The organism is Achromobacter pestifer (assembly GCF_902859625.1).
Classification (GTDB): domain Bacteria; phylum Pseudomonadota; class Gammaproteobacteria; order Burkholderiales; family Burkholderiaceae_B; genus Achromobacter; species Achromobacter pestifer.
In genome coordinates this window covers 747,958-805,009 of record NZ_CADIJX010000003.1, presented here as the reverse complement: position 1 = coordinate 805,009, position 57,052 = coordinate 747,958, and the positions used below count along the sequence as shown (strand labels likewise).

General features: G+C 64.0%; 53 protein-coding genes (2 of these 53 running past the window's edge). 26 read left to right on the top strand and 27 right to left on the bottom strand.

Features of this window, described 5'->3' with window-relative positions:
- On the top strand, nt 1-36 hold the 3' end of the coding sequence (locus HV753_RS15245; RefSeq protein ID WP_175175315.1) for an amidohydrolase family protein. The gene continues 837 nt to the left of window position 1, outside the view; only the last 36 of its 873 coding nucleotides appear in the window; its start codon lies beyond the left edge, outside the window; its stop codon occupies nt 34-36.
- A 13-nt stretch (nt 37-49) separates the two neighbouring features.
- Here the strand turns inward: HV753_RS15245 and HV753_RS15240 are convergent, their stop codons facing one another.
- Entirely contained in the window at nt 50-838 is a 789-nt protein-coding gene (locus HV753_RS15240) for an alpha/beta fold hydrolase (protein WP_175175461.1), read from the bottom strand.
- A gap of 92 nt (nt 839-930) precedes the next feature.
- On the bottom strand, nt 931-2,790 hold the full coding sequence (locus HV753_RS15235; RefSeq protein ID WP_175175314.1) for a methyl-accepting chemotaxis protein: 1,860 nt from the start codon (nt 2,788-2,790) through the stop codon (nt 931-933).
- A 217-nt stretch (nt 2,791-3,007) separates the two neighbouring features.
- Between HV753_RS15235 and HV753_RS15230 the strand changes: the two genes are divergently transcribed.
- From HV753_RS15230 to HV753_RS15215, 4 genes are all read left to right on the top strand, one after another.
- Complete coding sequence (locus HV753_RS15230; RefSeq protein ID WP_175175313.1) at nt 3,008-3,691, top strand: LuxR C-terminal-related transcriptional regulator; 684 nt, start codon at nt 3,008-3,010, stop codon at nt 3,689-3,691.
- Between the two features lie 92 nt (nt 3,692-3,783).
- Nucleotides 3,784-5,571 carry a sensor histidine kinase gene (locus HV753_RS15225; RefSeq protein WP_246288283.1) on the top strand — a complete coding sequence of 596 codons (1,788 nt, stop codon included), beginning with the start codon at nt 3,784-3,786 and terminating at the stop codon, nt 5,569-5,571.
- Between the two features lie 68 nt (nt 5,572-5,639).
- The gene (locus HV753_RS15220; protein ID WP_175175311.1) at nt 5,640-7,469 is read left to right on the top strand and encodes a hybrid sensor histidine kinase/response regulator; all 1,830 of its coding nucleotides are present in this window, start codon (nt 5,640-5,642) and stop codon (nt 7,467-7,469) included.
- Nucleotides 7,466-8,095, top strand: a complete 630-nt coding sequence (locus HV753_RS15215) for a response regulator transcription factor (RefSeq protein ID WP_175175310.1) — start codon at nt 7,466-7,468, stop codon at nt 8,093-8,095. Before HV753_RS15220 ends, HV753_RS15215 begins: the two co-directional genes overlap by 4 nt.
- Here HV753_RS15215 and HV753_RS15210 read toward each other — a convergent pair.
- From HV753_RS15210 to HV753_RS15190, 5 genes are all read right to left on the bottom strand, one after another.
- Nucleotides 8,034-10,214: a peptidase domain-containing ABC transporter gene (locus tag HV753_RS15210; RefSeq protein WP_246288282.1), complete on the bottom strand. Its 2,181-nt coding sequence runs from the start codon at nt 10,212-10,214 to the stop codon at nt 8,034-8,036. The genes HV753_RS15215 and HV753_RS15210 overlap by 62 nt on opposite strands.
- Nucleotides 10,211-11,464 carry an HlyD family secretion protein gene (locus HV753_RS15205; protein WP_175175308.1) on the bottom strand — a complete coding sequence of 418 codons (1,254 nt, stop codon included), beginning with the start codon at nt 11,462-11,464 and terminating at the stop codon, nt 10,211-10,213. Before HV753_RS15205 ends, HV753_RS15210 begins: the two co-directional genes overlap by 4 nt.
- Before the next feature lie 101 nt (nt 11,465-11,565).
- Complete coding sequence (locus tag HV753_RS15200) at nt 11,566-11,760, bottom strand: hypothetical protein (RefSeq protein ID WP_175175307.1); 195 nt, start codon at nt 11,758-11,760, stop codon at nt 11,566-11,568.
- Between the two features lie 201 nt (nt 11,761-11,961).
- Nucleotides 11,962-12,966, bottom strand: a complete 1,005-nt coding sequence (locus tag HV753_RS15195; protein WP_175175306.1) for a Dyp-type peroxidase — start codon at nt 12,964-12,966, stop codon at nt 11,962-11,964.
- A 100-nt stretch (nt 12,967-13,066) separates the two neighbouring features.
- Nucleotides 13,067-13,831 (bottom strand): MipA/OmpV family protein, encoded by a 765-nt coding sequence (locus HV753_RS15190; RefSeq protein ID WP_175175305.1) that lies wholly within the window; start codon nt 13,829-13,831, stop codon nt 13,067-13,069.
- A 135-nt stretch (nt 13,832-13,966) separates the two neighbouring features.
- On the opposite strand from HV753_RS15190, the gene HV753_RS15185 reads away from it, so the two are divergent.
- Together HV753_RS15185 and HV753_RS15180 are read left to right on the top strand one after the other, a co-directional pair.
- Nucleotides 13,967-14,635, top strand: coding sequence for a response regulator transcription factor (locus HV753_RS15185; protein WP_175175304.1), 669 nt, complete (start codon nt 13,967-13,969; stop codon nt 14,633-14,635).
- On the top strand, nt 14,632-15,987 hold the full coding sequence (locus HV753_RS15180) for an ATP-binding protein (protein ID WP_175175303.1): 1,356 nt from the start codon (nt 14,632-14,634) through the stop codon (nt 15,985-15,987). The genes HV753_RS15185 and HV753_RS15180 overlap by 4 nt, the downstream gene beginning before the upstream one ends.
- A gap of 30 nt (nt 15,988-16,017) precedes the next feature.
- Here the strand turns inward: HV753_RS15180 and HV753_RS15175 are convergent, their stop codons facing one another.
- The gene (locus HV753_RS15175) at nt 16,018-16,929 is read right to left on the bottom strand and encodes an alpha/beta hydrolase (protein WP_175175302.1); all 912 of its coding nucleotides are present in this window, start codon (nt 16,927-16,929) and stop codon (nt 16,018-16,020) included.
- Entirely contained in the window at nt 16,902-18,995 is a 2,094-nt protein-coding gene (locus HV753_RS15170; RefSeq protein WP_175175301.1) for a TonB-dependent receptor domain-containing protein, read from the bottom strand. Before HV753_RS15170 ends, HV753_RS15175 begins: the two co-directional genes overlap by 28 nt.
- A gap of 143 nt (nt 18,996-19,138) precedes the next feature.
- Between HV753_RS15170 and HV753_RS15165 the strand changes: the two genes are divergently transcribed.
- Nucleotides 19,139-20,152, top strand: coding sequence for a helix-turn-helix transcriptional regulator (locus HV753_RS15165; protein ID WP_175175300.1), 1,014 nt, complete (start codon nt 19,139-19,141; stop codon nt 20,150-20,152).
- On the opposite strand, the gene HV753_RS15160 is transcribed toward HV753_RS15165, so the two are convergent.
- The 5 genes from HV753_RS15160 to HV753_RS15140 form a co-directional block, all read right to left on the bottom strand.
- Nucleotides 20,103-21,647: a PepSY-associated TM helix domain-containing protein gene (locus HV753_RS15160; RefSeq protein WP_175175299.1), complete on the bottom strand. Its 1,545-nt coding sequence runs from the start codon at nt 21,645-21,647 to the stop codon at nt 20,103-20,105. The two genes, HV753_RS15165 and HV753_RS15160, sit on opposite strands and share 50 nt — an antisense overlap.
- The gene (locus HV753_RS15155) at nt 21,644-21,919 is read right to left on the bottom strand and encodes an iron transporter (RefSeq protein WP_175175298.1); all 276 of its coding nucleotides are present in this window, start codon (nt 21,917-21,919) and stop codon (nt 21,644-21,646) included. Before HV753_RS15155 ends, HV753_RS15160 begins: the two co-directional genes overlap by 4 nt.
- Entirely contained in the window at nt 21,913-24,387 is a 2,475-nt protein-coding gene (locus HV753_RS15150; RefSeq protein ID WP_175175297.1) for a TonB-dependent siderophore receptor, read from the bottom strand. Before HV753_RS15150 ends, HV753_RS15155 begins: the two co-directional genes overlap by 7 nt.
- A gap of 82 nt (nt 24,388-24,469) precedes the next feature.
- On the bottom strand, nt 24,470-25,420 hold the full coding sequence (locus tag HV753_RS15145; protein WP_175175296.1) for a FecR domain-containing protein: 951 nt from the start codon (nt 25,418-25,420) through the stop codon (nt 24,470-24,472).
- Nucleotides 25,417-25,932, bottom strand: coding sequence for a sigma-70 family RNA polymerase sigma factor (locus tag HV753_RS15140; RefSeq protein ID WP_175175295.1), 516 nt, complete (start codon nt 25,930-25,932; stop codon nt 25,417-25,419). The genes HV753_RS15145 and HV753_RS15140 overlap by 4 nt, the downstream gene beginning before the upstream one ends.
- Nucleotides 25,933-26,097: 165 nt before the next feature.
- On the opposite strand from HV753_RS15140, the gene HV753_RS15135 reads away from it, so the two are divergent.
- Nucleotides 26,098-26,763, top strand: coding sequence for a GntR family transcriptional regulator (locus HV753_RS15135; protein WP_175175294.1), 666 nt, complete (start codon nt 26,098-26,100; stop codon nt 26,761-26,763).
- Between the two features lie 26 nt (nt 26,764-26,789).
- Nucleotides 26,790-27,152 (top strand): hypothetical protein, encoded by a 363-nt coding sequence (locus tag HV753_RS15130; protein ID WP_175175293.1) that lies wholly within the window; start codon nt 26,790-26,792, stop codon nt 27,150-27,152.
- A gap of 15 nt (nt 27,153-27,167) precedes the next feature.
- Here HV753_RS15130 and HV753_RS15125 read toward each other — a convergent pair whose 3' ends face one another.
- The 4 genes from HV753_RS15125 to HV753_RS15110 form a co-directional block, all read right to left on the bottom strand.
- Nucleotides 27,168-27,836: an RraA family protein gene (locus tag HV753_RS15125; protein WP_175175292.1), complete on the bottom strand. Its 669-nt coding sequence runs from the start codon at nt 27,834-27,836 to the stop codon at nt 27,168-27,170.
- A gap of 40 nt (nt 27,837-27,876) precedes the next feature.
- Entirely contained in the window at nt 27,877-28,842 is a 966-nt protein-coding gene (locus tag HV753_RS15120; protein WP_175175291.1) for a Bug family tripartite tricarboxylate transporter substrate binding protein, read from the bottom strand.
- Nucleotides 28,843-28,901: 59 nt separating this feature from the next.
- Complete coding sequence (locus tag HV753_RS15115; protein WP_175175290.1) at nt 28,902-29,777, bottom strand: NAD(P)-dependent oxidoreductase; 876 nt, start codon at nt 29,775-29,777, stop codon at nt 28,902-28,904.
- An 85-nt stretch (nt 29,778-29,862) separates the two neighbouring features.
- The gene (locus tag HV753_RS15110; RefSeq protein ID WP_175175289.1) at nt 29,863-30,054 is read right to left on the bottom strand and encodes a hypothetical protein; all 192 of its coding nucleotides are present in this window, start codon (nt 30,052-30,054) and stop codon (nt 29,863-29,865) included.
- Here HV753_RS15110 and HV753_RS15105 point away from each other — a divergent pair.
- Together HV753_RS15105 and HV753_RS15100 are read left to right on the top strand one after the other, a co-directional pair.
- The gene (locus HV753_RS15105; protein WP_175175288.1) at nt 30,053-30,562 is read left to right on the top strand and encodes a DUF1993 domain-containing protein; all 510 of its coding nucleotides are present in this window, start codon (nt 30,053-30,055) and stop codon (nt 30,560-30,562) included. The genes HV753_RS15110 and HV753_RS15105 overlap by 2 nt on opposite strands.
- Nucleotides 30,563-30,743: 181 nt before the next feature.
- The gene (locus HV753_RS15100) at nt 30,744-31,190 is read left to right on the top strand and encodes an SRPBCC family protein (protein ID WP_175175287.1); all 447 of its coding nucleotides are present in this window, start codon (nt 30,744-30,746) and stop codon (nt 31,188-31,190) included.
- A gap of 59 nt (nt 31,191-31,249) precedes the next feature.
- Here HV753_RS15100 and HV753_RS15095 read toward each other — a convergent pair whose 3' ends face one another.
- The 3 genes from HV753_RS15095 to HV753_RS15085 form a co-directional block, all read right to left on the bottom strand.
- On the bottom strand, nt 31,250-32,506 hold the full coding sequence (locus HV753_RS15095; RefSeq protein ID WP_175175286.1) for a type II toxin-antitoxin system HipA family toxin: 1,257 nt from the start codon (nt 32,504-32,506) through the stop codon (nt 31,250-31,252).
- Nucleotides 32,499-32,756: a helix-turn-helix domain-containing protein gene (locus HV753_RS15090; RefSeq protein WP_175175285.1), complete on the bottom strand. Its 258-nt coding sequence runs from the start codon at nt 32,754-32,756 to the stop codon at nt 32,499-32,501. The genes HV753_RS15095 and HV753_RS15090 overlap by 8 nt, the downstream gene beginning before the upstream one ends.
- Before the next feature lie 133 nt (nt 32,757-32,889).
- A complete protein-coding gene (locus HV753_RS15085; RefSeq protein WP_175175284.1) occupies nt 32,890-33,474 on the bottom strand; it encodes a YceI family protein in 585 nt (194 codons plus the stop codon).
- A 205-nt stretch (nt 33,475-33,679) separates the two neighbouring features.
- On the opposite strand from HV753_RS15085, the gene HV753_RS15080 reads away from it, so the two are divergent.
- Nucleotides 33,680-34,486, top strand: a complete 807-nt coding sequence (locus tag HV753_RS15080) for a hypothetical protein (protein ID WP_175175283.1) — start codon at nt 33,680-33,682, stop codon at nt 34,484-34,486.
- A gap of 52 nt (nt 34,487-34,538) precedes the next feature.
- Here HV753_RS15080 and HV753_RS15075 read toward each other — a convergent pair whose 3' ends face one another.
- On the bottom strand, nt 34,539-35,306 hold the full coding sequence (locus HV753_RS15075) for a class II aldolase/adducin family protein (RefSeq protein WP_175175282.1): 768 nt from the start codon (nt 35,304-35,306) through the stop codon (nt 34,539-34,541).
- A gap of 217 nt (nt 35,307-35,523) precedes the next feature.
- Here HV753_RS15075 and HV753_RS15070 point away from each other — a divergent pair, with 217 nt between their 5' ends.
- Both HV753_RS15070 and HV753_RS15065 read left to right on the top strand, forming a co-directional pair.
- A complete protein-coding gene (locus HV753_RS15070; RefSeq protein WP_175175281.1) occupies nt 35,524-36,183 on the top strand; it encodes a glutathione S-transferase family protein in 660 nt (219 codons plus the stop codon).
- Between the two features lie 7 nt (nt 36,184-36,190).
- Nucleotides 36,191-37,924, top strand: coding sequence for an alpha/beta hydrolase (locus HV753_RS15065; protein WP_175175280.1), 1,734 nt, complete (start codon nt 36,191-36,193; stop codon nt 37,922-37,924).
- Here the strand turns inward: HV753_RS15065 and HV753_RS15060 are convergent, their stop codons facing one another.
- Nucleotides 37,925-38,893, bottom strand: coding sequence for a Bug family tripartite tricarboxylate transporter substrate binding protein (locus tag HV753_RS15060; protein ID WP_175175279.1), 969 nt, complete (start codon nt 38,891-38,893; stop codon nt 37,925-37,927).
- A 28-nt stretch (nt 38,894-38,921) separates the two neighbouring features.
- Nucleotides 38,922-40,451, bottom strand: a complete 1,530-nt coding sequence (gene argH, locus HV753_RS15055; RefSeq protein WP_175175278.1) for an argininosuccinate lyase — start codon at nt 40,449-40,451, stop codon at nt 38,922-38,924.
- Nucleotides 40,452-40,578: 127 nt separating this feature from the next.
- On the opposite strand from argH, the gene HV753_RS15050 reads away from it, so the two are divergent.
- The 3 genes from HV753_RS15050 to HV753_RS15040 all read left to right on the top strand — a co-directional run bounded on the left by HV753_RS15050 (nt 40,579) and on the right by HV753_RS15040 (nt 43,710).
- Entirely contained in the window at nt 40,579-41,478 is a 900-nt protein-coding gene (locus HV753_RS15050; RefSeq protein ID WP_175175277.1) for a LysR substrate-binding domain-containing protein, read from the top strand.
- A complete protein-coding gene (locus HV753_RS15045; RefSeq protein WP_175175276.1) occupies nt 41,475-42,203 on the top strand; it encodes a hypothetical protein in 729 nt (242 codons plus the stop codon). Before HV753_RS15050 ends, HV753_RS15045 begins: the two co-directional genes overlap by 4 nt.
- A 124-nt stretch (nt 42,204-42,327) precedes the next feature.
- On the top strand, nt 42,328-43,710 hold the full coding sequence (locus HV753_RS15040) for an MmgE/PrpD family protein (protein ID WP_175175275.1): 1,383 nt from the start codon (nt 42,328-42,330) through the stop codon (nt 43,708-43,710).
- A 29-nt stretch (nt 43,711-43,739) separates the two neighbouring features.
- Here the strand turns inward: HV753_RS15040 and HV753_RS15035 are convergent, their stop codons facing one another.
- Nucleotides 43,740-44,468 (bottom strand): IclR family transcriptional regulator, encoded by a 729-nt coding sequence (locus tag HV753_RS15035; protein ID WP_246288280.1) that lies wholly within the window; start codon nt 44,466-44,468, stop codon nt 43,740-43,742.
- A gap of 159 nt (nt 44,469-44,627) precedes the next feature.
- Here HV753_RS15035 and HV753_RS15030 point away from each other — a divergent pair, with 159 nt between their 5' ends.
- The 7 genes from HV753_RS15030 (at nt 44,628) to HV753_RS15000 (ending at nt 54,372) form a co-directional block, all read left to right on the top strand.
- Nucleotides 44,628-46,073: an FAD-binding oxidoreductase gene (locus HV753_RS15030; RefSeq protein WP_175175274.1), complete on the top strand. Its 1,446-nt coding sequence runs from the start codon at nt 44,628-44,630 to the stop codon at nt 46,071-46,073.
- A gap of 20 nt (nt 46,074-46,093) precedes the next feature.
- Nucleotides 46,094-47,458 (top strand): adenylosuccinate lyase, encoded by a 1,365-nt coding sequence (purB, locus tag HV753_RS15025; protein WP_175175273.1) that lies wholly within the window; start codon nt 46,094-46,096, stop codon nt 47,456-47,458.
- 42 nt (nt 47,459-47,500) lie between these two features.
- Entirely contained in the window at nt 47,501-48,505 is a 1,005-nt protein-coding gene (locus HV753_RS15020) for a Bug family tripartite tricarboxylate transporter substrate binding protein (RefSeq protein ID WP_175175272.1), read from the top strand.
- A 48-nt stretch (nt 48,506-48,553) separates the two neighbouring features.
- On the top strand, nt 48,554-48,895 hold the full coding sequence (locus tag HV753_RS15015) for a carboxymuconolactone decarboxylase family protein (protein ID WP_175175271.1): 342 nt from the start codon (nt 48,554-48,556) through the stop codon (nt 48,893-48,895).
- A 12-nt stretch (nt 48,896-48,907) separates the two neighbouring features.
- Nucleotides 48,908-49,771: a sulfurtransferase gene (locus HV753_RS15010; RefSeq protein WP_175175270.1), complete on the top strand. Its 864-nt coding sequence runs from the start codon at nt 48,908-48,910 to the stop codon at nt 49,769-49,771.
- Between the two features lie 6 nt (nt 49,772-49,777).
- Nucleotides 49,778-52,096, top strand: a complete 2,319-nt coding sequence (locus HV753_RS15005) for a molybdopterin guanine dinucleotide-containing S/N-oxide reductase (protein WP_175175269.1) — start codon at nt 49,778-49,780, stop codon at nt 52,094-52,096.
- 194 nt (nt 52,097-52,290) lie between these two features.
- Nucleotides 52,291-54,372 carry a DUF8189 domain-containing protein gene (locus HV753_RS15000; protein ID WP_246288279.1) on the top strand — a complete coding sequence of 694 codons (2,082 nt, stop codon included), beginning with the start codon at nt 52,291-52,293 and terminating at the stop codon, nt 54,370-54,372.
- Between the two features lie 21 nt (nt 54,373-54,393).
- On the opposite strand, the gene HV753_RS14995 is transcribed toward HV753_RS15000, so the two are convergent.
- Nucleotides 54,394-55,002: a LysE family translocator gene (locus HV753_RS14995; RefSeq protein WP_175175268.1), complete on the bottom strand. Its 609-nt coding sequence runs from the start codon at nt 55,000-55,002 to the stop codon at nt 54,394-54,396.
- A 247-nt stretch (nt 55,003-55,249) separates the two neighbouring features.
- On the opposite strand from HV753_RS14995, the gene HV753_RS14990 reads away from it, so the two are divergent.
- Nucleotides 55,250-55,579: a YciI family protein gene (locus HV753_RS14990; protein WP_175175267.1), complete on the top strand. Its 330-nt coding sequence runs from the start codon at nt 55,250-55,252 to the stop codon at nt 55,577-55,579.
- Nucleotides 55,580-55,600: 21 nt separating this feature from the next.
- Here the strand turns inward: HV753_RS14990 and HV753_RS14985 are convergent, their stop codons facing one another.
- Nucleotides 55,601-57,052 carry the 3' portion of a TonB-dependent siderophore receptor gene (locus HV753_RS14985; protein ID WP_175175266.1) on the bottom strand. The gene runs 789 nt beyond the window's last position, so the window shows 1,452 of its 2,241 coding nt (coding positions 790-2,241); the start codon falls outside the window, past its right edge; the stop codon is at nt 55,601-55,603.

The window sequence follows — 57,052 nt, the reverse complement described above, 5'->3', positions numbered from 1 at the left end:
CTGGCCATGAACCCTGCCGCGCTGTACGGATTCTAGGAGTGGCTTTCAGCTACTGATCGAGGAATCCGCGCACGGCGTCCAGCACCACGTCTTCGCGTTCGCGATGCGGCACGTGGCCGCAGCCCGGCAGCGGCAGCATGGACGCCGCCCCGCCTGCCAGCGTGACGAATTTCTCGGGATGGCGCATCGATCCGTATTCGTCGTTTTCGCCATGGATGGCCAGGAACGGCACGGTCACGGCGGGCAACACGGCATCCAGGTTCCAATGGGCAAACTCCGCCGACAGCCAGGTTTTCACCCAGGCGTCCAACACCCATTGCGCCTTGTCGCCGTGGTAGCGCTTCAGACGGTCCAATTGGGCCGGATCCTTGAACTGTTCTCCGGCGACCCGGATGCCTTGCAGCGTACGGTCTTCGACGAACTCCTGCGCGGATTCCGTGATGACACCCAGACACTGTTGCGGATAGGCCGCCGCGATCGCCACCGACATCCCGCCGCCGACGCTGTGTCCAAAGACGATGAAGCGGCTCAACTGGAAATGCGCCAACAGCGCGGCAAAGGCGCCCAGCGCCTCGTCGTCAATGAAGCCGACCTGAAGGCGGCCAGGATGCGGATCGGACTTGCCAAAGCCCAATCGGTCATACGCGATCACCGTGCGTCCCGTGGCGCGAGCCAGGTTCGCCGGAAAATCCCGCCACAGGTCCACGCAACCCAGTGAATCGTGCAACAGCACGATAGGCGGGCTGTCGGCGGCCACGCCGGGCCACCATTTTGCATATATCCGGCCCTGCCCGGTCGGGATCAGGGATTCCTGCGGCGCCGCGTTGTCGACCATCATCCATCCTTTGTTCAATCCATCTGCTCGACAGATTCTGATGCGGATGGCGGCAACGAGCAACTCCCCCGGGGCAACGCCCGGAGGACCATGGATCAATAAGCCGCCGCCGAGTGGGACAGCGCCAGCGCCTTGGATGCCGGTGCATGCGTGTCGCCGCGCAGTTTGAACAACGCCACGGTATCGGCCAGCACGCGGGCCTGATCACTCAGCATGGCGGACGCGGCAGCCGATTCTTCCACCAACGCCGCGTTCTGCTGCGTTGCCTGGTCCATGTCGGCCACGCTACGGTCGATCTGGCTGATGCCCACGCTCTGTTCGGTCATCGCGCCATGGATCTCGGTCACCAGGCGCTGTACGCGGGAAATGCCGTCCACGATCTCGCTCATGGTGGAACCGGCGGCCTGCACCCGCTCGGTGCCGCTCTTGACGTTCTCGACCGACGCCTGGATCAGCCCCCGGATTTCTTGCGCGGACGCCGCGCTGCGCTGCGCCAGCGTGCGCACTTCGCCCGCCACCACCGCAAAGCCACGGCCCTGCTCGCCAGCGCGCGCCGCTTCCACGGCCGCGTTCAATGCCAGGATGTTGGTCTGGAAGGCGATGCCGTCGATCACGCTGATGATCTCGGTGATGCGCTGGGACGACTGAGAAATCGCGCTCATCGTCGTCACCGCATCCGTCACGACCTGACCGCCGCGTTCCGCCGCCGAGCTGGCTTCCGTGGCCAGGCGCGTGGCATGTTCCGCGGCCTCTTCCGTCTGCCGGACGCTGGAGGTCAGCTGCGTCAGCGCCGATGAGGTTTCCTGCAAGGAACCCGCCGACGTTTCGGTGCGCTGCGACAAGTCGCGGTTGCCCATGTCGATTTCGCTGGTGGCCGCCGACATCGAATGCACGCCCGTGCGCACATCCAGCATCACGTTGCTAATTTTGTCGACAAAGGCGTTGAAGGACGAAGAGATCTGCGCCACTTCATCATGTCCCACGACTTCCAGGCGATGCGTCATATCGCCGTCGCCGGAGCCGATGGTGTCCATCGCGTCGCGCACGGCCGACAGGCGCTTGAATGCGCGCGAGGTCACGATGCTGGCGATGGCGACCGCCGCGAGCGTCAGCACGACCAGCGAAATCAGCGTGGCGTTCAGCACTTGCGTCAGGCCCGCCGTGGCCTCGGCGCTATCCAGCGCGATCACCAGCGACCAGTCCGTACCCGGGATCTGGCGGGCCTTGATCAGCTTCTGCACGCCATCCAGGCTGACGGTGATGGGTTCCGCGCCATCGCGCGCCATGGCCGCCAGGGCCGCCGGCGTCAATTCAGGCGCAACGTCGGTCGACGGCTTCAGCGCCAGCTTGTCGTTCACGTGCGCAATGACCTGGCCATCCGAGGCCACCACGAAAGCCAGGCTGGACGGCGTGGGACGGATCGCCTTGATGATGTTCTGGATGCCATCCAGCGGCACCGCGCCACTCAGCACACCGGTCGTCTGCCCGCCTCGGATCATGGGGGTGGTAAAGGCCACATAGAGCTTGCCCGTGCCTGAATCGCCATAGGGCTTGGTGACGGTAAGCTTGCCGGCCGCGACCGCGCTCTTGTACCAGGGACGCGCCGTGGGATCGTAGTCCGCGGCAACCTGCGTGGTCGAAAAGAAGGTCTTGTCGGACCAGCCTATCGTCGAGATGGGGAAACCGTTGGTTTCGCCCATCAGCTTGGTCAAGCCGCGCGGGTCGCCCTTTTCCACCACGGCCGCGGTGGCGACGACGGCCTGAGCCTTGTCCTCGGACCAGCGCTCAATGGCACGGCCATTGCCGGCGGCAATGGCGTCCAGGTTGCCCGAGATCGTCGCCATCATGTTGCTGCGCACGATCTGGTAGGTGGTGATACCCGAGAGCACCAGGGCACCGACGACGGTAAAGCAAGTAATCAACAGGATCCGATTACGCAACGAGGTAATTTTCATGCTTGCCTTCTTTCAGCCACTGCCCATATCGGAGGACACGGGTCTCCAGCCCGCCGGAGAACCGGCAGCCACGATGGACTTACGGCAGGTCTTGCCGGGACTTTAGGGAAAACCCTGATAATTTCATTAATTACCTATTTCAAGGGATAGCCGTCTGCCCTTGCCGTTGTCACAATTAAAATCGGGCGATCCTGCCCTCTATTCACTGCACCCCCCTATGTCAACCACCCCGCAAGCCCCCGAGCTCACCCTGCCCGCCCCGGTGCTGCTGGTGGAAGACGAACCCTTGGTCTGTCGCCGGCTGGAAGGCCTGCTGCTGCAACTCGGCTATCAGCCGGATGCCCTGATCTTTGCCGCATCCCTGGCCGAGGCGCGCGCTTGCCTGGCTTCCCAGCCCGTCGCCCTGGCGCTGGTGGACCTGGGCTTGCCGGACGGCAGCGGCATTGACCTGATCGCCGACATGCACGCCGCCGACCCCGGCCTGGCCATCCTGGTCATTTCCGCCTGGTGCACGGAAGACGCGATCCTGGCCGCGCTGCGGGCCGGCGCCACGGGTTATGTACTGAAAGAGCGCGACGACATCGAGGTCTCGCTGTCGTTGCGCAGCGTGCTGCGCGGCGGAGCGCCGATCGACCCCTTTGTTGCCCGCCGCATCATCGACGAACTGCGGCCTCGGCCCTCGGAGCAATCCGATACCGTAACCAGTGAGATACTTAGCCCCCGCGAAAGCCAGATCCTGCGTCTGGTGGCTGAAGGGCTGGCCAATCGCGAAATCGCCGAGCAGTTGTTCCTGTCGCGCTACACCGTCGAATGCCACATCAAGCACATCTACCGCAAACTGGCCGTCTCCTCGCGCACGCGAGCGGTCCATGCCGCGCGCTCGCGCGGTTTGCTGGACTGAGATGGCTGTTTGCTTGCTGGCTGGCGCTATTCGCCCTTCCGGTCTTTGCCGCGCCAGTCACGCCTGTCGCGCCAGCGGCTTGCGCGGTCCAGGTGCTGTCCATCACGGCCGCCCAAGGCACGGCCGACGGCCGCCGGCCTGAGGCCTCGGGTTGGCAGCCCGTGTCGCTGCCCGACAACTGGAGCACCCGTTGGCCTGGCTACAGCGGCACCGTCTGGTATCGCATTGACTGGCAACGCCCATGCCCGGGCCAGATGGGCGAGCCGGTCGGGCTGACGCTGGAATCCATCGTCATGGCTGGCGAAGTGTTCGTCAACGACGAGCTGATCTGGCGTGACTCGCATCTGACTGAACCGCTGTCGCGCAGCTGGAACATGCCGCGCTATTGGCGCCTGCCCGAAGCGCTGGTGCGCGACGGCGTGAACACGGTGTGGGTGCGCGTGGTCGGCGTGGCGCAGCAAACACCTGGGCTGGGGCCCGTGTATCTGGGCCAATCCCGGGCCATGCAGGCGCTACAGGAAGATCTGTGGCTGACGAATCGCACCTTGTACACCCTGAATCTGATCATCTCAGGCGTCATGGGCGCGCTGTTCTTCTGCATCTGGATCGTCCGCCGCGAACAGACCACCTATGGCTGGTACGCGCTGATGTCCTTGTTTTGGGTGCTGTTCATCGCCAACGTGCTGCTGACCAGTCCCTGGCCGTTCACCAGCACCTTGACGGCAGCCCGGGCCAACTCCATGGCCCTGGTGCTCTACACCGCTTGCTTCTGCCTCTTCACCTGGCGCTTCAGCCAACAAATCTGGCCGCGCACCGAACGCATGCTGTGGGTCGCGGCGGCAGGGCTGCTGGCCATGCTGGCCTTCACGCCAGATTCCGCGTTGCCCACGGCGCAGACCATCGGCGTGCTGACATCCGCCGGTGTTTTTCTGTCCAACTGCCTGCTGTTCTCCTGGCACGCCGTGCGCCACCGGCGGCCAGAAAACACCCTGCTGGCGGCATGCCTGCTGATCGTCTTCGTCGTCAGCATTCATGATCTGCTGCTGCTCATGAAGATCATCGGCCCCGGCGTTTCCTATACCTCCGTATCAAGCATCATCGTGACCCTGTTCATGTCCGCCATCCTGGGCTTGCGCCATGCACGCAACGTGCGGCGCATTGAACGCTTCAACCATGAGCTGGCGGAGGGCATTTCGCGGGCGCGCACGGAACTGGCCACCACGCTGGCGCGCGAACACGACCTGGCGATGAGCCATACGCGGCTGCAAGAACGGTTGCAGATTGCGCATGACCTGCATGATGGACTGGGTGGATCCCTGGTGCGCATGATGGCCATGATCGAGCAGGCCAACACGCCGTTGCAGAGCCAGCAATTCCTGTCGATGCTGAAGCTGCTGCGCGACGACCTGCGTCAAACGATCGACACGGGTTCCAGCGCGGGCGTCAAGGTGCCGGCAACGCCGCCAGAATGGTCTGCCCCGCTACGCCATCGTTTCGTGCAGTTGTTCGACGAACTGGACCTGGATTCCAGCTGGCAGGTTCCGCCCCAATGGATCACCCCGCCCAGCCCCTTGCAATGCCTGGCGCTGACCCGGCTGGTGGAAGAGGCCCTGACCAACGTGGTCAAGCACAGCCGTGCGCGCTGCGTGCAGCTGCAACTGCTGCAACCAGGCCCCGACCAACTGGAACTCCGCATCGAGGACGACGGCGCCGGCTTCGACGTGGCGGCCGTGCGGCTGGCAGGCGTCAGCGTCGGCATGCGCAGCATGCATGCCCGTATCGCCCGTGTGCACGGGACGCTGGAAGTCTCGTCGGTGCCGGGTCAGACGATCTTGACCGCGCGCCTGCAATTACCCCCTGCCGCGCTGCAATCGGTCTAGAATCCGTCAACGTTCAGGCCCGGGAATGCCTGGTCCCCGACCCTCTCGCGCGAAGCCCTTCCAGACCCGTGCAGCCCACTACCGGCCCGTCTTCTTCCGCCACTCCTTCCGCCCCATTGCACGCCGCCCGGATCCATCAAGTGCAGGTGGATGCCCTGCGCCGCAGCTTCCCGTTCGCGCTGGCGGGCTCGCTGATATCGGCATGCTTTTCGGCCTATGCCTTGCACGGAGTGCTGCCCCTGCATGAAGTGCTGTGGTGGATCGGCGCCACGCTGACGGTAGGCCTGCTGCGCGTGGCCGCCATGGTCGCCTATGACCGCCACCGTGCCGACCCCACAGCAGCCCGGCGTTGGGTCCGGCGCATGTGGGTGGGCAACCTGTGTTCGGGCGTGCTTTGGGGCCTGCCGTTTGCCTATTGGACGTTTTTCGTTCCGCTGGAATATCAGCTGTTTTTCATCGTCATCCTGTTCGGTCTTGGCACGGGCGCCATCTATTCAAACTACATGCTGTTGCCGGTGATGTATGCATTTGAAGTGCCGGCCTTCGCCCCGATGTTCATCGCGTTGGCGGCGCAGCCTTCCGCCATCCACCTGGCCCTGGTGACGGGCGGGCTGGCGTACCTGGTCGCCACTCTGGCCTTCATCCACCGCATGAACCGCACGCACCTGGATGCGTTGCGTTTGGGCTATGAGAATTTGGCGCTGCTGGATCAGGTACGCCAGGAAAAGATCGCCGCCGAGCGCAGCGATCTTGAGAAATCCCGTTTTCTTGCCGCCGCCAGCCATGACCTGCGACAACCCGTCCATGCCGTGAACCTGTTCCTGGGCCTGCTGACCAACGAATCCCTGTCCCGCCACGGCCGCTACCTGGTGGACAACATCGCAAGTGCCATCTCGGCCATGGGGCATTTGTTTGATGCCCTGCTGAACTTGTCCCGACTGGATGCCGGCGTCATTGAGCCCCGCTGGCTAGGGTTCCGCATTGACCCGTTGCTGGACCAGCTACGCACCGAATACGCGCCGCAAGCCCGGGAAAAAGGCATGTCGCTGCGCGTGCGTGCCTGCTCCGCCAGCGTGTTCTCGGACCCTGTGCTGCTGGAACGCATTCTGCGCAACCTGATCAGCAACGCCATCATGCATACGGCAGGAGGCCGCGTGCTGGTGGGCTGCCGCCGCAGCGCCGGCCAGCTGCGCATCGAAGTCTGGGACAACGGGCCGGGCATCCCGACATCTGAACAAGAACGGATCTTTTGGGAATTCCACCAACTCGGCAATCCGGAACGGGACCGCAGCAAGGGATTGGGGCTGGGACTGGCCATTGTCCGGCGTACTGCGCAGCTACTGGGCCATGCGCTGGCGTTGCGTTCCGAGGAAGGGCTGGGAACGGTCTTCATGGTGACGGTTCCGGTGACGCACGCCGTCGAGTCCGGCACGCTTGTGCCCGACCCCAGCCTGGCGTCTCCGCAGTCCCAGGCACAGCAGGCCGGGTTGCACGGGCAGTTGGCGCTATTGGTGGATGACGATGCCCAAAACCTGGCCGGGCTGACCATGCTATTTGAAAGCTGGGGATGCCGCGTCATCGCGGCGACCAGCGGGAATGCCTTGCTTGAGCGCGTGCTGCCACTGGCCGAGCGCCCTGCCCTGATCGTCAGCGACTATCGCCTGCGCGATCACGAAACGGGCATTCACGTCATTGACCGGCTGCGCGAGGAATACAACGATCCGGACCTGCCCGCCCTGCTGGTCAGCGGCGACACCGATCCGGCGCGGCTGGCGGAAGCGGCCGCGCGCGGCATCCCCCTATTGCACAAGCCGGTAGAAGTGCCGGCATTGCGCGAACGGGTGACGAGCCTGCTGCAAGGAGCCGCCACTCAACCATTCCACGGAGACGCCGAATGACGCCCGTATTGCTCATCGATGACCATGCCATGTTTCGCGAGGCGCTCATCATGGCATTGGCCCATGCCATGCCTGGTTTGACCATCCACCCCGCCGCCAGCGGCCAGGAGGCCCTGGACGTGCTGGATCGCCATGACGGCATCGGCAGCGTCATCATGGATTACTACTTGCCGGACATGGCCGGCGCGGCGCTCTTGCAGCGCCTGCGCCAACGACGTTCGCAGTTGCGCATCCTGGTCCTGTCCGCCTCGCAGGATCCCGAGGACGAGCGCCGCGCGCTGGAAGCTGGCGCGGGAGGCTTCTTGAACAAATCGGCCAGTTGCCAAGAACTGGCCGCTGCCCTGGAAGGAATCCATGCAGCGCCGCGCACCGCATCCGGCGTGAACGCAACGGCCACCTCACAAGACGAAGCCGCCCTGCTGCTTGCACTGACGCCTCGGCAAAGCGAAGTCTTGCGGCTGATGTGCGACGGCCTTCGCAACAAGGAAATATCCGAGCGGCTGAACATGACCGAAAAGACGGTCAAGACGCATGTCTCCGCCATCCTGGGCACGCTAGGCGTGCTTAATCGAACACAGGCGACACTTGTGGCTCGGCGCGGCGGCGTGTTCGGCAAGCCAATCTAAGCGCTGCACTCCCGCTATCGGCGGCGATCCTGCCTTCCACCAACGTGATCTCGCGTCCCGCCGCGGCAATGGTATCCGGCCGATGCGCCACGATCACCCGCGTCATCGCCAATTTGGCGACGGCCATGTTGACCACTCGTTCCCGCTCGATGTCCAGATGGCTGGTCGCTTCGTCCAGGAATAGCAACGCCGGTTGCTTGTACAAGGCCCGCGCCAGCAACACGCGCTGCTTCTGACCACCAGACAATACGGTGCCCAACTCCCCGACCAACGTGTTGTATCCCATCGGCATCGCGCAGATGTCGTCATGGATGGCGGCGGTCTCGGCGCATTGCCGCGCGCGGTCGGAATCATGTTGGGGATCGAAGAAGCTGATGTTCTCGCCGATGGAGCCCGCGAACAACACATCGTCCTGCAATACCGTGCCGGCCATTCTGCGCAGGGCCGCCGCGCCCAGCCCGCGCACCGGGACGCCATCCACCAGCACCTCGCCTTCGCTGGGCGGCAGGATGCCCAACAGGATATTGATCAGCGTCGTCTTGCCGCCGCCGGACGGGCCGGTGATGGCGACGGCCTCGCCAGGTTCAATGCGGAAGTTGACGCCGTCTAGAACGTAGGGCTCCTGCGGGCTGTAGCGAAAGCGCAGATTGCGTACCTCGATCGCTGGCGACCGTATCACGGCGCCGCCCGCACGCGGTGTCTCGTCCACGGGTTCCGGCGTCTCGCGCACGATATCCGCCAGCCGCTCGCCTTGCAGGCGCAGCATTTTCACATCCACGAATTTATCCAACAATGCGGCCACGCGCTTATCGAACAAGGTCTTGTAGACGATGAATGCCAGCAAGGCGCCAACGGTGAACTGGCCGTCCAGCACCAACCGCGCGCCCAGCCAAAGAATCGCGATCGACGACAGGCCAAACAACAGGCCGTTGAATGTGCGAAAGAACAGCGCCCATTTCTGCACGCGCAGATCCGCGTTGATTTCGTTGACCAGCAAGGCCAGCCAGCGCGACCGGCGGTCATCCTGATGCTGGAAGAGCTTGATGGCTTTGACGCCTCGCACCGTTTCCAGAAAATGGGATTGTTCCTTGGCGGCGTGGATGATGTGTTCCTCGGTGGCATAGCGCAACGAGGCATAGCCGGACCAACGGGCCACCCCGTACAACACCATGGCCCCCACGGCGATCCACGCAAGCGGCGGGCTGTAAAGGAACATCAGCACCAGCGTGATCACCATGACGATGCCATCCAGCAACGCTTCCAGGAATGACGTGGTGACGGTGCGTTGAATGGCATCGATAGCGCCAAAACGCGACACGATGTCGCCCAGGTGCCTTTTTTCAAAATAGCCCACCGGCAGTCGCAGCAGGTGCGTGAAGACGTTGCTGCGCCATTGCAGGTTCAGCGTCGTGCCCATGAACATCAGCATCCAGCTGCGCGCCACCGATGTCAGTTGCAGCATCACCATCAGCAGTCCGAAGGCGATTGCCAGCGTGGTCAATAGGTCTCTATCGCCCGTGTTCAACACGTGGTCCACGACCCATTGCAGGAAGAAGGGTTGCACCACCGTCAGCACTTCCAACGCCAGCGCCAGCAATAGCACTTGCGAAAATGCCGCACCCAGGCCCGTGACCCGTCCCGTCAGCTCACGCAGCCGTACCGGCTTGGTTTCGTTGGCGGTCTGGAAATCCGGCGTGGGCCAGAGTTCAAGCGCCACACCGGTATACGACGCCGACAGCTCGCTGATCGCACACTTGCGGATGCCGGATGCGGGATCGATCAGCGTCGCCGACCGGCCGTTGATATCGGTCAGCACCACGAAATGGTTGAATTCCCAATGCAGGATGCAAGGCAGCTTCAGTTTGCTCAACGCCCCCAACCCCGCCTTGACCGGCCGGGATGCCAATCCCAACTGGCTGGCCACGTGGATCAAGGTCGCCAACGTGGAACCTTTCAGCGATATCGGAAAGCGCCCGCGCAGACTCGCCAGGCTTTGGTGATGCCCGTGAAACCCGGCAACCATCCCCACACAGGCCAGGCCGCATTCGGCTGCCTCGGTTTGCAGCAGCCTGGGCACGCGCCGTTTGACGCCCAGCGTCAGGCGTTCAAGCATCGTCACAGTTTCCCCGACAATCGATAGGCGGGATCAAACGCCCATTGGTACAGGCGGCGCGTCTGCTGAAGCAGATCCGCATCCAGCCGCATGCCTGGCCGCAAGGTCAGAACCTGTCCCTGCGGCCCGCGCGCCGGCGCGTCCAGCGTCACGGTGATCCGATACATCGCTTCCTTATCTTTGCCCTCTTCGCTTGCCGCGCCGTCGTTCATCTGCCATTCCGGCAATGCGCTGCGGGTTACCGTCCGCACCACGCCGGACTGCTGGCCGAACGTCTGGTACGGGTAGGCGGCCAGGCGGATCAGTACCGCATCGCCCGGCGCCACGAAGCCCACCGCGCGGCTGGGCGCATAAAGCTCGGCCAGCAGCGTGGCGCCGTCCGGCACGATCGTGGCCAACGGACGCCGGGTATCGACGGCCTGGCCCACCTCGGCCGTGACGGCCGTCAGCACGCCCGCCTGCGGCGCCGTCACGACGACACGCCGCTTGGCTTCACTCTGGGTCAGGTCCACCGCCACGCCAGCCAGATCGCGGTCCAGTTGGGCCAGCTGATTCTGTTGGCGCAAGGTCAGGTCGGCAAGCTGGGTCTTGCGGTTGGACAAGTCCATGGCAATGCCGATTCGATCCCGCAGCAAGGCCTGGAGCTGGTTGCGCTGTTCCAGCAACTCGGCCCGTTTCTGGTCTGACTCCTCCGGCGACAAATAGCCCTTTTCCATCAAGTTTCGATAGCGCTGGGCGCTGTCCTCGGCCAGTTTTATCCGGCCACGCTGACCGTCTATCTGACTGTCGATCGCCGCAAGTTGCGATGTCAGACCGCGGATACCCGCCGCCAAGTTGTCGTGTTCACTTTGCTGTAGCAGCAAGGTCTTTTGGCGCGCTTGACGCAGGCTGTCCTCGCGCTGCCGAATCTGTCCGCTGATGACTTGCTGTGTGTCGCCCAGCGCGCTTTGCTGGTCGCCGGATACGACATACAACACGTCGCCCGCGGTGACGTGCTGGCCCTCTTGCACCGGCCGCTCCAGCACCACGCCAGCCTGCGGCACGTAGAGTTTGAGCAAGCCTGTATCCGGAGCAAGCTGGCCGCTGACCGTCGCGCGCTTGGTGTAGGTGCCAAACGCCAGGAACAGGCACACGGCCAGCACGAAGCCGCCCAGCACGAGGGTAACCATGGCGAACGACACCGGCCGAATCAGGACGATATCGCCCAGTCCGACGGAACGTTGCGCGGCAAGCGCCTGTTTGCGATAGAGCGACATCTGGGAGAGGCCTGGAACCCGCCGTGAAGGGGCACGCGACGGCCGCGCCGCCGCGAGGTAGTGCCCCATGAAAGGCGCCTGGCACACCGGCGCCAGTGGGATCAGGAAGCGAAGTGGAACGCCTTGCCCGCCCCAAGCGTTGCCCCCTGGCGACCGGAGCTGGGTTGGATGTTCACGAAGCTGAGACGGCCCGAGCCCCCGCCCCCGCTGACTTGCTGAATCTCTTCAGCGGTCAAGGGTTCAACTTGAAGGTCCTGCGTCTTGCCTGCCGATTCCGGCTGATGGGTCTTCTTCATATGATTCTCCTGATGCATGCTGGCGGAGGAAACCGCGCCAGCGTCGGCCGAGCAGCCGCTGACGCGCGGCTCTGCCGCGTTGCAATGCTGACGGAGAACCATGGCCCCAATCGCCTATCTGCTCTGGGCGGACAGTAGCAGCGGACCAGTGCGGGCGCATCGGTCTTTAGTCGTAGGACCTGCCATGCGCGCGACGCCCGACTATGGACGCGCCATCGAAGGTGAAACAATAGCCGTAGCCTGCTCCGGTGCTTGCTCACAGGCCACGCGCGTTTCCAGCGATTCCAGCAGTTCCGCTGAGGGCACGAAGAACAGGCTGCCCGTCACGGCGCGGCTGAAATCCAGCAGACGGTCGTAGTTGCCCACCGGCCGGCCCACGAACATGTTTTCAAGCATCTGCTCGATCGGGGCGGGCGAACGCGCGTAGCCGATGAAATACGTACCGAATTCGCCCACGCCCGGGCGGCCGAACGGCATGTTGTCGCGCAAGATCTTTACCTCTTGACCATTCTCTTCCAGCGTCGTCAATGCGCTGTGCGAGGACGCCGGCTTGATGTCGTCGTCCAGCTCCACGTTCGACAGCTTGTGCCGGCCGATGATGCCCTCCTGGTTTTCAACCGTCAGCGCGTTCCAGCCGGTCATGTCGTGCAGATACTTCTGCACCAGCACATAGCTGCCGCCCGCGAATTCCGCGTCTTCGTCACCGATGATGGTGAAGTTGACTGCTTCACGTCCTTCCGGGTTTTCGGTGCCGTCGACAAAGCCGATGATGGCTCGCCGGTCGAAGTAACGGAAGCCGTGAACTTCATCAACCACCGTTATCGCATCGCCCAGGTCGTTTATCAGGATCGTGGCCAGCTCGAAGCAAAGATCCATGGAATCGGCGCGGATATGCAGCAGCAGATCGCCCGGGGTGGACACGGCCACGCGCGCGCCTTCGCCGAACACGCGGAAAGGATGCAGGGACGCAGGGCGCGGCTTTCCGTACAGCGCATCCCAGGCATCAGAACCGAAGGCACAGACACAGGACAGATTTTGCTCGGGAGCCCGAGTCCCTACGGTGCGCACGCGCGCCGCCACATCGGCGCACCAGCCACGAACGGTTTCAGCAGCAGCGGCGCCCGGGTTCAGCGTTGCCACGATGAATATCGCGTGGCGCGTGTTGGGGCTGTGGACAGCTTGAGGTTCGAGAGTAAGGTCAGGCATGGGATCGGATCCTCAGAGCGGGGTGACGGAAATTCTGGTGGAAATTGTATCTGTTCCACCCTGAATTTCCGTCAGCCTGCCAGTGGCTGCGCCCCGCCCGTCAGAAGCGGTACGCCACGCCCACCGAGCCGAACACGTTGGTCTTGCGTTCCGTCAGCGGACTGTCGCGCGCGTCACCCAGCAAGGTGTTGACGCCTATCGTGGATATCGTGCTCCAGCTGGGATTGATCCGATACGACCAGGAGGTGTACAAGCCTACCGACTTGAATCCGGAGGACGGCGAATAGGTCGACAGACCCTCGCGACTGCGAGCCGATTGCGACGGCGTGACGCCGTACCAGGTCTGCATGTAGTCGCTGTTGGCCCATTCAGTGCGAACGCCAACCTGTACCGAGTGTTTCTCCGTCCTCAGGGCCGCATACGACGCGCGCAGTTCCAGCGTGCCGCCGTAGCCGCTGCGCGCCGCCTGCTTATAGCCCGCGCCCAGCGAATACCGGCCCGGGTTCCACTCCACATAGGCGCCGTAGGCGCCATGGAACTTGATATCGTCCAACCCCTTCGTGCGATCGGCATCATCGGCCTTGCGGCCCAGGCCCATCCCCACGAAGACGCCCACATCCAGGTCCTGGGCCAGCGAGGTCTTCAGCCCCATCGCAGGCAAACCCATGCGCGGCGTGATGAAGAAATTGCCCGATTGGTAGTTGATAAGAGGCACCGGCAGCGCCCGGTATTCGCTGGAACCCTCATAGACAGGAACCGCTCCGACCCCCAATCCGATGAAATTCGTGCTTTGCGCATACACGGCGCCAGCCCCGGTGAACATCGCGCCCGCAAGCGCGCCTCTTGCTAATATACCCATCCGCATCAGGGCTTCCTTCCGTTCTATTACTACAGTGGCCGAGGGCGACCGCCCTCGGGGTTGGCCTGCATTGTCCTGAGCAACTTTTAATAATTCTTTAAGACTCCGGTGAAAATCGCCGGAGACGGCTGTGGAGCTTGTTTGCGTATCCTGCTCGTAGAAGACGACGCCATGCTGGGCGATGCCTTGCGCGCGGGCCTGATCCAGGACGGCGCCACCGTGGACTGGGCGCGCGACATGCCCGAAGCGCAACTTGCGCTGGTGGATCACGGCTATCAGGCCGTGCTGCTGGACCTGGGGTTGCCCGATGGCAGCGGTCTGGCCTTGCTGAAGACGCTGCGCGCCCGGTTCGACACGACGCCCGTGCTGATCATCACCGCACGCGACCGCCTCACCGAACGCATCCAGGGGCTGGATGCCGGCGCCGACGACTATCTGGTCAAACCCTTCCAGCTGGACGAACTGCTGGCCCGGATGCGCGCCGTGCTACGCCGCAGCAGCAACAGCGTGGTGTCCGCCTTGCGTTGCCGCGACGTTGTGCTGGAACCCGCGCGCCGAACGGTCACGCAAGGCGGCAACGAAGTCAACCTGAGCGCGCATGAGTACCACACGCTGCTGGCCCTGATGCAACGCATGGGCCATACCGTCAACCGCGATCAGCTGGAAGTGGCCGTCTATGGCAGCAGCGGCACCATTGAAAGCAATACGGTGGCGGTATACATCCATCAGTTGCGGCGCAAACTGGGCGACGGGCTGATCGAGACCCAGCACGGCCTGGGATACCGCATCGTGCCGGACGCAGCGCCGTGACGACACTACGCAGGCAGGTCGCGATCACCTTGCTGCTTGCCATGCTGGCAACCTGGTTGACGGTGTTCGTCCTGATCTACAAGGAGCAGACGCGCGCCGAGACCGGCATGGTCGACCAGGATCTGCGCGACGCCGCCAAGAAGGCGCTGCTGTCGTTGCCCACCAGCCTGTTGCAGACCGCGCCTTCCAGCGTCGATCGTTTTGAACTGTCCGCCTCGAATCGCTTCGACGGCGAATCCTTCAATTTCCAGGTGTGGGCGCTGCCCAACAAGCAACTGGTGATCCAGTCGCCATCGGCGCCAGCCGAACCCTTGATACCGGACTTCCAGGAGGGTTTCCGTGATGTCTCGCTGAAGGGCGAACGCTGGCGTGCCTATGCCGTGGCGGACGCCGATCGCCGCATTCAAGTCCAGTTCGCCAAATCGATGGCGCAATTGCGGGAAGAAACGCTCTCCCGCATGCAAAAGAGCCTGATGTTCCTCAGCGTGCTCTTTCTCGTACTGACCGGACTGACCTGGCTGGTCATGCGCCGCGCCTTCCGCCCGGTAGACCGTGCGCGCGACGCCATCCTGGGCCGTTGCGGCATGGACCTGACGCCATTGCCCACCGCCGGCATGCCCGGCGAACTGCAACCGTTCATCCGATCCATCAATGACCTGCTTGAGCGCCTGTCAGCCTCGCTGGAACGAGAGCGGCGATTCCTGGCCGACGCCGCGCACGAATTGCGCACGCCGTTGGCGGCCCTGGGCGCGTACGCCGAATTGGCGGCGCGCAGCGACACGCCCCAAGCACGCGAACAGGCGGTGGAAAAACTGCGCGCCGTGGCCTGCCGCACGACTCGCCTGGCCGAACAGCTGCTGGATCAGGCACACACGGAAGCGCAAAGCGAAGGCCTCACCGAACCTGTGCCGCTGAACCGCCTGGCGGAAATGATCGTGCGCGACAGCGAAGCCCTTGCCAACCGAAAGCATCAACGCATCAGCCTGGATGCCGAAGCGGTAGTGATGAACGGCAATATCAATGCCCTGGGCGTGCTATTGCGCAATCTGTTGGATAACGCCCTGCGCTATACGCCCGAAGGCGGCCGTGTGGCGGTGTCCTGTGGTCCGCTACCGGACGGCGGAGCGCGGCTTTGCGTGAAAGACAACGGGCCAGGCATCCCCGCTTCCGAACGCGAGCGCATCTTCGATCGTTTCTACCGGCAGCCGGGCACGATAGAGCGTGGCAGCGGCATCGGCTTGTCACTGGTGGCGCGGATTGCCGCGATACACGGTGCGCGGATCGAGTGGGAACCCGGGCTGGACGGCCGGGGCGTGGGGATCGCCGTCACGTTTCCGCCCAGCGGCGGCTAGCACCCGCTGGCCGCTTTCCCCGCGCCCGCGCTACCGCACGTAGCCGCGCAATGTCGCGGCCAGCGACGCCGGCAGCATCTCACCATGGCCCAGCCCCGGAAACACCCGAAGACTGGCGCGTACACGCGGAACGCCGTCCAACGCACGCACAACGCTTTCCGGGCTATCGGGCTGGTCGTCACGCCCCTGCGCTTCCTCGCCAGCCATCACGGTCACCTCCACGCCCGGTTCAGGCACGGCGGCGGGATGCGCCAAGGATTGAAGGATGAACTGCCCGTTCCACCAGATCGACGGGCTGGCCGCCACGTAGTGCTTGAACGCCTGCGGTCGGCTCAGCGCCACGTGCAGCGCGAACAAGCCTCCGTAGGAATGTCCGTACAGCGTGCGGTTGCCGGCATCGACGCGATAACGCCGTTCCACCAACGGCTGGATGCGTTGTTGCAGGATCGCCAGGAAGCGGTCGGCGCCGCCGCCCGGCTTTGCCCACCCGCGCGCATCGGGATCGCGTGGTGACCCTCGGGGCGCATCCGCACCGGGCGAAGGCGGCGTGTAGTCGTATGACCGCGCCGTCACATTGAAGCGTTCGGCGTCCTCGTAGCCAATGCCGACCACGACCGCTTGCAGCCTGGCCCCAGGCGGCAAGGCGGACGTGGTCCGCGCAAGGCTTTCAAACACCGCGTTGCCGTCCAGCATGTAGATCACCGGATACCCCGCCGCCGGCGGTTGCCCCTCCGGCGGCGCCCACACCGAGACGCGGTACTCCGGCCCGCCATCCGGCGCGGCAAGCACATAGCGCTGCACCTGGGCGGCGGGCACGCCGATCGCCAATTCCGGCGGTTGCGCCGCCATGGGCCGGGTGTGTCCGGGTTGCGCCTGGGCAGGCGCGCTCATGCCGATCAGCAACGCGGCAGCCGTCAGAACGAAACGGACGTGTTCAGCCATAGCCGGCGACCCTCATCAACTTGCCAGTTTCCATCCAGACCCGTCGTGCGGGTGCGGTAGTCCACCGGCACGCGCTTGTCCGTCAGGTTCATCACCGCCAGGCGGAAGGTGACATGCGAATTCAGTTCATAGCTGCCGCCCAGATCGAACGTGGTGGCGCCGGGACGCCGGCGCGTTGTCGTCGACACGTTGCGGTAGTTCGCCCAGTACTGTTCGCTTTGCACATTGGCCGATGCATACAGCGACAGGGCATCCGTTGCCCGCCAATCCGCCCGCACATTCAACACGTGGCGCGGCGTGCGGTCCAGCGGCTGCCCCTGCAACGACGTGCCGTCATACGCGACCTCGTCATCGGACTTGCGCTTGGATTGCGTGTAGGTGTAGTTGCCGGTCAGCGTCACCGTGCGCGACAGCGGCAAGGTCAGGCTGGTTTCCACCCCGCGCAACGTGGCGCGTCCGATGTTGCCCCACTCGTACGTGGCGCCGGACGTGCCCGAGCAACCGCTCACGCACTGGCTGTAAATCTTGTTCTTGAACTCGTTGTTGAACAGGGTCAGGCCTGCGGCGTAGCGATCATCGTCCTGGTAGTGCAATCCGATTTCGGTACTGGTGCTGGTCTCGGGCTTCAGGTCGGGGTTACCGGCGATGCTGCCGCGCGGGGCGCCCACGGCGCCGCCCGTGGCCTGGATGTAGTCCGCCGAGCTCTGGCGCAGTTCGGGCGCGCGGAAAGCGCGCGACACGCCGCCCTTCAGCGTCCATGCTTGCGTCAGGTGATAGACCGCGTACCCGCGCGGGCTCCAGTGCTGGCCATAGCGTTCATGGTCGTCCAGGCGCACGCCGCCGGTTAGCGACAGATGGTCGGTCACGGCCCACTCGTCTTCACCGAACAAGGCCCAGGACCGCGTGCTCAACCCAGACACGGTATTGCGGGCCGTGGTGGACGCGGCCTCTTTGTCGGTGCCGTACAGGCGCGTGTCGATGTACTGGCCGCCCACCTTCAGCATGTTGTTCGGCAGGGGCAGCGTCAGCGTCGCGTCCAGCGTCGTGTTGACGAGGCGCGTGTCCGGATACGAGGTGGCCTCCTTATCCCCGATCGTGTTGCTGGCCTTGCCTTCTTCGCGCTGCAAGGACACGTTGGTCGTGCCGAAATTCCAGCGTCCTTCGTGCGAGATCGAATAATGGGTGTGCCGGTTCTTCAAGCGGTAGTCACCGGTTTCGGTGGCCGCCAACGATTTCCCGACCGTGCCGTAGCGGTTGTATTCGTCTTGCCCGGCCTCCAGCAGAATGTCCTGGTCTTTCGTGGGCGTCAGCGTCAGGCGGGCCGTCAGGCCGCGGTCCCGAATGCCGTAGGATCCGTCCACCACATCGGCTTGCGTCCGCTGATTGGACTTGCCGAACAGTTGCAGGCCCAGCTTGTCTTCCTTGATCGGGCCAGCCAGGTAGAAATCAGCCTGCCGGCTGTTGCCCAGTTCGCTGTGCTGTTGCAAGGTGGCGCCCAGATTGATCGAGCCCGTCCACGTTTGCGGCACTTTGCGCGTGATGATGTTGACCACGCCGCCGATGGCATCAGACCCGTACAGCGAAGACATCGGTCCCCGCACGACTTCTATCCGTTCAATGGCGGCCAGCGGCGGAATCTGGCTGGCCTGCACCATGCCCAGCTCTTCACGGTTCAACATCTCGCGCGTGCCCTGCCGCTTGCCGTCCACCAGGATCAGCGTGTATTTACCCGGCATGCCGCGAATGGAGATGTCCTGCTTGTTGGCATTGGCGCCGACGATGCTCACGCCTTCCACATTGCGCAGCGCATCTTGCAGGGTATTGAACGGCTGCCGGGCCAGGTCTTCGTGCGTCAACACGGTGATGCTGGCCGGCGCGTCGGCAATGGTTTGATCGTAGCCGCTGGCGGTTACCACCACCGGGGACAGGGACTGGACGGGGCTGGCGGCGGCCTGGCCAGAAGGCTCGGTGGTTTGCGCCTGGACGGCGCCAGCCATCCCGGCGAATGCCAGGGCCATCATCATCCAGGGCCGGCGGAGGACGAAGACGGCGGGACTTTGGGTCATAATGGTACTGATTCTCATGGTCATTTGGAAGAACGTGCCAATGATTCCATGGAAAACAGGTAAGTATGTTTGCGCAAAGCACCAGATGCTTTGCGGTAGCGTTTTTTGGAGCTGGAATGGCGGGGCCGCGAAAACGAGCGGAAATGGCAGGCGAAATCTCGCCCGCGCAATTACGGGCGGCGGGTGCGCACATAGGCGGATCGCACGACATCGAGTCGCGTCACGGCGCGGGCGCGCGAGCGCCGCTGGAGGGCAGCTTCCAGGTGCTGGCGATGCGGCCCGGCCTGACGCTGCGACGCGCCGACGTGCGCGATTGCGGCGATAACGTGGTGCGCTCCACGCTCGCGCCGGGGTTGAAATTGATCGTGCTGGAGCACGGCGACGTCGAGCTTGAATTCGGCCATCACCATCTACGCCTGCAAGGCCCGGCCGCCGGAGAGGGCCTGCAAGCGCGCCTGTTGATGCTGACCGGGCCTGCCAGCTTCATGCGGCGCGCGGCCCGCAACCACCGCGAACGCTCCATCACCCTGACCGCCGCGCCCCAATGGCTGCAAGACGGTGGCCTGATCCCGGACGGATCGGCCGCGAACGCCGTCGACACCTTGGCCATCCAGTCTTTTTTGCAAACGCATCTGGCCCTGCATGCCTGGACGTTGACGCCTCGCGGCGTCACGCTGGCGCAACGGATTGCGCGCCCGCCCGCGCATGAAGACGGCGTGGACCGGCTGATGCTGGAATCCCGTTGCCTGGCGTTGCTGGGAGAGGGCCTCCGCCACGTGGCGCTGGCCGCGGCCGGCAGCGGCGCCCACGCCCCCGCCAGCCGCATCGATCCGCGTCACGCCAAGCGTTTGCTGGAGTTGCGGGCCCGCATGGACGCCGGCGCCATCGCCAGTCATTGCACCTTGTCGGACCTGGCGGCACAAACCGGCCTGGGTGTGCGCGCACTGCAACAGGGTTTCCAGGCCTTGACGGGGTCGTCCGCCGTCGAATACCTGCGCGAGCAGCGGCTAAGAGCCGCGCAGCGCGCGCTGATCGGCCAAGGCGTGAGCGTCAGCCAGGCCGCCGCGCTTGCCGGCTATTCCAGCGCCGCGAACTTCGCCACCGCCTTCAAGCGCCTGTTCGGCGTGTCCCCCCGCGATGTAAGGATGCATGGGTAGCGTCGCGCTCGTGACGCCCGCGACGCAGCGCAATCCACATCGACAATCCCCCCATGGCCGCGAATAGGCTCGCCGCCACGGCATGCAAGGGCTGTCCCAACAGGTGCCGAAACGCGGGCTGCAACGCCAATGCCGCCGCATCCACGGGCACGAGCGCCATCCACAAGACGGCGGCGGCCAGCCACTGCCTGCGCCAGAGCCGGGCCGGATCGCCCCACACCGCATGCCCCCAGCAGCCCGCCCAGGCCAGGAAAAATGCCAGCACTTCGCGGTCGTGCAGGCCCGCGGCCCCAGGCCAGGCCAGCCGGTTTGCCAAAAAGTAGGCCGCGCAGGCGCAAAGCGGTCCACAGATCATGGCCACATTGATGCGATGGACCGCCGCAGCGAATCGGCCGCCGCGTGCGGACGTGCGCACGGAATACAGCGCCAGACCGGTCGCGATCATCCCGGCGCCCGCCAAGGCCAGCGCAAAATACAGCGCGCGCAACAAGGGCGCGGCGTAGTAGCCGTAGTGCAGCCCGCCCAAGGTGCGTGCCAGCGTCAGCGCGCCGCCGTATCGATTCTGCGTGTCCACGATGCTACCCGTGTCGGCGCGCAGGGACACGCGATCGGGGAACGCCATGAAGCGGTCGTCAAAGACGCGCATCACATCCGCGATTGCGCCTTCCCGCCCCGGTTCGCGCACGATCACCACGCCGGCCTTGCCCGCCCCCAGCACGGTCTCGGCCCGGCGCACCAATTCCGGTAGCGGCAGCATGGAAGCGTCGCCTTGCGCGTGCGTCCCGGGTGGCGCGGGGAATACCTGAGCCGCCATCGCCGCGATGTCATTACCGAAACGCGCATGCACGCCCGCCGGCAGATAAGTCAGCAACAGCGTACTCAGCGCGGTGACCAGAATCATGATCGAAAACGGCAAGGGCAGCACCCCAAGCACGTTATGCGCATCCAGCCAGGCCCGGCCCGCCGACAGCCTCGGGCGGAAAGTGAAGAAATCCGCGAACAGGCGCCGGTGCACGATGATGCCGGTCACCAGCACCAGCAGCAGGCCCAGGCTGCACGCGCCCACCAGGCTTATGCCGGCTTTTCCCGCATGCAGGCTGTAGTGGAACTCAACCAGGAAATCACCGCCTTCGGTATCTCGCGGCACGACCGCCGCGCCTGTGGCGGGGTCCAAACGCACATCTGCCGTGCCATCCGGGCCGCTCCATGACAAGGTCAGCAAGGGCTTGCGCGGCGCGGGAAGCTCCAGCTGCCAGCGCGCGGCGCGCGGCGCCTCCCGATACAGCGCCGCCTCCGCGGTCCGCAAAGCCTGCTGCCGGTCCGCGCGGCCTGCGGCGCCGGTCTCCGGCATCATCCAGCGGCTGATCTCGGGTGCGTAAACGCTTAACGCGCCCGTCACGAATACCGCGAACGCCAGCCATCCCAGCAATAGCCCCGCCCAGGAATGCAACCACGCCATGCGGGCCCGCAGCGTCCCTTCCGGGTCGCCGCTCATTGCCCCGCCCAGGCCCACAAGCCGGCGCTGGACAAGCCGCTTGCCGCCAACACCAGCCAGACCTTGGATACGCTGCGCGCGGCGAAGGCCCAGATGGACAACGCCACATGCGCAGGCACCGCCATCAAGGCCGGATACAGGATCGCGTCCGCCGCTGGCCACGGCAGACACGCGGCCGCGCCCACGGCGGCATAGAGGCAACCGTAGACGCCCGCCGTGGCCGCCAGAGCGCGCGCGGCAATCCGGCCGCGGCCGGCCAGCCCGCTCACCATGCGTACTTCAAGGTCGCCAGCACGACGCGGCCCGCGCCAAAGCTGCATGCCGTGGAAGTCACGCAGGTGCCGACGTAGGTCCGATTGAACAGATTGCTGGCGTTGATGGCCGCGCTTAAACCGTGCAAGGCCGGATTGCGCCGCCCGAAGTCGTAGGACAAGGCGGCATCCGCCAGCGTCACCGCGGGAATGCGCAGCGTGTTTGCCGGATCCCCCCAGTCGGCGCCGATATAGCGCACGCCCGCCCCCAGGCCCAACCCCTGCAACGCGCCTTCCTGGACCGTATAAGCCAGCCATGCGGCAGCCTGGTGGCGCGGCGCGTAGTAAGGGCTCTTGCCCTGCCTAGACTCCGGCACGCCGTTCACGATGTCTACGTTCTGGCTCTTGGTCAACTCCGACTGCGAGTATGAGTAGGAGGCCACGAGGCTCAGTCCGCGCACCAGGTCCGCCTTGCCTTCAAGTTCGATGCCGCGCGCCCGCATCTCACCCGTCTGTGTCTGAAAGCCTGGCGGCCGGCCCGGCGTGGTGTCAGTGGTCAGCGTATCGGTCTGCGTCAACTGATAGACCGAAAGCGTGACCATGCTGTCGCTGCCCGGCGGCTGGTACTTGATCCCCGCTTCAATCTGCTTGCCGCGCGACGGCCGGAACGGTTCGCCCAGATAGTCGGTGCCTCCCGTCGGGGCGAAGGACGTCGAATAGGCGACATAGGGCGCCATGCCGGTGTCGGACAGGTAGGTCAGGCCTGCCCTGCCCGTAAACGCGCTGTCGCGCTGCTCGGCCCGCGTGTCCGCCATCAGGTTGCGGGTCGTGCCGCGCGCCATGTCGTAGCGCCCGCCCAGCGTCAGAAGCCACTTGTCATAGCGGAGCTGGTCTTGCACGTACAGGCCCGATTGCTCGGTGCGCTGGCGTGAATCGATCCGCGCGATCAGGTCCTGCACGCCCGGCCTTGGCCTGCCGTAGACCGGATCGTAGAGATCCAGCGGTGGCACGCCCGCAATGACGTTTGCGAAGGAATAGGCGTCGCGCATGTTCAGGTAGTCGAAGCCGAGCAGCAATTCATGCCCCAGCGCGCCTGTCTGGAAATGGGCCACCGCCTGGGTGTCGACCGTCAGCGTCGTGCCCGAGCCCTGCCCCCGGGACATCGTGCGGGACCACGTGCGCATATCCGCCGGATTCAACAGATAGCCCGAACTGGCCCGGGCCTCGCCCCGCATGTGGCTGTAGCGCAGCTGCTGCCTGAAGGTCCATGTGTCGTTGGCCTGATGCGAGAACAGGTAACCCGCCGACGTCTGCTCGCGCTTGTAGATATCCCAGTCCGGTTCGCCAGCATAGCGATCCCACGGCAACCTGCCGTTGGGGTTGGGCAATAGCGTGCCCGCCGCCGGCAACGTCCCATAAAGCGGCACCTGCCGGTCTTTCTGATAAAAGCCCAGCAGCGTCAACGAGGTGGCGGCATTGGGCTGCCAGGTCAACGCGGGCGCGACGAAACTGCGATCGTCCCGGGTGTAGTGCGGCGACTGCGCGGCATCGCGCTGCAACGCCACCAATCGATAGCGCCACTGCCCTGCCTCATCCGCCGGTCCGCCCAGATCCAACGCGGCCTGGGCCCGGCCATAGCTGCCGGTTTGAAGCTGGATTTCGCGTTGCGGCGTATCGGTGGGCAGCTTGCTGACCATGTTGATCAGCCCGCCTGGCGTGTTCTGGCCGTACAGCACCGACGACGGCCCCTTCAGCACTTCAACCCGTTCCAGTCCGTAGGGTTCGATCTGAAGCATGCCGAAGCTGTAGGCGCCATAGGGCAGCCTGGAGCCGTCCAGATTGTTTCGCGCCGCCTGGCCCCCTCGAAGATAGATGTTGTCGTACCGCAGATCCGCGCTGCCGCCCGGCGCGTAGACGCCTGGCGTGTAAGCCAGCGCTTCCACCACCGTGCGCGCCGCGCGGGCGGTGAACTCGTCGCGCGTCACCACATTGACGGTTTGCGGCACCTCGACCAACGCCGCGTCGGTCTTGGTCCCAGTAGCGCTGCGCTGCGCCACATACCCCAATACCGGGCCATAGGCCGATTCGGCCGCGCCTTCCACCAGGACCGCAGGCAACTGCGCGGCGTCTTCGGGCAGCAGGCGCAACGTGTACACCTTGGGCGCGTCCTGCCTGGCAATCAATGACGTGCCCGCCAGCAAACGCGCCAGCCCGGCATCCACGGAATAGCTGCCTTGAAGGCCAGCCGTGCGGCGTCCCCGGGCCAGGGCCGGATCAAACGACAGGTTGATGCGGGCGGCGCCAGCAAACGCCGTCAGCGCCGCGTCCAGAGGCCCGCCGGGGATATCGAACCGCGCCTGGCTGGCGGGCGCCGAAGGCGGCGTCTGGGCAAACGCCGGCATCGAGGCGGCAAGCGCCAGGCAGAACGCCGCACGGGCCATGCGGCGGCGCTGGACGGGCGTGGATTTTGAATGGGGGACAGGCATCATGCGTATTCCGGCAAGAGCGCCAACTCGGTGGCGTACCAGGGCTTGTCGGACTAGCGCCAAAAAAGTGCCACGCGCGCCGGCTTCACGCCGCCGCGACCGTCACCCAATAGCGGCTGCGGTACACCACTTTCACGGGCAGGCTGCGCGCCACCGCCAGCAACGCCGCATCGGTATCGTCCAGCTGGAATCCACCGGAAATCCGCAGTTCACCCACTTCCGGGTCGCAACGCAGGAGGCCCGGGCGATATCTGCCCAATTCGCGCACAAAGTCCGCAAGGCGCCAGTCGTCCGCATACAGCACGCCGTCTTCCCATGCCCCGGGAGAACGCATGGGTCTCCAGGGCGGCTGCACGGACGCTTCGGAAAAATCGGTGCACGCCCCGGCCTCCAGAATGGCGGCGGGTCCGCCGTTGGGAGATATCCGCACCCGCCCCTCAAGGACCGCAACCTGCGTATGCGCGTCGAACTGCCTGACGGTGAACACCGTGCCCAGCGCCTGCACGGCGCCTTCGGCGCTGCGCAACACCAACGGCCGAGGATCGGCGCTGCGCGATGTGCGCACCAGCACTTCCCCCCGGCGCAAGCGCAGCAGACGCACTGTCTCGTCGTAAGCCAGATCCAGGGCGCTGGCGGTGTTCAGGGTCAGCAGGGTGCCGTCGGGCAACTCAAAACGGCGGCGCTGGCCGCTGTCCGTGGCATAGTCGGCGGCCCAGGACTGCCAGGGGGCCACTTTCCAGGCTAGCCAGCCCGCAGGCAATACGGCGATCAGCCCAGCCAGGGCGCGTACGGCGGCGCGGCGCGATTTCGCCGCTTCCACGGTGGCGCGGCCCAGCCCCTGGGGCAATGCCCCGAACTTTCCCAGCACGGCCTGCGCTCGCTGCCAGGCCCGGTCATGTTCCGCGCTGCGCTGCCGCCAACGCTCGCAAGCCAACCGGTCCGCCTCGGTGAAATGCCCCGAATACAACCGGACCAGCCACTCGGCCGCTTCACCGGCGATGTCGGCATCGATGGCCTTCCCGTCTGCCGCGCTCATGATTCCGCCAGGATGCAATGCTTGAACGCCTCTGCCATGTAACGCTTGACGGTACGCAGGCTCACGCCCATCTCGGCGCCAATCTGCTCATAAGTCAGGCCGTCGAGCTGCGACAGGAGAAAGGCCGCGCGCACCTTGTCCGGCAAGGCAGCCAGCAAGGCGTCCGCCTCGCGCAAGGATTGCAGCACGATCAGGCGCTGCTCTTCCGAAGGCGCGTGCCGCGGCGGCATGGCGGCCAGCGCCTCCAGGTAGGCATGTTCAAGCGCATGGCGCCGGTACATGTCCACCATGAGCCGCTTGGCGATGGTGGTCAGATAAGCGCGCGGCTCGGCCAGCACCGGCAGCGCCCTGCGGCGATGCGTGGACATCAGCCCGACGAACGTGTCTTGCGCCAGGTCGGCGGCATCGGCGCTATTGCCCAGCCGCCTTCGCAGCCAGCCGTACAGCCAGCCGTGATGCGCTTCATAGATGTGCTGCACCGCCGCCGTGGCTGCCTGCTCGGAAGTAGACATGAAAGAGTTTTGTGAATAAGAATCAGTGCTGATTATTGCCTGACTCCGGCCTTGACGGCAATGCGTCTGGCCGCCCCGGGCGAACGTGTTTCATCCACGCCGGAAGGGCCGTCCCCTTCGGGTATAGTCTGGATCACTTTGCGCCCTTAGGAATTTGGCTTCACCATGACCAGCGCCCGCGACCTTGTCTACGGGGAACTCCGCCGACGGCTGATGTCCGGCGTGTTCTTGCCTGGCGAGCATCTGCGCGAAGAGCACATCGCGACGGAACTATCCGTCAGCCGCACGCCGGTTCGCAGCGCGATCGAACGGCTGATCACCGATGGCCTGGTCAAGCGTGAAGGCCGGCGCGGGGCGGTGGTCCTGGGTTGGGTGGACCGCGACATCAATGAAGCGTTCGAGCTGCGGCTGCTGCTGGAGCCTTATGCCGCGCGGAGCGCCGCGGAACGCGCCACCCCTGAACAGATCGACCATCTAGAGCAGATCAACCAACGCATGCTGGACGCCATCCTGTCCGACGACACCGACAAGGTGGCGCGCGTGCAGCATTGCAATAACCTGTTCCATCACGCCTTGCTAGATGCCGCGCAGTCCGCGCGCGTGCGGGCGATGGTCGAAAACCTGCTGGACATGCCGATCATCATCGGCTCGTTCTACTTCTATACGCATGACGACATGCTGCGCAGCGTGGAACACCACCGCCAGATCATCGCCGCGTTGCGCGCCCGTGACCCCGGCTGCGCGGACATCGCCATGCGTTTTCACCTGACCACCACGCACCTGCTGTTCCGCAGCCAGCGCAAGCCCCAGGGCGATGCGCCCACTGCGTGATTGCAGCGTCTTCCTACCGTCCTTTCATGTATTCGCCCCAGATTCTTGTCGCCCTTTTCGTCCTGCTGCTGGCCGTGGCCATTCCGCTGGTCTCCGTCGCGGTTCAGCTGATGCGCTTGTTCCGCTGGTCTTTCCTGGACGACAAGGCGTCGCGAGGCGAACGCCCGCACTTCACCGGGCCGGTGCTGGCCCTGTTGTTCAGTGGCTTGGCGGCCAGCGACTTCACGTCTTATGAGCCGATGCGGACCATTGCCGAATTGAATCCGGTGCCGCTCGCCGCGCGCGCGTACTTCACGGTGACGATGCTGGTGCTGGCGGTGCTGTCGTGGGCTTACGGCGGCGCAGTCAAGAAACGGCTGCTGCACCGCCTGGGCATCACTAAGCGCTAACGACGGACCAGCCGTTCAGGGCTGCCAGCCCTGCGCCTTCAACCGGGCGTCGATCCACGCGGTATCCAGCGTGCCGGCAGCGATCTGCGCCAACATCTGCTCTTCCACGCCATGCTTGGCCGACGCGGCGTCGTACAGCGCCGCCACCTGGTCATACGGCAACGACAACAATCCGTCTTCGTCACCCAGGATCAGGTCACCCGGTTCGATCGTCATGCCGTCCAACGCAATGACGCCGTTGATCTCGCCCGGACCATCCTTGTAAGGTCCACGGTGCGTCACGCCGGCGGCATACACCGGAAATGAGCCGCGCCGGATCGTGCCGCTATCGCGGATCGCACCGTTGATCACGATGCCGGCCAGGCCGCGCGACTGCGCGTAGGTGGTCATGATTTCGCCGATGATGGCGTTGGTCAGGTCGCCGCCGGCGTCCACCACCACCACATCGCCCGGCTGGGCCAGTTCCAGCGCCTTGTGCACCAGCAGATTGTCGCCTGGGCGCGTACGCACCGTCAGCGCCGGACCCGCCAGCGGATGGCCGTCATGCATCGGCCGCAGACGCGCGCCGCCGGCCGTCATGCGTGACATGCAATCACTGATGTTGGCAACGGGGACGTGACGGAACTTCTCGACAAATTCGCTGCTGACCGCGCGCTTGCGCGGGTGAATCTCAAAACCGATCATGACAGGCTCTCCTGGTGCTTCGTCTGTGGATCTCGCAAGATCATTGTTTCGGGATGCCGGCTTCTTGAACGACTTTCCCGAAGATGTCGTGATCGGCGCGATGGCGCTTGCCCAGATCCGCTGGCGTGCCCGTCATGACGCTGTAGCCGGACTCTTCAAGCTTCTTCACAACGTCGGGTTTGGCCTGCGAGGCATTCAGCGCCTGGTTCAGCGTGGCGATCACATCGTCCGGCGTCTTGCCTGGAGCCATCAGCCCCCACCAGATCGTTTGGTTGATGGTCTTGAAACCGCTTTCGGCAAACGTCGGCACGTCGGGCAAGGCGGGCGAACGCTCGTCCGCCACCACGGCCAGCGCGCGGACCTTGCCGCCGCGAATCTGCGGCAGCAGCGACGCGACAGAGCCCGTGTAAAGATCAATGCGGCCGCTGGCCAGATCGGGGAATGCCTGCGACCAGCCACGGTACGGCACATGCATCAGTTCCATGCCCGCGGCCTTGCGCCACAGGTGGCCAATCAGATCGCCGCTGCCACCGATGCCGGGAATGCCCAGCGACACCTGGCCCGGACGCGCCTTGGCCGCCTTCACCACATCGTCCAGCGTCTTGTAGGGGGACTCCGGCACCACCACGAACACGCTCGGCGACGATGCCACGAGGCCCACGGGCTTGAAGTCCTTGAAGGTGTCGTAGCTGAGTTTGTTGTACAGCCACGGGTTCAGCACGATGTTGTCGGTCTGCGCCATGACCAGCGTGTGCCCGTCGGGCTTGGCGCGCGCCGTGGCGTCAAGCGCCAGGTTGCCACCCGCGCCCGGCTTGTTCTCGACCACGATGTTCCAGCCCGTGTCCTGCGCGATGGCGGATCCGATCATGCGGGTCAGGGTGTCGGTTCCCCCGCCCGGCGGAAACGGCGAAATCAACGTGATGGGGGCCGTGCCCATGTCGGCCGCGCTGGCCACGGCGCATGACGCCAGCAGCGTCGCCGCCAGCAGAGTCTTCAAAGATGTCATTGTCTTCCTCACTTGTGTTTTTGGAATGGCGCGGCCCTCTATGGGGCCGGCTCCGCGATTCAGGATTGGCGGGCCAAGGGCGTCAGCCACGCCAGCCGATCCGCGACGGAATCGGGGACGTTGAATGACCCCGCATCGCGCGCTGCCTCGATACCCTTGGTTGTCCGTGCGAAGAGGCGTTCAACGCCATCCAGCACCAACGGCTGCAAACCGGCCTCGACCAATTGTTCGCGCGCCTCGCGCACCTCAGCCAAGCGGCGTGGCGCGTGCAACACATGCGAACGCACGAACGAATCGACGAATGTCGTCAACGGCGTCCGATCCATGTCGGACAACACTTCGTACAGCGATGCCCGCAAGCCCATGCTTTCGGCGGCAACCAGACATTCGACGGCCAGGCTTTCCATGCCCTTGGTCAGAATGCTGCGCAACAGCTTGAGCCGGACGGCATCGCCTGCCTGCCCGTCAATCGCCTGTGCGGGCGCTCCGCAGCCCAGCGTGAATTCCGCCACGGCAGGAGCACCCGTGCCCGCGCACAGCAACGGGGTACGCGCGCCCAGCAGCGCAATGGCGCCCATGATCGCGACATCGGTGAAGGGCACACCGCGCTGTGCGGCGATATCAGCGGCAGCACGCATGTCGGCCGCGCTCGCGGTCGTGAAATCCGCATAGGAGGCGTCGCCGCGCAGATGCGGCAGCGCTTGCGTCGCCACTTTCAGGGCCGCATGGCCGAACACCGCCGACACAACGATGTCGGCTTCCGCCAACCACGGGCCGGGCTCTCCATGCAGCGCGCTGCCATGCGAGGCGGCGCGCGCCTGCATCTCGGCGTCCTGGCGCAGCTCGCAAATGCCGACGATCGAATGCCCCCCGGCTACCCACGCCTGCGCATAGCACTCGCCGACTTCCCCACATCCAATCAATGCAATTTTCATGTTCGTAAATACAAAATAAATACAAACATGGTTATAGCCTGACAGAAAGGCCCGTTATTACTAGGGACAACCCGGATATTTCAATTCAAACAAGAACATAAAAAGTACATTGCTGAAGAAATCCGGCTTCTACCCTGGCCCCCGCCGACACCGGCTTGGGCACCATGGCCGCGCGGATTCTTCCCGCCGCCATCCCTTCTTCAATTGCTGGTAGTCTTGGCCCCAGCCGCGCGGCTTCTGCCGCGCCCGCCTCACTCATTCTGCGAGCCTCGATCATGACCAGCCCCATGTACAACGCCTCTGTTCCCGTCCTCAAGCAAATGCTGTCCGCCTTGTCGGACGTGCTGAAAAAGGCCGAAGCGCACGCCACTGAAAAGAACATCGATCCGTCCGCCTACCTGGGCGCCCGCCTGTTCCCGGACATGTTCCCGCTGTCGCGCCAAGTGCAGATCGCGACGGACTTCGCCAAGGGCATCTCATCGCGCCTGGCGGGTGCGGAAGTGCCGTCCTGGCCGGACGGCGAACCGACCTTCGCCGAATTGCAGGCGTTGATCGCCAAGACCCTGGCCCATGTCGATTCGTTCAAGCCAGAACAGTTCGAGCAAAGCGCGTCCCTGGAAATCGTGCTGCGCCCGGGCACGCCGAAAGAAAAGAAACTGTCGGGCAGCGCCTACCTGCTGCACTACGGTCTGCCGCAATTCTTCTTCCACGTGACCACGGCCTACGCGATCCTGCGCCACAACGGCATCGAAGTCGGCAAGCGCGACTACATGGGCGCCTATTGATGACACGCCGCGCGTGCGCATAACGCACGCCAGCAACGACAAGGGCCGCGAATTCGCGGCCCTTGTCGTTGCTGCTGGTGTTACGTATTCAGGGTTTCTCCCAATCCCACGCTTGTCGATTCCGGTGTCGTCTATTCGTCGTATCAGTACGACCCTCTCAACCTGTAAAGGCGGACACACCATGACTACTGGCACCGTTACCCTCCACCGCGTCCTGCGTTGCGCGCCCGACCGCGTGTATCGCGCTTTCCTTGAAGCCGATGCGATTGCAAGATGGCTTCCCCCCTACGGATTCACCTGCAAGGTCTACCACATGGACCCCACGGCAGGCGGCACCTACAAAATGGCGTTCCACAACTTCGGCTCAGGCCACAGCCATGCCTTTGATGGCGAATACAAGGAACTGGTCCCCGCCGAGAAGATCCGCTATACGGGCAGATTCGAGGATCCGAACCTGCCCGGCCAGATGCAGACCACCATCACCTTGCGCAAGGTCGTCTGCGGCACTGAAATCAACATCGTGCAGGAAGGCATCCCCGCCGTCATTCCACCCGAGATGTGCTACCTGGGCTGGCAGGAATCGCTGTTGCAACTGGCGAGACTGGTGGAACCTGAGATTCCCGACTGACCCGGACGGGCGGCGCGGCGCGGCGCGATGCAGCAAGATTTGAATCGGCGGGCCGGCTATCAATCGCTCGCAGCTTGCGATCCGGTAATCACTCTTGCCGGCAGCAGAGAAGCGGCGCCGCCATCCCATTCACCCTTGATCTTGGCCAGGAAGCCATCGTCGATGCGATGCGCCTCATCGCGAAGGACCTCTTCCATCGCGGTCGCGATCCGTTCGATGACGGCTTCCGGATGGGCGACACCGCACACCGTTCGGCCAAATTGCAGCAGCGCCTTTCGCGTCGGATATTGCCTCTTCTTGTTCATCTTCAGCGCGAGCGTGCGATCTGACAGTTTTCGTCCCGACTGAGGATCGTCCACTTCATAGACGCTGGTCGTCACCACGTCATACAACGGCGCCAATTCGGCGGGTGTCGCGCCAGGATACCGGTATAGCAATCCAAAATTCTTCAGATGCGCATCGCCATTGCGCACCAGAACCGACAACGTCACATACTCGAAATATCGAGCAAGACTCTCCGTACGATTTTCACCGCACAGAAGGCCAATCATCTCGGCAACCGTCTCATACGAGCTTAGGTACTTTTCCTTTGCACTCTTGCGCAACAGCACCGCCATGTCTTCAAACCCAAGCTGCTGGCCATTGTCCAAGTCAAAGCGGCGCATCACGAACAGCGAGCCATCGCCCGACAACCAAAAGTCCGGTACCCGTATGCCGGCCTTCTTGGCGGCGCTCATGCACAGAAACTCGTTCTGGGCCAGGAAGGGATAGTCCTCTCCGGCGGCTTTGACAATCAGGTCGGGAGTAAAGGCAGTGGACTTATCGACGATCGGCCTGACATCCGTGGCATCCGCGTCGGGCATCAGGACCTTGGGCTGAAAACCGGAAATGCCAGAGGTGAGATAGGCGTTGACCAGGTGCTCGAAGAGTTCAATGCTTGCTCCGCTGGTCAACAACGCCGAAAGCCCGACCTCGGGTCGAAGCTGGATGACTTCGCGGCCCGGTTCGTGATATCGCAAACGCCCGATCTGGTGGCTGCCGGTCAAGGCCAGCAAACGCATATCGTCAAGTTCCACGTCCTTGCCAAAGCGCTCCCAGAGTCTTTCGTAAAGATAGCCTTCCGGCCGATTCATCGCGAAGATCGGCGGCACAACGGTATCTGCATAACTCTCGGCGCGATGCGGCATGATCAGGGAAATCTCTCGATCTTGCCCAGGGTGGGTGTAGTTGAATACGAAGCGGGATTCCTTTTGAAGCAACCCCGACTCACCTTGCGGCGTGCTGATCTCCAGCTTCTTGATCTTCGCGTTACTCATCACCCACGCGCCCCACATCGTCGTAATTGATGCTCGCGGTATCGATGCGCAGCCCCATATTGAGCACGGCCAATGCTCTCATTATTGAATGCAGACCCACGTTCTCGCCCTTCTCGATCTGCACGATCAATTGGCGCGTCAGCCCAGCCCGCTGGGCAAGTTCCGCTTGGCTTAGCTTGCGCTGCTTCCGCTCACGCTGAAAGCTGGCCCCGAACTGGGCGGGAATGACGGCAGTTGATACGTACGGCATCGTGGACATTTTCCGGAATCAGACGAGCAATGTTAGATATACCGTACATCTAATTGAGTTGAAAATGTACGGTAATCAGTACATAAATCTCAGTGATTGCCTTTTATGTCGTTTATATCGTACATTCCAAGCATTAAGGGCGGCGACCCGCCTCGACCTGAATCTTCAGTTCCACTTCCGGCTTGAAGCCCATGTCTAGGCCGAAGTTCAGCCCGAAGTCCTTGCGGCTGAACTTCGTCGACACATCGGCGCCGCACACTTCGCGCTTTTCCATCGGGTGCTGAATGCACTTGAAGTCATCGATTTCAAGCACGACCGGGCGCGTGACGCCGCGCAAGGTCAAATCGCCTTTGGCTTCCTCAGGGCGGTCTCCATCGAATTTGGTGAACTTGCCCTTGAACGTGGCAGTGGGATAGCGGGCGGCATCGAAGATGTCGGGCGCGACCGCGTGCTGGTTCATTTCGTCGTGGCCGAAATCCACGGATTTGATGTCCACCGTGACTTCCACGGTACCGGTGCGGGCCTCGCGATCCAGCACCACCACACCCGCTGACTTGTTGAACTTGCCACGCCAGGTGGACAGCCCGCCAAGGTGATCGGCTTCAAAACTGGGGTAGGTATGCGACGGATCCAGATCGTAGGTCACCGGCGCGGCAACAGCAGGCAGGGACAACATCAGCGCGCTTGCGCCCAGCAACAGGGACGGGAACAGCTTCATCAGGACTCCTTGTGACAGGGAAGCGTGCCGTGGACGAACCGCCACGGGCACGCTAGGGAACCCTGACAATACCATTCAGAAAAATGTCAGCACAGACAGGCGTCATTGAAACCTCATGTCTGAATTGCTCACTAAATCGACATACGGCCTTTCTGATTCGAGCAATAATTCGCCTGCACATTTGTCCGCAAACCCAGGAATGACAATGAAAAGAATATTTGCTTTGCTGATTTGCGCTGCCCTGCCGGTGGCTGTCCAGGCACAACCCGACACCGAGCCGCTGAAACTGGACCCGAACAATAAACTGTTCTGCAATGCGCAAACCGACTGGTGCGTCGGCATCAAGACGGACGGAACCCTAGAGACCAACGGCCCGTTTGCCACCAGCCGCACTTTGCGCTCGGATCGCGCATTCTGGGACTTGCCCGATATTCCGGATTTTTCCCAGTTCACGGTATGGCCGCAGGTGATCCGGCTAAGCGAAGAGCGTGCATTGGTGGGCGTGGTCGGCCCTGCCGAACCCGACTACAAGCTGGAAACGTCGTTCTCTGGCGGCAGCTTCATCCGCAAGGATCTTTATCTGTTCGAGGTCAGCCTGGGCGAAGAATCCAGCAGCAACCTGGTGTTCATCACGCCCTGGTCGGCCGAGACGACGATCCGGTCCTGCTTCAATGAGGCCGATGAGAAAAAGCGCGACGGCCATTGCGTCGATGCTTATCGATTCACGACCCAGCTACAAGCCCTGCCCGGGAAGAAGGCGGCTACTGGAAACGAGTATCCGAACCTGCAAATCACCACTCAGGCAACGCGCGCACCGGCCGGCGCCAGCCGCTATGCCGACTCCACCGCGGCACCGGCACCGACGAAGGCGCAGGCGGCCCCCGCCGTCGACAAGCAGTGCAGCTACACAGTGACGTATCAGTGGAAATCGGACGGCTCGGTGTACGAACCGACGTCGCCGCTGCCGGACTGCGCGGAATTCCTACAGGCCTCGCCCAAGGCGAAGCCATAAGGCAACGACAGCCAGCACGGGCAGCGGCCGCATGGGCGCTGCCCATGCCTGCTTACTCTGCGTAGCCCGGATTCTTTCGATCCAGGCGCCGCAAGAGTCCCGGCCATGCCAGCGCCGCCTTGTGCGCCCGATCCGCCGGTGATTCCACGGCGGCGCGTGCCAGGACTTCCGGCGGAATGAAGATCAGCTCGCCGCCCCCCGCCTGCGCGCGCACCTGCGCCATGCAAGCCGCTTCCAGCCGATGCATGGCCTGGAACGCTTCCGCCATCGTCTGGCCCACGGTCAGCAAGCCGTGGTTGCGCAGGATCAGGTAGTTATTGCTGCCCAGGTCATGCACCAGACGCGGCTGCTCTTCCGGATTCAGTGCCAGACCTTCGTAGTCGTGATAGCTGAGCGACCGCAAGGCGATGAACGCAAACTGCGATAGCGGCAGCAGGCCCGCCTTCTGCGCCGACACCGCCACCCCATTGATGGAATGCGTGTGCAGCACGCACATCGCATCCTTGCGGGCCGCGTGGATACAGCTGTGGATGGTGAAGCCGGCCGGATTGATGTCATATTCCGACTCCATGACCTTGTTCCCGTTCAGATCGATCTTGACCAGGCTGGACGCCGTGATCTCGTCGAACATCATCCCGTAGGGATTGATCAGGAAATGTTCGGTGCCCGGCACCTTGGCGGTGATGTGCGTGAAAATCAGGTCGTCCCAACCGAACAGCGCCACCAGCCGATACAGCGCCGCCAAGTCCGTGCGGATTTGCCATTCAGTGGCGCTGACTTGATCGCGCACGCTGACGCCCTGCTTGTTTGCCGTATCCATCCCGTCTCCTCTATTGGTGTTTGTTTGTCTTGGATTTCTCCCGAAGCCGCATCGTTTCGGGTCAGCCAGATACTTTATTGGTTTTGCGCGGCACCGGCACTGCGGAAATGGCCGCCGTCCGTCTGGTGGAAACAATTATCCCGCCCGCCTTCCATTTTCTGCCTATGATGGATTTCCGCTTGCATAATAAAAGCCGCCCGAATCAGGAGACCCCGTCATGTCGCTTGCGCTCTACGGCCACCCCTTTTCCTCATACACGCAAAAAGTCCTGATCGCGCTGTATGAAAACGGGACGCGCTTTGAATTCCGCTGCATCGGCCCCGATACCCCGCAACATGCCGCCGAATGGTTGCGGCGCTGGCCGTTGCATAAATTCCCGCTGCTGGTCGACGGCGAACGCAACGTGGCCGAAACCAGCATCATCATCGAATACCTGCAATTGACGCATCCCGGGCCCGAACTGCTGGTCCCCGCCGATCCTGCCGCCGCGCTGGACGTGCGCTTTCTGGACCGGTTCTTCGATCTGCACGTCATGAACTGGGTGCAGCACGCGGTCAACGGCGCGCTGACGGGGGATGAAACCAAGCGCCGGGAAGGACGGGCGCTGGCCACCGAAAAGCTGGAGCTGGCCTATGGCTGGCTGGACGCGCAACTGGGCGGCCGGGCCTGGGCCACCGGGCCCGACTTCACCATGGCAGACTGTGCCGCCGCGCCAGCGCTGTTCTACGCGGACTGGACGCATCCCATTTCTGAAACCTACCCCGTGCTGCGCGCCTATCGCGCCAGACTGCTTGGCCGGCGCTCGTTCGCGCGGGCCGTGCAAGAGGCGCGGCCGTTCCGTCACTTGTTCCCGCTGGGCGCACCGGATCGGGACTGACGGGACGATGCCATTGCCACAAGGTCCGCGCCAACCCCTGCCCGCCTTTTTCCGATCGCACCTGGAATCGCTGTCCGGCGTCGGCCTGCTGCTGGGCACGCTGTTCTTCGCGGCGTCGCTCACGCCCACGCTGGTTCCCCGCACGTACCTGACCCAAGGCGTTCTGGCGGGCACCTGCCTTGCGGCCGGTTACGGACTAGGTGTGCTGTGGCATTGGTTGTGGGCCTATCTGGAACTGCCAGAGCCCCGCGCACGTGCGGCGCGCGTCACCAACCTGCTGATCACCGCGTTGTGCCTGTTCGTGCTGGTCCTGTTCCTGTGGCGCGCGGCCGAATGGCAGAACACGATCCGGGCCTTGATGAAGATGGACCCGGTGACAAGCGCCCATCCCTTCAAGGTCAGTGCCACGGCCCTGATCACTTTTTCCGCGCTGCTGGCGCTGGGCCGCTTGTTCAAATGGGTGGCCCGCGCGCTGTCCACCCAGGTGCGTCGCGTTGTGCCTCGGCGAGTCGCCAACGTGACGGGCGCGGCCATTGCGATTCTGATCTTCTGGTCGCTGGCCAACAACGTGTTCTTCCGCGCGGCGCTGCACGTGCTGGACGCCTCGTTCCGCGAATACGACGCGCTGATCGAGCCAGAGCGTCCGCAGCCTACCGACCCCGCCAAGACGGGCAGCCCGAACTCTTTGATCGCGTGGAAGCAACTGGGCCGCGCGGGCCGGGAATACATCGCCTCGGGTCCCAGTGCCAGCGAGATCCGCACGCAGACCGGACGCGATGCGATGGAGCCGATCCGCGTCTACGTGGGGTTGCCGGCGGCAAACACGGCGCAGGCTCGGGCCAAGTTGGCCCTGGAAGAAATGAAGCGCGTGGGCGCATTCAAGCGATCCGTCCTGGTTGTGGTGACCCCCACGGGCACGGGCTGGATCGACCCTGCGGCCATGGACACGGCCGAATACCTGTTGCACGGCGACGTGGCCAGCGTGGCCATGCAGTATTCGTATCTATCCAGTCCTCTTTCGCTGCTGGCTCAGCCCGAATACGGCGCGGAGGCCGCACGCGCGCTGTTCACCGAGATCTACGACTACTGGACTGCCTTGCCCAAGGACCAGCGGCCCAAGCTCTATCTGCACGGCCTGAGCCTGGGCGCGATGAACTCCGCCCGATCCGCCGAGCTCTTTGAAATGATCGGCGACCCCATCCAGGGCGCGCTATGGAGCGGCCCGCCCTTCGAAAGCCGGGTCTGGCGCACGATCACCGACGCCCGCAATCCGGGCTCACCCGCCTGGCTGCCCGAACTGCGCGATGGCGCCTTCGTGCGCTTCATGAATCAGAACGGCTCGCCCGTGCCGGCCGACGCGCCATGGGGGCCGATGCGCATCGTCTACCTGCAATACGCCAGCGACGCCGTCACGTTCTTCGACTATCGCGACCTGTACCGGCGCCCCGCCTGGATGGATCACCCGTACGGCCCGGACGTATCGCCCGACCTGCGCTGGGTGCCTGTCGTGACCATGTTGCAGCTTGCGCTGGACATGTCCGTCAGTACCCACACGCCGATCGGCTATGGCCACGTGTACGCGCCGCAACACTATGTGGATGCCTGGCTGGCCGTGACCGGTGTGCAGGATTGGCCGGCCGGCGACTTGGCCAGCCTGAAGCGTCACTTGATGGATCGTGCGCGCGCGGCGATGGACGATGGAGAAGGCAAGGAAGCCGCGTACGACAACCGCGGCGGGTGATCAGTTCGCCTGCACGTCCGCGCTCTCGATGATGCGCTTCCAACGCTCGGTTTCTTCGTTGGACAACTTGGCAAGGTCGGCGCTGGTTCCGGGAAACGGCACCGCGCCCTGCTCAGCCAGGTGGGCAATCATGGACTCGTCCTTGGCCAGGCTGATGACCGTGTCCTGTAGCTTGCGGATCACATCGGCAGGCGTGCCCGCTGGCGCCATCACGCCGTACCAGGATTCGACCACGGCGTCCTTCACCCCAGCCTCGGCCAACGTCGGCACATCGGGAATCGCAGCACTGCGCTGCTCGCTGGCCACGGCCAGTACGCGCACCTTGCCTGACTTGATATACGCCAACACGTTCGGCAGATTCGCAAACAGCACTTGCACCTGCCCCGACAACAGATCGGACGTCGCCGGGCCCGCGCCGCGATAAGGCACATGCTCGAACTTGGCGCCTGATCGGTACATGAACAACTCGCCCGTCAGATGATTGACGGAACCCATCCCCGCCGACGCCATGTTCAATTTTCCAGGGTTCTGCTTCGCATATGCCACCAGTTCCGCGACGTTCCTGGCTGGCGTATCCGCCGACACCGCCAGCACGTTCGGCACCGTGGAAAACAGCGCGACCGGCGCAAAATCCTTGATGGCGTCGTACGGCAGGTTCTTGGTCAGCAACGGTTGAATGGATTGCTGCCCCATCGTCGCCAGCAACAAGGTATAGCCATCGGCCGGCGCCTTGGCGACGAAGTTCGCGCCGATGCTGCCGCCGCCCCCCGGCTTGTTTTCCACAATGACCGTCTGGCCCAGCATCTCTGACATCCGATTGGCAAGCAGGCGCCCCATCAGATTCACCGTTCCACCTGGCGCGAAGGGCACCACCATCGTGATCGGCTTGGAAGGATAGGACTGAGCATGGGCTTGGCCCCCAAGGCCCAACCCCATGGCTGCGGCCACCGCCGCGACATACTTCAACATGATTATTCCCCTTGATTTGTATGGTCGGTCATGCCTGGACGGACGGCACCGCGGACTCGGATGAAACAAGCGCATGCACTCGTTGTTGCAGCAGATCTTGTGCGTTGGCCACACGCTGCGCCGTTGCCGTGATGACGCTGCGCTTGCGCGCCAGCAACGTTCTCTGTTCTTCGATGTGATTAACAACCAGGCCAGGCGCCGGCCCGCCGAACGATTGGCGTGCGGCCACGTTGCGAACCGGGTCCAGGCAGGCGCTGATATCCGCCTGCTGCAACGCGACCTGCCGGCCAAGTTGTTGCGCGGCTGCGGCATTGACCATCTGAGGCGTGATGTCTCGGGCGAAAATGCCCGCTTCCAGCGCCTGCCGCACCACGGCGCCGATGATGTGGTGCGCATCGCGGAAAGAGGCGTCGGCCTTGCGAACCAACAAATCGGCCAGATCCGTGACGGTTGAGAAATCTTCGGCCGCGCGGGACGCCATGCGCGCGCGGTTTGGCTCCACCCGCTGCACCAGCAGCTTGATCAGCGCCAGCGATTTCAGCGCTTCATCGCAGGCTTCCCAGCAGGTCCGGGTGCTTTCCCGGCTGCTGTCTCCGGAATGCGTGAAATGGGTGGACTTGACCGTTGAGAATGCGGCCGACGTCAACCCGATCAAGTGGCCCGTCTTGCCGCGCAGATACTCCAACACGGCCGGATTCTTCTTCTGCGGCATGATGCTGGACGTACTGGCGATGCTGTCAGGAAAAGACAGGAAGCCGAATTCCGGTGTCGACCAGATGTAGAAGTCCTGCACCATCCGGCTGCTGGTGATCATCATGATCGACAATGCCGCGCTCAGCTCCAATGCAAAATCCCGCGAGGCCACGCCGTCCAGCGAATTCGCCAGTGGCGCGCTGAAGCCCAGCATCGCGCTGGTGGCATCTCGATCAATCGGGAACGAGGTACCCGCCAGCGCGCAAGCGCCCAACGGAGACGCATCCGCGGTGTCCAAGGCATGCAGCAAGCGGTCAACGTCCCGCGACCAGGCATCAACCAACGCCGACAGGTAATAGCCATACGTGATCGGTTGCGCGGCTTGCATGTGCGTGTAGCCGGGCATCACACAGTCAGCGTATTTGTCCGCCTGCAAAAGCGCCGCTTCCGCGACGTCGATCAATGCAGCCGCGATCCGCGTGGCGAAATCCCGTGCCCGGATGCGATCAATGGTGGCGCCGATGTCATTGCGGCTGCGCGCGGTATGCAGGCGTCCGCCCAGCTCTTGCCCGACCAGCTTGATCAGATGCGCTTCGTAGTTGAAGTAGGCCTCTTCGCGCGCCGGGTCCAGCTCGATGCCATCCGGGCCATCCGCCTGCATCTTCAGCAAGGCGTCGGCCAGCCGAACCGATGCGCCGTGATCCAGGATGCCCTGCTCATGCAGCATGACCAGATGCGCAAGATTGATCTGATTCAGCATCTCGAAATTGGCGAAGAACTCGCGATTCAAGCGCGGAAGGAAAATGTATTGAAGCACTTCCGGGGCTAGCGGTTGCTTCAGGCGGCTGCTGACTTTGGATTCCATTTCAGTCCGGATGGGAACGGGGGAAACGGTAGTCTCCGTCTGCGCCAACTCATGCGTCAAATCAGATATTTACGGCTTTGAATACATAATTGATATGATTATTCCTCGATTGACCGGGGACGGATCGATGAATTTCAAGCAAGTCGAAGCGTTTCGCGCCGTGATGATGACGCGCTCCATGACCACGGCGGCTGGGCTGCTGCATACCTCGCAACCGAATGTCAGCCGCTGGATCGCCCTGCTGGAAAACGCTCTGGGCTTCGTCCTGTTCAAGCGTGTCGGCACCCGGCTGATCCCCACCGCTGAAGCCGATGCCTTCTACGCCGACGTCGAACGTGCGTTCATCGGTCTGGAATCATTGAACGACAGCGCCAGCTCCATTCGTCGGCGCGGCACGGGTCTGCTCAGGGTCGGCGCCGTGGGTTCCATCATGCAATGCGTACTGCCGGACGCCATCCGCTTGTTCCGGGAAACCGTTTCGGACATCCCTGTCGTGGTCAGTACGGGCGGATCGGATGTGGTGGCCAAATGGATGGCCACCGGCTTTTGCGACATTGGCTTCTGTTCCATCCAGACCGACGTGCCCGGCCTGCACTTCGCACGGATCAACATGGCGCATGGTGTTGGAATCGTGCCCGGCACCCACCGCTTGGCTCGCAAGAAATCACTGAAGCCCGCCGATTTCAATGACGAGAACTTCATCTCGCTGCCGGCCGGCAGTTTCAACCGTGCGGCGGTCGATCGGCACTTTCCGAACGACTCAAGAATCCTCTCAATCGAAACGCCCTACGCCACCACCATCTGCTCGATGGTCAGCAGGGGCTTGGGCGTGTCGATCATCAATCCGGTGGTATCGCGCACGCTGAACATGCCTGAGCTGCGCGAGATCCCTTTCTCGGAGCGCATCGAGTTCCCTAGTTACGCGGTTACCTCCGATCACTTTCCCGTTGGCGCCCTGGCCAGCAAAATGACGGAATGCGTGCAAGCGGTATTCGCTTCCCTGAACCTGGCCAGCCCTGCCCGATGACCCGCCCCCCTTTTCCTGGCCGCCTGACCTCCTACTTCCACAGCGGCGACGCCCTTCGCAGCCGCAGTGTCAGCGGCATCGTGCTGTCGGGCATGGTTGACGTGCCAGCGCCCCCTGACCGCCTGATCGCCGATTGGAACCGCGAGATCGCGACCCGCTTGTGCCTGGAGCCCGGCGACGTCGAAGCCATGCCGTTGGCGCGTACGCAAGTGCGCTGGCCCGACTACAAGCACTGCCTGCAAGCCATGGCTGCGTGGACGCGCACGTTGGGGATGGGCGACGTGCTTGCCGACAGCGATATCGCGCTGATGGCATGCCGCGGCGCCAGGTATCACCATGATGGCGAGCAGTACGGCGGCGCGGCCTTCTGCAATCTATTCCTGAGCGAAGACAAGGGGCTGGACGTGTGCTTTCCATCCACCGGCGACCGGATTGCGCTCACCCGAGGCACCGCCATCGTCTTCGACACCTGCCAGCCACATGCCGTGGTCCCACGCGGCACCAACGCCTTCCAGACAGCTGACTTCGCCACGGGCGAAGATCTCACCCAATTGTTCCTGACATGGGAATTGCCCATCGAAGCGGAGTGCGTGGCGCGGGTGCTTGGGGTGGAATTCGATGTGAGCCCGGACGTCGCGGCGCGCTTGAATGAAGAGCAGGTTTGGAAAGGGGGGGTGCAAGCGATGGTCAGCCCGCAGTCCGGGCGGTGGGAACCTGCCGCCTGAAAGTCCAGGCCCGCCGAACGGGACAGGCCGCCCAGGTGCCCGATTCGCGGGAGGTTTCCATTGCGGCCAAGATAGTTTATTGTTTCTTTCATTGAAACTTATTCCATTCAATGAAACAAAAATAATGACCACCATACCCGAAAACACCTTGGTCGCCCACCTTGGCAGCATGCGCCAACGGCCCATTTCCATGCCCACGCGAGAGCGTCTGGCGCAGGCCCTGCTGGACTGGTTCACTGCCGGATGGTCGGCCAAGGAGGCATCCGCCGCGGCAACCTACCGCAGTGCGGCTCGCGATTGCCATCCTGGGACGGGCGTAGCCCCCGTGTTTGGCGGCTCGGGAATGAACCCCAATGGCGCGGCATTCGCCAACGCGGCCATTGCCCATATCCGGGAAATCGACGACGCGCATCGCGCCGCCATGCTGCATCCGGGCGTTGTCTCCGTCACCCCGGTATTGGCGCTGGCGGCAAACGGAGTCATGACGCAACGGCATGTGGCGGATGCCATCATCGCGGGCTATGAAGTGTCGTTGAGGCTCGGCGAGGCGCTGGGCACACGGCATGCGGCCGGCTTTCATGCCACCGCGACGGCCGGCACCGTGGGGGCTGCTGCAGCGGCTGGCGTTGCCTTGGGGCTGGCGCCGGAGCCATTTCATCATGCGCTGGGCATCGGCGCCACGCAGGCGGCGGGCTTATGGCAACTTGTGGATGATGGCGCGCATGAAGCCAAATCGCTCCACCCCGCCTTTGCGGTGCGCAACGGCATGGCGGCGGCTTACGCCGCGCGTGCCGGGTTGCCCGGCGCTCAACGCTTTGCCACGGGTCCGCGCGGGCTTTATCGCTTGCTGGACGGAGACGGCCCGCTGGGCGCGTTGGACGGCGGCCTGGAGGCGCCCGAACGCCTGAACACCGCCACGATCAAGGCCTGGCCATGCTGCGCGCAGCTCTTCACGCCATTGGATGCCGTCCGGGAATTGCTGGACTTGCATGCGCCCGCTCCACACGAGATCGAATCCGTGGACGTGGAAATCTTCACCCATGCGCTCAAGATCGCCGGTGTCGACTGGCCCGCCAGACCGGCGGAGACCTGCTTCTCGCTGCGGTATGTGGTGTCGCGCTTGCTGCTTGCAGGCGAGCTGGGCATCGCCGACATGGAATCGCCCGATCTGCATGCGCAGGACCTGCTGGCGCTTGCGCGCCGGATCACGGTGCGCGCAAGCGATCTCTTCCAGCAGGAGTTTCCGCGCCTGCGACCCTGCCGTGTCACGCTGACCCTGAAAAACGGGCGTCAGTTGAGCGCGCTGAGAAAGCTGCGCCGGGGCGATCCTGAAGATCCCTATACCTGGGAAGCGCTGCAAACACGTATGCGCGCCTTCGCGCCGGTGATGGACGACGCGACGGCCGGCGCCATCGTGGCTTGGTGCGAGCGATTTATCGACACAAGCCGGGACGGGGACATCTGCCTGCCCGCCCCAATGCTGTTCGGGCAAACACAACGCCTTTAGACGGACCCGGCGCGGGCGAGACGGATGCGTCACGAACAGGCCCGCGGCCTCCAGGCGGCGGGCGGAGAGGTGCGGAACCCTTGCTGCGCCAGTTCGTGGCGCGCAATGTCCACTGCCTTGCGCTGCGCCGCTTCATTGTGGCGCGATGCCAGCCCCAACACTACCAGCGCGCCCACGAAGGCCTCATCGCCGTCGAACACCGGCACGGCTACCGACGCCATTTCCGCGACCCGTTCCGAACGGGTCATGGCATAGCCTTTTTCTTGAATTTCGCGCTCCAACGGCGTGACACCGCCCGTAAACGCCTGCAGCACGTGCGCGGATGATCCACCGTCCTTCAGACTGATCCGCGTGCCGACCTCGACATGGTGACGCACTTCCTTGGAGGTGTTTTCGCGGTACAGGCAGATCCGGTCTTCGCCGCTGCGCACATACAGCGCTACGGTCTCGCCTGTTTGCTCCATGATGCTGCGCAGCACCGGCTGCAGGCGCGAACCCAGGTCGAACGTGTCGCGGTAGAGCATGCCCATGTGCAGCAGCGCTGGTCCCAGCGCGTAGGTGCTGCTGTCGTAGCGGTGAACCATGCGCGCTTTGATGAACACGCCCAGCAAGCGCAGCAGAGTGGCTTTGTCCAGCCCGGTGCGTTCAGCCAGGTCGCGCAGCGACAGGCGCAGATTGCCTTCGCCGAAACACTCCAGGACGGAGATGCCGCGCTCGAGCACGCCGATGGGCGGCTTGGGGGAATTTTCGCTTGACACGGTTTCCAATGCTTCCTATAGTTTTGCTCAATAAAACATATTTTAATCAATGAAACGAGCGGCGACTACCGGACCAGGGACCGCCACCTTGATTTCAACCAGGAGACACACGTCTCGCAGGACCGGGAGCGTCGCCCCGACCATGCGAACCGTAGCATTATGCCCAATCAGATCGATGCATTCGCCACGGCGCTGGGCGCCATCGTCGGCCCGAACTACGTATTAGCCGGCGCGACGGACACGGCCCGCTACACGGCAGACTGGCGCCGTAATTTTCCGGGTGCCGCCCGTGCCGTGGTCCGCCCGGCCAATACGTCCGAGGTGTCGCGCGTGGTGGCGCTATGCGCCGCGCAGGGCGTCGCCGTGGTGCCGCAGGGCGGCAACACGGGGCTGGTCGGCGGCTCGACGCCAGACGCCTCGGGGCGGGAAGTCGTGCTAAGCCTGGATCGCATGACCGCCGTGCGCCACGTGGATGCGCTGGACAACAGCATCGTGCTGGAAGCCGGTTGCACCGTGCTTGCCGCCCAGCAAGCGGCTGGCGGCGCAGGTCGGCTGTTCGCCCTGTCCCTGGCATCGGAGGGCAGCGCCACAGTGGGCGGCGTGGTTTCCACCAACGCTGGCGGCGAACAGGTGCTGCGCTACGGCAACACGCGAGACCTGACCTTGGGACTGGAAGTGGTGCTGGCCGACGGCAGCGTGCTTGCGCAGTTGGGCACGCTGCGCAAGGACAACACCGGCTATGACCTTAAGCACTTGTTCATTGGCGGCGAAGGCACGCTGGGCGTGGTTACTGCCGCCTCATTCAAACTGCACGCCCTGCCTCGCAAAGTGGTGACCGCTTGGGTTGCCACGCCGACGCCGCAGGCGGCGGTGGACCTATTGGCCCGGTTGACGGACGCGGTGGGCGAGCGCGTCACAGCATTCGAATTGATCGGACGCCAGACGCTGACCCAGGTCCTTGCGCATCCGCTGGACGGTATGCGCGATCCGCTGGCGCAGCCGTTCCCGTGGGCGGTGCTGTTCGATGTATCAGAAACCTCTGAGCTAATGGATCCCGAGCCGGCGGTTCACGGCGTGTTGGAAGCAGCGATGGAGCAAGGCGTCGTGACCGACGCCGTAATTGCCTCGTCGGGCCGCCAGGCGCATGAGTTCTGGGCATTGCGCGAGCACGTGCCGGAGGCACAGCGGCTCGACGGCCCCTCCATCAAGCACGATATCTCCGTGGCCGTTTCCCGGATTCCCGAATTCATCGCCACAGCAGGCGCCCGGCTGGAAGCGCTGATGCCCGGCATCCGCATCGTGTGCTTCGGCCACGTCGGCGACGGCAATCTCCACTACAACCAGAGCAAGCCCCCAGGCATGGACGAGGCCGCCTTCCGCGCGCATGAAGACGCAGTGCATGACGTCGTGCATGAAGTTACCGCCAGTCTGGGCGGCTCCATTTCCGCAGAACACGGCATTGGCCGACTCAAGCAACAAGCCTTTCTGCAGTTCAAACCCGCCGTGTCCGTAGAGGTCATGCAGCGCATCAAGCACGCGCTGGATCCCATGGGCACCTTCAACCCGGGCCGTCTCCTGCCACGTCCCGCTCGTCAGTCCTCTTAATCACTCCAGGATCCCGCGTCATGCCCGTTTCCGTCTTCGATATGCAATCGCTCCAGCATCTGTGGAGCACCGATGAACTACGCGACATTTTCTCGGAAGAGAACCGCATTCAGAAGTGGCTGGATTTTGAAGCGGCGCTGGCAGAGGCCCAAGCCGAACTGGGCATCATTCCGGCTGCTGCCGCCAAGGAGATCCGCGCTCAGGCCAAGGTCGCAAACATCGACATCGGTCAAATGTCGGCCGAGATTCGGCGTATCAAGCATTCGCTGGTGCCGGCGCTAAAACAATTGCAGGCGCGCTGCGGCCCGGATCATGGCGAATGGGTGCATTACGGCGCCACCACCCAAGACGTGGTCGACACAGGAGTGGCCTTGCAGCTCAAGCAAGCGCATGCCGTCATCCTGCGCGATGCCGTCGCCGTGGGGCAGGAACTGTCGCGGCTGGCGCAAGCCCATCGCGACACGCCCATGGCCGGGCGCACGCACGGCGTGCAGGCGTTGCCCATCACGTTCGGGCACAAGTGCGCGGTCTGGCTGGATGAAATGGCGCGTCATCATGACCGCCTGAGGGAATGCGAAGCACGCATGCTGGTAGGCATGGTGGTCGGGGCCGTGGGCAGCCAGGCGTCCCTGGGCGAACAGGCGGAAGAAGTCGAGCGCCGCACGCTGACCAAGCTGGGATTGGCTACGCCCGCTGTCAGTTGGGGGCCAGCGCGCGACAGGTTCGCCGAATACGCGCTAGTGCTGGCCATGCTGGGGTCCACGCTGTCGAAGATCGGCAACGAGCTCTTCAATATGCAGCGCAACGAAATCGGCGAAGTCGAGGAAGCATTCTCGGCGGGAAAGCTGGGGTCTTCCACCATGCCTCACAAGCGCAATCCGACCTCGGCCGAAAATCTGGCGGGCCTGTGCCGGCCCTTGCGCGCCAACGCCTCGCTGATGCTGGAAGGCATGGTGCAGGAAGGTGAGCGCGATGGCATCGCCTGGAAGATCGAGTGGAAGGCCTTGCCCGAATGCTGCCTGATCGCCGGCGCCATGCTGTTCCAGGCCAAGAATCTGCTGGCTGGGCTGCGAGTGGACGCGGCCGCCATGGCGCTGAATCTGGACCGCATGCGCGGTTATCTGCTGTCCGAACACGTGATGCTGGAGCTGTCCGAGCGCGTGGGCAAGCAGACCGCGCATGAGTGGATCTATGAAGCTTCCATGCACGGCATCACCCACAAGCTCGATTTCGCCCAGGCGTTGCGCCAGCATAAAGACCTGACCACGCTGCTGGGCGAAGAAGAGATCCTGCGCCTGACCAATCCCGCTGGCTACCTGGGACAGTGTGCCGCTGCAGTGGACCGGGTGGTGCGGAGACATCAAGCCGGATGGCTTGCCGCCTGACACAGTTCCCCCTGATAAAAAAGAAAACAGGAGACAAACACCATGGGCATTTCTTCCGCAACTTTGCTTGTCAAACGCCTCGGAATCCACGCTGCCGTGGCCGCCACGCTGGGGCTGGCCGCCTTGACGGGCGGCGCGGCGCAAGCCGCGTATCCTGACCGCCCCATTACGCTGGTGGTGGGTTTTCCGCCAGGCGGCGGGGGTGACCTCTACGGCCGCCTGATCGCCACGGCCATGGGCAAGACCATCGGCCAAACCGTTATCGTCGAGAACCGGCCAGGCGCGGGCGGCAATATTGCCGCCGGCCTCGTCGCCAAAGCGGCGCCCGATGGCTACACCATCCTGCTGGCCATGAGCGGAAATCTGGCGGTATCGCCCGCATTCAAGCCGCAGAGCCTGCCGTACAAAGTACCGGAAGACTTCACGCCGATCGGCCTTATCCTGGAAGCGCCGCATGGCCTGTTCGTGGCGACGCAATCGCGCTTCAAAAGCGCGCAGGAAGTGATCAATACCGCCAAGGACAAGGAGTTGACCTTCGCGTCCACCGGCACTGGGGGGGCCGCCCACATCGGCATGGAAACCATCAAGGAACTGGGGCACCTGAAGCTGTTGCATGTGCCATACAAGGGTTCAGGCCCCGCCATTACCGACATGATCGGCGGACAGATCGACATGTTCTTCGCCACAGCGTCGCCACTGGTGCCGCAGGTGCAGCAAGGCCAACTGCGCGTACTTGCCCTGACCGGCAGCCAGCGCAGCCCGATCTTGCCCGATGTGCCCACGTTCAAGGAGTTGGGCATCGATATGACCATGACGCAATGGTATGGCCTGGCGGCGCCCGCCGGCACTCCGCCCGACGTGGTCAAGATGCTATCGGACCACCTGTCGCGCGCCCTGAAGGACCCATCGGTGCAAAACACCATCCGCAAGGATGCCGCTATGGAGCGAGACCTGCCGCTGAACCAGTTCAAGCAGTACATCGTCCAGGACATCGCCAATTACCGTAAAGCCGCCACGCCCGATCTGCTCAAGCAGATCGGGCAGTAAGGCCGATCGCAACGCTCGCCGTTAAATCATATTTCAGGACACATCATCATGCTGCAAAACTGGACCGACACGCTCGCCAACAACCGCAAGGCAGGCGAGGCTCTGGGAAAATACAACCCGCAATTGCTCACCGCATTCCGGGCGCTGAATCAGGCGCAGGGGGCCACCGGCACGCTGGACGCCAAGACGCGCGAACTGATCGCCCTGGCAGTGGCCGTCACCACGCGCTGCGACGGCTGCATCGCGGCGCACGCCGACGCAGCGCGCAAGGCGGGCGTGACCGAGGTAGAGCTGAGCGAAGCACTAAGCACCGCCATCGCCTTGAACGCCGGCGCGGCCTACGTCTATTCGCTGCGCGCGATGGATGCCTTGTCGGCCGGCCAGGCTTGAACGGGGCCGCGTATGTACACCACCTTGATCGCCGCGGACGACCTGGCCCGCGCGTTGGCCGAACCTGGGCAGGAAGATGTACTGGTCCTGGATTGCAACTTTGAACTGACGGATCCACAGGCGGGCCGCCGCCACTACGACGCTGGCCATATACCGGGCGCGGCTTATGTGCATCTGGAAGAAACGCTCAGCGGCCCCAAGACAGGCGCCAACGGTCGTCATCCGCTGCCTGAGCCCGCTGCGCTGGCCCGCGCGATGGCCGCACTCGGCGCGAGCAGTCAGACTCAGGTTATTGCCTATGACAATGCCGGCGGCATGTACGCAGCGCGCCTTTGGTGGCTGTTGCGCTGGATTGGGCATGAGGCCGTGGCGGTGCTGGACGGGGGCGAGCTCGCCTGGAAGCGCGCAGGATATCCGTTTACCGCGGATACGCCAGCCAAGCGCGCAGCGGGCTCGCTGCGGGTCCGCGAAGGCCGCCAGCCCACGCTCGGCTACGCGCAACTGCGCCAGGCGCTGGCATCGGGCGGGCGCGTCGTGCTGGATGCGCGCGCTCCCGATCGCTATCGGGGCGAGAACGAAACGCTGGACGCCGTGGGCGGGCATATTCCCGGCGCGTCCAATCGCTTCTTCCGAGACAACCTGGGCACCGACGGCCGTTTCCTGCCAGCCGACCAACTGCGCCAGGCCTTCACCTCCCGCATGAACGGCCGCGCGCCCGCCGAAGTCATCAACCAGTGCGGCTCCGGCGTCACGGCATGCCACAATCTTCTTGCCATGGAAGTCGCGGGGCTGACGGGCGCCACCTTGTATCCCGGCTCATGGAGCGAATGGAGCGCCCAATCAGGCGCCCCGGTCGCCACGGGCCCTGACGCCTGAAAGCACATGAACACCCCTATCTCCCGCTCGCCTCGACCGGACACCGGCCGCAAGCCTCATAGCGCCCATTGGGGCGTTTTCTCTGCCGCCTGGAAGAACGGCGCGCTGGAGGTGCTACCGCATCCAGGCGACCCGGACCCCAACCCGCTAATTCAGAATTTCACCAACGCGCTGGACCATCCGGCGCGGGTCACCGCGCCCATGGTTCGGCGCGGCTGGCTGGAGCGGGGACCTGGCCCGGATGCCACCCGGGGGCGAGACGACTATGTGCAGATCGGCTGGGACCACGCGCTGGACCTGTTGGCTGCGGAACTGCGGCGCGTCCAGGACCGGCACGGCCCGGAAGCTGTCTTCGGCGGGTCGTACGGCTGGTCCAGCGCGGGCCGTTTCCACCACGCGCAAAGCCAGGTGCACCGCTTTCTGAATACGGCGCTGGGCGGCTACGTACGGTCGGTAAACAGCTACAGCGCTGGCGCATCGGCGGTGATTCTGCCACATGTCCTGGGCAGCATGGACGACGTAGCGCGCCGCAACGTCACGTGGGAGCAGATCGTCGGCCACACCGACGTGGTGCTGGCATTCGGCGGCATGGCCTTGAAGAATTCGCGGGTGGCCAGCGGCGGAATCAGCCGCCATATCGAGCGCGAATCCATGCGTCTGGCCGCGGCGCGCGGCTGCCGCTTCATCAACATCAGTCCCCTGTCGTCCGATTTTCCGACGGACGCCAGGGCGGACTGGGTGCAGGCTGTCCCCGGCACCGACGTAGCGCTGATGCTGGCCTTGGTGCATGAGCTGGTGGCCAACGGTTGGCATGACGAAACATTCCTGATGGAAAACTGCGACGGCTGGGACGTTTTCCAGGACTATCTGCTGGGCCGCCAGGACGGACAAGCGAAGACCCCCGCCTGGGCTGCGGCCATCTGCGGCGTACCCGCAGCGAAAATCATCGAGATGGCGAACCTGTTGCCCGGCAAGCGCGTGCTGGTCACGGTTGCTCATTCGCTGCAACGCGCCGAACATGGCGAACAGCCCGTCTGGATGGCCGCCGTGCTAGCCGCCGCGCTGGGGCAACTGGGCCTACCCGGCGGCGGCTACGCCTACGCGCTGGGCACGCTGGCGCATTATGGCAAGCGTAGTAACGCCGTACCGGTGGCGTCGCTGCCGCAAGGCATAAATGGGGTAAAGGCCTTCATTCCCGTTGCTCGGATTTCCGACATGCTGTTGCATCCCGGGGAACCGTTCGACTACAACGGCAAGCGCATGCCGTATCCTCACATCCGCCTGGCCTATTGGGCAGGCGGCAATCCCTTCCATCACCATCAGGACCTCAAACGCCTGACCCGCGCGTTCTCCAAGCTGGACACCTTCATCGTCCACGAGATTGGCTGGACCGCCACGGCGCGCCATGCCGACATCGTACTGCCGTGCACCATGACTCTGGAACGCGAAGACATCGGCGGCGCGCCGACAGACCCGCTGCTGGTGGCCATGCACCGCATCGCCACGCCCAATGGCATGGCGCGCGACGACTATGACATTTTTGCGGACCTGTCCGACCGCCTAGGCACTCAGCAGGCCTTCACCGAAGGGCGCACCAGCGGAGAATGGCTGCGCCACCTGTACGAGAAGACGCGATCCGCCTTGCGGGAAAAGGGCCTGGAGGCACCGGACTTCGACCAGTTCTGGGAACAGGGCGAACTGACGCTCCCGCAACAGGACGACGATGGCGGCATCTTGCGCGCGTTCCGCCAGGATCCCGCTGGAAAGCCGTTACCCACCCCCAGCGGCAAGGTTCAGATCAGTTCATCGGTGATCGCCGCATTCGGCTACGCAGATTGCCCGGGCCACCCGGTATGGCTGGCGCAGAAGGACGCGCCGACGCCGGCCCACCCGCTGTTCCTCGTCGCCAACCAGCCCGCCACCCGGTTGCACAGCCAGCTCGACTTCGGCGCGCACAGCGTGTCGGGAAAACGACAGGGCCGGGAGGTCTGCACGCTGCACCCACAGGACGCGGCCGCGCGAGGCATCGCCGACGGCGATATCGTGCGTCTGTTCAATGACCGCGGTGCCTGCCTGGCCAGCGCCGCGCTTAGCACGACCGTCATGCCAGGCGTGGCACAACTACCCACCGGCGCCTGGTACGACCCGGTGGAAGACGCTCGCGGCGAGGTGGCGCTGTGCGGCCACGGCAACCCCAATATCCTGACCCGCGACATCGGCACGTCATCGCTGGCGCAGGGATGCTGCGGGCAACTGACGGCAGTGCAGATCGAGCGCTTCGACGGCGTCTTGCCGCCTATCCGGGCGTTTGAAGCTCCGGGTTGAGGCTCCAACTCAGTTACAACTGCCCAAACCCGGAAAATGGTGCCACAGTAAAGGCCACCGACGCCGTCATTGCAGTCTGACACCATATCCAACACCCTGTTCGGGTTCGATCGAAGGCGTGCAACAGCTGGCCGCTATACTCGTTGCATCAAAAACACCCTACGCGCTGCACCTCCTGAGCAGCGCTTTTTTTTATGCCAGCTTTGATGGCCTTGCCGCGCCGCATTTACCTGGCGCTATTCTGTGTATTCATCAGCCTGGCCTTTGGCCAGGCAATCGCCGCCCCGCCCACGCTTGCGCAATGCCATGGCGTGAAGGATCTGGCCTTCGTCGCCCATCTGGACGACGACCTGCTATTCATGAATCCGGACATCGCTTCCAATATCGAGGCGGGGGGTTGCGTGCGGGTGATCTACCTGACCGCCAGTGATGCGGGCGAAGGCGAAGGCTATATGCTGGGCCGCGAGCGCGGCATACGTGCGGCCTATGCCTACATGGCGCATCAACCTGATCTTTGGAAAGAAGATGCAGGCACCGCAGGCGGACGCCACATTGCACGCTTCACATTGCAGGGCAATCCGCGCGTGCAGCTTTGGCACATGCGCCTGAAGGACCCGTGGCTGGGCAAGGGCTGGGGCAGCCTGACGCCGCTTAGCCGCACCGAATCGGAACCGGGCCAGAGCGTTGACACGCTGGGCCCCTATCCGCAGGTCTACACGCGCGAGCAACTGATCGATACGCTGGCGGATTTGATCCGCCAATACGGGCCGACCACCGTGCGCCATCTGGACGACACGATTATCGTGCCCTACACGCAACTATGCTGGCGCTGCGCCGGCCATGGGCATCCGGATCACATCGCCAGCGCACGGCTGGCACGCGAGGCCATGCTGCGCGTGCCCGGCAACTATGCCGAAACCGGCTATATCGACTACCCCAGCCAAGAGCGCGCCACCAACCTGGCCGACACGGAAATCGCCAACAAGTCGCTGATCTTCCAACACTACGCCTGGAACGACTACCACTACTGCGCCGGCCCCACCGGCTGCAAAGAGCCTGCCGGCCCCGCGGCCGCCTGGGTGCAGCGCGCCTACTACGTATCGCGCCAGGACATCGCACCGCAGTTGTACCCGGACGGGCGCGGTGGCCTGGTGGTGTTTGCCGCAGGCGAAACCAATGCCGCCGTCAATCGTTGGGATTCCAGTGACCGCCGTTGGCAAAGCCTGGGCGGACGCACCAGCGGCCCGCTGGTCTCGTTCACCCATGCCGACGGCACAGCGGGCCTGATGGCGCGCGACCCCCTGGGCGGCGTCTGGGCGAACAAACAGCGCCATGACGGCACCTGGCAAGGCTGGCAGGCGCTGGGCGGCCTGCGCGTGACGCAGATTCCGGCCGTCGCGCCGCGTGGCGAAGCGGCAGCCGTCGCGCTGGGTTATGACGGCTTGCTGCATTGGATTGCGCCGTCAGGCATCGACGGCAGCTGGAGCACCTGGCAAGACCTGCCGCCCCTGGACGGGGCAACCGGAGCACCTGCCGTCGCGCGCGGCGCCGACGGCCGCTACGTCGTTTTTGCCGCCACGGGCGCAGGCGAACTGTTCTACACGCGCCAACTGCCCGCGCACAAAGGCCAACGCCCCGAATGGCAACACTGGCGCCGCGTGCCGGCGCCCGAAGCCGCGGGCGGGCTGGCCGCGATCCGCAACCATGAGAACCGCGTCGAACTCTATTTCCGTCAGCGCGGCACCAACCATCTGATCAAGCTGGTGGAAGCCGGCGACACCACCGATCTCGACATGGACTGGAGCGCGGCGGCCGATATGGGCGTGCCCTACATCGGACGCCCGGCCATCAGCGCCAATGCCCAGGGCAATGTCATCCTGGCGCTACTGGAACGCGCGGGGGGACCACTTTGGCTTGTGGAACACGACAAGCCCGTCAAACTGGACGCCCAGGCGGCCTCGCCCCCTGCGCTCAACATCATTGACGGCACGCTCTACGTCGTAGCACGCACCACCGGTGGGCCGCAGCAATATCAGGTGTTGTCGCGTCACGACGGCAACTGGAGCGGACGCCTGACACTGGACGGCGTGCCGGCCAGCGGTGGCGGCCCGTTCGCTGCCGTGGCCGCCCGTCCGGCGGATCTGCCCAACCTTGGCGCCAACAATACACACAACGCGGTGGTGGTGCGGCCATCGCCCACCGAGCCCGGCACGCTGACCCAAGAACGCATGCCGACGCAGATTTCGCGTCCGGCCACGCCGACATCGGTGCAGTGACGCGCTAGAAGCGACTGTCCTTCAAGACCCGGGCAACGCCGCGCCCATGGCGGCGAACAAGCCGCCGCACACCTTGTTGAAGCGCCGTCCGGCACGCTCCAGCCAAGGGCGCACGCGATGCGCCAGCCGCGCCAGCACATATTCGACCAGGAACTCAATGACGGCAAAGGTGCCCGCCATGATCACGAACTGCGTGAACAGGCTGCGCGCCGGGTCGATGAATTGCGGCAGGAATGCTCCGTAGAAGAGCAAGGCCTTGGGGTTGGAGATTGCCGACAGGAGGCCCTGGCTGAACATCCGGGCGCGGCGCGGCCGAGGCATCTCGGGCCCGGGCGTCAATTGCACGCCCGGTGACCGCCACAACTGGATGCCTAGCCAGATCAGATAAGCGCCACCCGCCCACTTCAGCACCGTCAGCGCCGGCCCCCAGGCCTTGAGCAATGCACTGATGCCCAGCATCGACAACGCGATCAGGGCAATGAAGCCCACCGCGCCCCCGGCGATGGTGCACAGGGCTTTGCGATGACCGTGCAGCGCGCCATGGGTCAGGGCGAGCAGTGTGTTGGGGCCGGGCGTGATTGACAGGCCGATGACCGCAACCAGGTAGATGAGCCAGCTATGAAGTGCCATGGCGGAAGCAGCAAAATGGGGAAGCGATCAGTCTAGCGCGGGACGCGCAGACCTGCCATGGCGGTTACCGCAACCCTTAGCGGCAGGGTTGCGTCGGCGACGCATAGCCGATCGTGACCGCGGTCACCAGCACATCCTTGAAGACGGCTTCGCCGATGACATCGGGCAAATCCCATGCGCGCGCACGCGGCCACAGACTACGTGGTTTAAGGTGTCAGGCTGACACCTCAAGCACAGGAGAAAATCCATGCCAACGTTCATAGCGATAGGATATGGAGACCGAGCGGGCTACGACCAGACCGCCGCCGCCGTCCGAAATGCCGCTCACGCGCACGACGAGAAATTGCGGAATGACGGCGCATTGATGGGCATTGCCGGCGCCCCGGTGCAGGTGCGCAATACCGAGGCGGCTCGGGTTGAAACGACGAATGGGCCGTACATGCAATCGCGCTTGCCGCTGGCGGGCTTTACCGTCATCGAAGCCGCCGATCTGGCCGAGGCAATAGACATGGTGTCTCGAACCCCCTGCGCCGTTGCGCACGGCGTGGTTGAAGTGTGGCCATTGGAACAGCCCTAGCGGGCCAAACGCCGCACGCGGCTAGAACGCATATGTCGTCGTCAGCATGACGGTGCGGCCAGGCTCCAGGAACATCCGCGTTGCCAGCGCGTGGCCCAGGTACAGCTGCTTGTCGAACACGTTCTTGACGCCTAGCGTCGCCGAGAACTTCGCGTTGCGGTAGAACAGGCTCAGGTCCGTGCGCGTCTGTCCTGGCAGCACCAGATGCCCCAGGCCCAGATCATCAACGGTGTAGGAAGTTCGGCCGTACAGCCCTGCCCCCACTCCCCAGCCATGCCATTCGGGGCGCTGGAATGAGTATGTGGTCCACAGGCTTGCCGTATGCCGCGGGATCTGGTTGATCTGGCCCGCCGACGGCCGGTAGTCGGTATAGGTGTAGCTGCCAATCACCTGCCAGCCCGGCGCCAGTTGGCCCTGGACATTCAATTCCACGCCGCGGCTGTCGCCGCCGTCGACCAACTCGTATCCAATGCCATCTGCCGTGCCCTGCGCAATCTGGCTCTGGGACACTTTGAATAGCGCAATCGAGAAGTCCAGAGGCTTGTCCGGCCAGGCGAACTTGACACCCGCTTCGAGCGTCTTGCCGGTAAGAGGCGGCGCCGTTTGACCGTCTTGCAGCACGTACGGCTGCACGGAAAAGCTGCGAGCGTAGTTTCCATAGACCGAGATTTCAGGCGTCACGTCATAGGCAACGCCGCCTTTGGGCGCCCACGCGGTAGAAGGCCCCGCCCCGACTGACGCGCGGTTGTACGCCACCCCGCCCAGGATGTGCCACTTGCCAATCGAGATGAAGTCTTGTGCGTACACCCGCGTACTGTTCGATTGATCCGTGCTCTTGAACACGTCATCGCCGGGCGCCACCGACGGCAATGGAAGGTCAGGACGGAAGATGTTGCCTTGAACCCCGGGAAGAAAGACGTTGCTGAAATCGGAATCCAAGGTGTACCGGCTGAACCCGAACATCACATCGTGCTTCACCGAGCCGGTGCCCAGGCGGCCTTTCACGTTGTTGTCGAACACCGCGTCCTGTTGGCGGTACTGGCTGACGTAGCCCTGGAAAAATGCATCGCCCGCCGCATCGGCCGGCCCGACATCGTGGGCATAGATCTTGGAGGATTGCCGGGTGAGGCTTGCCGCGCTGTAGAAGGTCCAATCGGTGCCGAGCTTGTGCTCGAATTGATAGTACGGCCGGACCTGATGGAAGTCCGTGTGGTCGTCGGCGTTGCCGAGCGGGCCATTCAGCGCGGCGGGACGGCCCTCCTGCCACACGGTGAAGGGCCGCACCGGCAGCCGGCCTTCCACATACTGCACGCCCAGCAGCAGACGGGTACGGCCGTCATCCCAGGCAAGACTCGGCGCAAGATAACGTTGCCGGAAATCCCGGTAACCGCCAAAGTTGTGATCGGCCTTCTCCGACGACATGATCACGCGATACTGCCAGTGGGAATCTTCAATGGCGTCTCCCAAATCCAG

Bases quoted from the DNA above. Each gene is read 5' to 3' on its own strand.
- HV753_RS15170 (WP_175175301.1), bottom strand. From the start codon at position 18,995: ATGACCCAAAGTCCCGCCGTCTTCGTCCTCCGCCGGCCCTGGATGATG.
- HV753_RS15205 (WP_175175308.1), bottom strand. From the start codon at position 11,464: ATGTCGCTCTATCGCAAACAGGCGCTTGCCGCGCAACGTTCCGTCGGA.
- HV753_RS15010 (WP_175175270.1), top strand. From the start codon at position 48,908: ATGTACACCACCTTGATCGCCGCGGACGACCTGGCCCGCGCGTTGGCC.
- HV753_RS15100 (WP_175175287.1), top strand. From the start codon at position 30,744: ATGACTACTGGCACCGTTACCCTCCACCGCGTCCTGCGTTGCGCGCCC.
- HV753_RS15235 (WP_175175314.1), bottom strand. From the start codon at position 2,790: ATGAAAATTACCTCGTTGCGTAATCGGATCCTGTTGATTACTTGCTTT.
- HV753_RS15075 (WP_175175282.1), bottom strand. From the start codon at position 35,306: ATGGATACGGCAAACAAGCAGGGCGTCAGCGTGCGCGATCAAGTCAGC.
- HV753_RS15045 (WP_175175276.1), top strand. From the start codon at position 41,475: ATGACCCGCCCCCCTTTTCCTGGCCGCCTGACCTCCTACTTCCACAGC.
- HV753_RS15120 (WP_175175291.1), bottom strand. From the start codon at position 28,842: ATGACATCTTTGAAGACTCTGCTGGCGGCGACGCTGCTGGCGTCATGC.
- HV753_RS15030 (WP_175175274.1), top strand. From the start codon at position 44,628: ATGCCCAATCAGATCGATGCATTCGCCACGGCGCTGGGCGCCATCGTC.
- HV753_RS15110 (WP_175175289.1), bottom strand. From the start codon at position 30,054: ATGATCGAGGCTCGCAGAATGAGTGAGGCGGGCGCGGCAGAAGCCGCG.
- HV753_RS14995 (WP_175175268.1), bottom strand. From the start codon at position 55,002: ATGGCACTTCATAGCTGGCTCATCTACCTGGTTGCGGTCATCGGCCTG.
- HV753_RS15125 (WP_175175292.1), bottom strand. From the start codon at position 27,836: ATGATCGGTTTTGAGATTCACCCGCGCAAGCGCGCGGTCAGCAGCGAA.
- HV753_RS15020 (WP_175175272.1), top strand. From the start codon at position 47,501: ATGGGCATTTCTTCCGCAACTTTGCTTGTCAAACGCCTCGGAATCCAC.
- HV753_RS15140 (WP_175175295.1), bottom strand. From the start codon at position 25,932: ATGTCTACTTCCGAGCAGGCAGCCACGGCGGCGGTGCAGCACATCTAT.
- HV753_RS15065 (WP_175175280.1), top strand. From the start codon at position 36,191: ATGCCATTGCCACAAGGTCCGCGCCAACCCCTGCCCGCCTTTTTCCGA.
- HV753_RS15015 (WP_175175271.1), top strand. From the start codon at position 48,554: ATGCTGCAAAACTGGACCGACACGCTCGCCAACAACCGCAAGGCAGGC.
- HV753_RS15135 (WP_175175294.1), top strand. From the start codon at position 26,098: ATGACCAGCGCCCGCGACCTTGTCTACGGGGAACTCCGCCGACGGCTG.
- HV753_RS15200 (WP_175175307.1), bottom strand. From the start codon at position 11,760: ATGAAGAAGACCCATCAGCCGGAATCGGCAGGCAAGACGCAGGACCTT.
- argH (WP_175175278.1), bottom strand. From the start codon at position 40,451: ATGGAATCCAAAGTCAGCAGCCGCCTGAAGCAACCGCTAGCCCCGGAA.
- HV753_RS15195 (WP_175175306.1), bottom strand. From the start codon at position 12,966: ATGCCTGACCTTACTCTCGAACCTCAAGCTGTCCACAGCCCCAACACG.
- HV753_RS15085 (WP_175175284.1), bottom strand. From the start codon at position 33,474: ATGAAGCTGTTCCCGTCCCTGTTGCTGGGCGCAAGCGCGCTGATGTTG.
- HV753_RS15105 (WP_175175288.1), top strand. From the start codon at position 30,053: ATGACCAGCCCCATGTACAACGCCTCTGTTCCCGTCCTCAAGCAAATG.
- HV753_RS15070 (WP_175175281.1), top strand. From the start codon at position 35,524: ATGTCGCTTGCGCTCTACGGCCACCCCTTTTCCTCATACACGCAAAAA.
- HV753_RS15175 (WP_175175302.1), bottom strand. From the start codon at position 16,929: ATGGCTGAACACGTCCGTTTCGTTCTGACGGCTGCCGCGTTGCTGATC.
- HV753_RS15000 (WP_246288279.1), top strand. From the start codon at position 52,291: ATGCCAGCTTTGATGGCCTTGCCGCGCCGCATTTACCTGGCGCTATTC.
- HV753_RS14990 (WP_175175267.1), top strand. From the start codon at position 55,250: ATGCCAACGTTCATAGCGATAGGATATGGAGACCGAGCGGGCTACGAC.
- HV753_RS15040 (WP_175175275.1), top strand. From the start codon at position 42,328: ATGACCACCATACCCGAAAACACCTTGGTCGCCCACCTTGGCAGCATG.
- HV753_RS15190 (WP_175175305.1), bottom strand. From the start codon at position 13,831: ATGCGGATGGGTATATTAGCAAGAGGCGCGCTTGCGGGCGCGATGTTC.
- HV753_RS15090 (WP_175175285.1), bottom strand. From the start codon at position 32,756: ATGCCGTACGTATCAACTGCCGTCATTCCCGCCCAGTTCGGGGCCAGC.
- HV753_RS15080 (WP_175175283.1), top strand. From the start codon at position 33,680: ATGAAAAGAATATTTGCTTTGCTGATTTGCGCTGCCCTGCCGGTGGCT.
- HV753_RS15130 (WP_175175293.1), top strand. From the start codon at position 26,790: ATGTATTCGCCCCAGATTCTTGTCGCCCTTTTCGTCCTGCTGCTGGCC.
- HV753_RS15095 (WP_175175286.1), bottom strand. From the start codon at position 32,506: ATGAGTAACGCGAAGATCAAGAAGCTGGAGATCAGCACGCCGCAAGGT.
- HV753_RS15060 (WP_175175279.1), bottom strand. From the start codon at position 38,893: ATGTTGAAGTATGTCGCGGCGGTGGCCGCAGCCATGGGGTTGGGCCTT.
- HV753_RS15165 (WP_175175300.1), top strand. From the start codon at position 19,139: ATGGCAGGCGAAATCTCGCCCGCGCAATTACGGGCGGCGGGTGCGCAC.
- purB (WP_175175273.1), top strand. From the start codon at position 46,094: ATGCCCGTTTCCGTCTTCGATATGCAATCGCTCCAGCATCTGTGGAGC.
- HV753_RS15115 (WP_175175290.1), bottom strand. From the start codon at position 29,777: ATGAAAATTGCATTGATTGGATGTGGGGAAGTCGGCGAGTGCTATGCG.
- HV753_RS15215 (WP_175175310.1), top strand. From the start codon at position 7,466: ATGACGCCCGTATTGCTCATCGATGACCATGCCATGTTTCGCGAGGCG.
- HV753_RS15230 (WP_175175313.1), top strand. From the start codon at position 3,008: ATGTCAACCACCCCGCAAGCCCCCGAGCTCACCCTGCCCGCCCCGGTG.
- HV753_RS15150 (WP_175175297.1), bottom strand. From the start codon at position 24,387: ATGATGCCTGTCCCCCATTCAAAATCCACGCCCGTCCAGCGCCGCCGC.
- HV753_RS15160 (WP_175175299.1), bottom strand. From the start codon at position 21,647: ATGAGCGGCGACCCGGAAGGGACGCTGCGGGCCCGCATGGCGTGGTTG.
- HV753_RS15155 (WP_175175298.1), bottom strand. From the start codon at position 21,919: ATGGTGAGCGGGCTGGCCGGCCGCGGCCGGATTGCCGCGCGCGCTCTG.
- HV753_RS15240 (WP_175175461.1), bottom strand. From the start codon at position 838: ATGATGGTCGACAACGCGGCGCCGCAGGAATCCCTGATCCCGACCGGG.
- HV753_RS15050 (WP_175175277.1), top strand. From the start codon at position 40,579: ATGAATTTCAAGCAAGTCGAAGCGTTTCGCGCCGTGATGATGACGCGC.
- HV753_RS15145 (WP_175175296.1), bottom strand. From the start codon at position 25,420: ATGAGCGCGGCAGACGGGAAGGCCATCGATGCCGACATCGCCGGTGAA.
- HV753_RS15005 (WP_175175269.1), top strand. From the start codon at position 49,778: ATGAACACCCCTATCTCCCGCTCGCCTCGACCGGACACCGGCCGCAAG.